Annotated in this window: 38 protein-coding genes (1 of these 38 cut by a window edge); 24 read left to right on the top strand and 14 right to left on the bottom strand. The window is 72.3% G+C overall.

Going from position 1 to position 53,155, the window contains the following annotated elements:
- Window positions 1-194, top strand: partial view of a MazG-like family protein gene (locus AC07BS_RS20960; RefSeq protein WP_478637692.1) — the 3' portion only. 112 nt of this gene lie to the left of the window's left edge; 194 of the gene's 306 nt are visible here — the last part of the coding sequence; the start codon falls outside the window, past its left edge; it ends in the stop codon at window positions 192-194.
- A gap of 25 nt (window positions 195-219) precedes the next feature.
- Here AC07BS_RS20960 and AC07BS_RS20965 read toward each other — a convergent pair whose 3' ends face one another.
- Window positions 220-1,485: a serine hydrolase domain-containing protein gene (locus tag AC07BS_RS20965; protein WP_478933738.1), complete on the bottom strand. Its 1,266-nt coding sequence runs from the start codon at window positions 1,483-1,485 to the stop codon at window positions 220-222.
- A gap of 199 nt (window positions 1,486-1,684) precedes the next feature.
- Here AC07BS_RS20965 and cpt point away from each other — a divergent pair, with 199 nt between their 5' ends.
- From cpt to AC07BS_RS20990, 5 genes are all read left to right on the top strand, one after another.
- On the top strand, window positions 1,685-2,206 hold the full coding sequence (gene cpt / locus AC07BS_RS20970; protein ID WP_478933794.1) for a chloramphenicol phosphotransferase CPT: 522 nt from the start codon (window positions 1,685-1,687) through the stop codon (window positions 2,204-2,206).
- 219 nt (window positions 2,207-2,425) lie between these two features.
- Window positions 2,426-4,027, top strand: coding sequence for a sensor histidine kinase (locus tag AC07BS_RS20975; RefSeq protein WP_478933740.1), 1,602 nt, complete (start codon window positions 2,426-2,428; stop codon window positions 4,025-4,027).
- Window positions 4,024-4,701: a response regulator gene (locus AC07BS_RS20980; RefSeq protein WP_478637689.1), complete on the top strand. Its 678-nt coding sequence runs from the start codon at window positions 4,024-4,026 to the stop codon at window positions 4,699-4,701. The genes AC07BS_RS20975 and AC07BS_RS20980 overlap by 4 nt, the downstream gene beginning before the upstream one ends.
- Window positions 4,702-4,920: 219 nt before the next feature.
- The gene (locus AC07BS_RS20985; RefSeq protein ID WP_478933741.1) at window positions 4,921-5,697 is read left to right on the top strand and encodes an ABC transporter ATP-binding protein; all 777 of its coding nucleotides are present in this window, start codon (window positions 4,921-4,923) and stop codon (window positions 5,695-5,697) included.
- 50 nt (window positions 5,698-5,747) lie between these two features.
- Window positions 5,748-8,315: an ABC transporter permease gene (locus tag AC07BS_RS20990; RefSeq protein WP_478933743.1), complete on the top strand. Its 2,568-nt coding sequence runs from the start codon at window positions 5,748-5,750 to the stop codon at window positions 8,313-8,315.
- An 83-nt stretch (window positions 8,316-8,398) separates the two neighbouring features.
- Here AC07BS_RS20990 and AC07BS_RS20995 read toward each other — a convergent pair whose 3' ends face one another.
- Both AC07BS_RS20995 and AC07BS_RS21000 read right to left on the bottom strand, forming a co-directional pair.
- The gene (locus tag AC07BS_RS20995) at window positions 8,399-9,580 is read right to left on the bottom strand and encodes a serine hydrolase domain-containing protein (RefSeq protein WP_478933745.1); all 1,182 of its coding nucleotides are present in this window, start codon (window positions 9,578-9,580) and stop codon (window positions 8,399-8,401) included.
- A gap of 226 nt (window positions 9,581-9,806) precedes the next feature.
- Complete coding sequence (locus tag AC07BS_RS21000; protein ID WP_478637682.1) at window positions 9,807-10,238, bottom strand: MarR family winged helix-turn-helix transcriptional regulator; 432 nt, start codon at window positions 10,236-10,238, stop codon at window positions 9,807-9,809.
- Between the two features lie 135 nt (window positions 10,239-10,373).
- Here AC07BS_RS21000 and AC07BS_RS21005 point away from each other — a divergent pair, with 135 nt between their 5' ends.
- The 4 genes from AC07BS_RS21005 (at window position 10,374) to AC07BS_RS21020 (ending at window position 12,354) form a co-directional block, all read left to right on the top strand.
- A complete protein-coding gene (locus tag AC07BS_RS21005; RefSeq protein ID WP_478933747.1) occupies window positions 10,374-11,258 on the top strand; it encodes an MBL fold metallo-hydrolase in 885 nt (294 codons plus the stop codon).
- A 219-nt stretch (window positions 11,259-11,477) separates the two neighbouring features.
- Complete coding sequence (locus AC07BS_RS21010) at window positions 11,478-11,711, top strand: hypothetical protein (protein WP_478637680.1); 234 nt, start codon at window positions 11,478-11,480, stop codon at window positions 11,709-11,711.
- A 41-nt stretch (window positions 11,712-11,752) separates the two neighbouring features.
- A complete protein-coding gene (locus AC07BS_RS21015; protein WP_478933796.1) occupies window positions 11,753-12,058 on the top strand; it encodes a DUF6247 family protein in 306 nt (101 codons plus the stop codon).
- Window positions 12,055-12,354 (top strand): hypothetical protein, encoded by a 300-nt coding sequence (locus tag AC07BS_RS21020; protein WP_478933749.1) that lies wholly within the window; start codon window positions 12,055-12,057, stop codon window positions 12,352-12,354. The genes AC07BS_RS21015 and AC07BS_RS21020 overlap by 4 nt, the downstream gene beginning before the upstream one ends.
- 546 nt (window positions 12,355-12,900) lie before the next feature.
- Here AC07BS_RS21020 and AC07BS_RS21025 read toward each other — a convergent pair.
- On the bottom strand, window positions 12,901-13,167 hold the full coding sequence (locus AC07BS_RS21025) for a hypothetical protein (RefSeq protein WP_478637677.1): 267 nt from the start codon (window positions 13,165-13,167) through the stop codon (window positions 12,901-12,903).
- Between the two features lie 127 nt (window positions 13,168-13,294).
- Between AC07BS_RS21025 and AC07BS_RS21030 the strand changes: the two genes are divergently transcribed.
- Complete coding sequence (locus AC07BS_RS21030) at window positions 13,295-13,714, top strand: HEAT repeat domain-containing protein (protein ID WP_478933751.1); 420 nt, start codon at window positions 13,295-13,297, stop codon at window positions 13,712-13,714.
- Window positions 13,715-13,804: 90 nt separating this feature from the next.
- A complete protein-coding gene (locus AC07BS_RS21035) occupies window positions 13,805-15,910 on the top strand; it encodes a nuclease-related domain-containing DEAD/DEAH box helicase (protein ID WP_478933753.1) in 2,106 nt (701 codons plus the stop codon).
- A gap of 136 nt (window positions 15,911-16,046) precedes the next feature.
- Here AC07BS_RS21035 and AC07BS_RS21040 read toward each other — a convergent pair whose 3' ends face one another.
- From AC07BS_RS21040 to AC07BS_RS21060, 5 genes are all read right to left on the bottom strand, one after another.
- Complete coding sequence (locus tag AC07BS_RS21040; RefSeq protein ID WP_478933755.1) at window positions 16,047-17,942, bottom strand: ricin-type beta-trefoil lectin domain protein; 1,896 nt, start codon at window positions 17,940-17,942, stop codon at window positions 16,047-16,049.
- Window positions 17,943-18,153: 211 nt separating this feature from the next.
- A complete protein-coding gene (locus tag AC07BS_RS21045; RefSeq protein ID WP_478933757.1) occupies window positions 18,154-18,855 on the bottom strand; it encodes a Rieske (2Fe-2S) protein in 702 nt (233 codons plus the stop codon).
- A complete protein-coding gene (locus AC07BS_RS21050; protein ID WP_478933759.1) occupies window positions 18,818-20,311 on the bottom strand; it encodes a flavin-containing monooxygenase in 1,494 nt (497 codons plus the stop codon). Before AC07BS_RS21050 ends, AC07BS_RS21045 begins: the two co-directional genes overlap by 38 nt.
- Before the next feature lie 121 nt (window positions 20,312-20,432).
- Complete coding sequence (locus tag AC07BS_RS21055; protein ID WP_478933761.1) at window positions 20,433-20,747, bottom strand: hypothetical protein; 315 nt, start codon at window positions 20,745-20,747, stop codon at window positions 20,433-20,435.
- A 183-nt stretch (window positions 20,748-20,930) separates the two neighbouring features.
- Entirely contained in the window at window positions 20,931-22,472 is a 1,542-nt protein-coding gene (locus AC07BS_RS21060) for an isocitrate lyase/phosphoenolpyruvate mutase family protein (protein WP_478933763.1), read from the bottom strand.
- Between the two features lie 65 nt (window positions 22,473-22,537).
- Here AC07BS_RS21060 and AC07BS_RS21065 point away from each other — a divergent pair, with 65 nt between their 5' ends.
- Window positions 22,538-23,239 (top strand): ArsR/SmtB family transcription factor, encoded by a 702-nt coding sequence (locus AC07BS_RS21065; RefSeq protein ID WP_478933764.1) that lies wholly within the window; start codon window positions 22,538-22,540, stop codon window positions 23,237-23,239.
- A 19-nt stretch (window positions 23,240-23,258) separates the two neighbouring features.
- On the opposite strand, the gene AC07BS_RS21070 is transcribed toward AC07BS_RS21065, so the two are convergent.
- Window positions 23,259-23,645 carry a VOC family protein gene (locus tag AC07BS_RS21070; RefSeq protein WP_478637654.1) on the bottom strand — a complete coding sequence of 129 codons (387 nt, stop codon included), beginning with the start codon at window positions 23,643-23,645 and terminating at the stop codon, window positions 23,259-23,261.
- 226 nt (window positions 23,646-23,871) lie between these two features.
- Between AC07BS_RS21070 and AC07BS_RS21075 the strand changes: the two genes are divergently transcribed.
- From AC07BS_RS21075 to AC07BS_RS21090, 4 genes are all read left to right on the top strand, one after another.
- Complete coding sequence (locus AC07BS_RS21075) at window positions 23,872-25,665, top strand: AfsR/SARP family transcriptional regulator (protein WP_478933767.1); 1,794 nt, start codon at window positions 23,872-23,874, stop codon at window positions 25,663-25,665.
- Window positions 25,547-25,954: a PPOX class F420-dependent oxidoreductase gene (locus tag AC07BS_RS21080; RefSeq protein WP_478933798.1), complete on the top strand. Its 408-nt coding sequence runs from the start codon at window positions 25,547-25,549 to the stop codon at window positions 25,952-25,954. The genes AC07BS_RS21075 and AC07BS_RS21080 overlap by 119 nt, the downstream gene beginning before the upstream one ends.
- Window positions 25,955-26,149: 195 nt before the next feature.
- A complete protein-coding gene (locus tag AC07BS_RS21085; RefSeq protein WP_478933768.1) occupies window positions 26,150-34,204 on the top strand; it encodes an SDR family NAD(P)-dependent oxidoreductase in 8,055 nt (2,684 codons plus the stop codon).
- A gap of 59 nt (window positions 34,205-34,263) precedes the next feature.
- The gene (locus AC07BS_RS21090) at window positions 34,264-34,869 is read left to right on the top strand and encodes a GNAT family N-acetyltransferase (RefSeq protein ID WP_478933770.1); all 606 of its coding nucleotides are present in this window, start codon (window positions 34,264-34,266) and stop codon (window positions 34,867-34,869) included.
- 52 nt (window positions 34,870-34,921) lie between these two features.
- Here the strand turns inward: AC07BS_RS21090 and AC07BS_RS21095 are convergent, their stop codons facing one another.
- The 3 genes from AC07BS_RS21095 to AC07BS_RS21105 form a co-directional block, all read right to left on the bottom strand.
- Window positions 34,922-35,461, bottom strand: a complete 540-nt coding sequence (locus AC07BS_RS21095; RefSeq protein WP_478933772.1) for a hypothetical protein — start codon at window positions 35,459-35,461, stop codon at window positions 34,922-34,924.
- Between the two features lie 343 nt (window positions 35,462-35,804).
- A complete protein-coding gene (locus AC07BS_RS21100; RefSeq protein WP_478933774.1) occupies window positions 35,805-36,278 on the bottom strand; it encodes an NUDIX domain-containing protein in 474 nt (157 codons plus the stop codon).
- Entirely contained in the window at window positions 36,265-36,486 is a 222-nt protein-coding gene (locus AC07BS_RS21105; protein WP_478933776.1) for an NUDIX hydrolase, read from the bottom strand. The genes AC07BS_RS21100 and AC07BS_RS21105 overlap by 14 nt, the downstream gene beginning before the upstream one ends.
- A 415-nt stretch (window positions 36,487-36,901) precedes the next feature.
- Between AC07BS_RS21105 and AC07BS_RS21110 the strand changes: the two genes are divergently transcribed.
- Genes AC07BS_RS21110 through AC07BS_RS21130 form a run of 5 tightly spaced genes read left to right on the top strand, consistent with a single transcriptional unit; the run spans window position 36,902 to window position 50,301 of the window.
- The gene (locus tag AC07BS_RS21110) at window positions 36,902-43,633 is read left to right on the top strand and encodes an SDR family NAD(P)-dependent oxidoreductase (RefSeq protein WP_478933778.1); all 6,732 of its coding nucleotides are present in this window, start codon (window positions 36,902-36,904) and stop codon (window positions 43,631-43,633) included.
- Window positions 43,630-48,033, top strand: a complete 4,404-nt coding sequence (locus tag AC07BS_RS21115; protein WP_478933780.1) for a beta-ketoacyl synthase N-terminal-like domain-containing protein — start codon at window positions 43,630-43,632, stop codon at window positions 48,031-48,033. The genes AC07BS_RS21110 and AC07BS_RS21115 overlap by 4 nt, the downstream gene beginning before the upstream one ends.
- The gene (locus tag AC07BS_RS21120) at window positions 48,030-48,326 is read left to right on the top strand and encodes an acyl carrier protein (RefSeq protein WP_478637635.1); all 297 of its coding nucleotides are present in this window, start codon (window positions 48,030-48,032) and stop codon (window positions 48,324-48,326) included. Before AC07BS_RS21115 ends, AC07BS_RS21120 begins: the two co-directional genes overlap by 4 nt.
- The gene (locus AC07BS_RS21125) at window positions 48,323-49,141 is read left to right on the top strand and encodes an alpha/beta fold hydrolase (RefSeq protein WP_478933782.1); all 819 of its coding nucleotides are present in this window, start codon (window positions 48,323-48,325) and stop codon (window positions 49,139-49,141) included. The genes AC07BS_RS21120 and AC07BS_RS21125 overlap by 4 nt, the downstream gene beginning before the upstream one ends.
- Window positions 49,138-50,301 carry a glycosyltransferase gene (locus tag AC07BS_RS21130; protein ID WP_478933784.1) on the top strand — a complete coding sequence of 388 codons (1,164 nt, stop codon included), beginning with the start codon at window positions 49,138-49,140 and terminating at the stop codon, window positions 50,299-50,301. The genes AC07BS_RS21125 and AC07BS_RS21130 overlap by 4 nt, the downstream gene beginning before the upstream one ends.
- Window positions 50,302-50,314: 13 nt before the next feature.
- Here the strand turns inward: AC07BS_RS21130 and AC07BS_RS21135 are convergent, their stop codons facing one another.
- On the bottom strand, window positions 50,315-51,391 hold the full coding sequence (locus tag AC07BS_RS21135; RefSeq protein ID WP_478933786.1) for a class I SAM-dependent methyltransferase: 1,077 nt from the start codon (window positions 51,389-51,391) through the stop codon (window positions 50,315-50,317).
- Between the two features lie 117 nt (window positions 51,392-51,508).
- Here AC07BS_RS21135 and AC07BS_RS21140 point away from each other — a divergent pair, with 117 nt between their 5' ends.
- Both AC07BS_RS21140 and AC07BS_RS21145 read left to right on the top strand, forming a co-directional pair.
- Complete coding sequence (locus AC07BS_RS21140) at window positions 51,509-52,000, top strand: DUF6314 family protein (protein ID WP_478933788.1); 492 nt, start codon at window positions 51,509-51,511, stop codon at window positions 51,998-52,000.
- A 340-nt stretch (window positions 52,001-52,340) separates the two neighbouring features.
- Window positions 52,341-52,802: a hypothetical protein gene (locus AC07BS_RS21145; RefSeq protein WP_478637626.1), complete on the top strand. Its 462-nt coding sequence runs from the start codon at window positions 52,341-52,343 to the stop codon at window positions 52,800-52,802.
- Window positions 52,803-53,155 lie beyond the last annotated feature (353 nt).

Raw genomic sequence — 53,155 nt, forward strand, 5'->3', positions numbered from 1 at the left:
CGTTCACCGCCTGGCGCATGAAGAAGGAGGACTTCGGCGAGGAGCTCGCCGACGTCTTTCTCTACCTCGCGGCCCTGGCGCAGATGAACGGTGTGGACCTCGCTCACGAAGTCGCCAAGAAGATCGAGAAGAACCGCGGCCGGGTGTACGAGCGTGATGAGAACGGCGTGCTCGTTCGAACCTCTGGGGAGTAGGCGCCAGGGGGACTTTGGCAGGTGCTCACTTCGCCGCGGGCTGCGCGGGCAGGTTGAAGACGTTCCCCGGCGTGACGATCTTCGTGATCGCCTCGCCGAAGAGCGTGCTGGGCTCCGAACCGGCATGGTCGATGTCGGTGTTCAGCAGCACGACAAGGGTCGCCTGGGCCGCCGGAAGGTAGACCGTCAGGGACTCGTAGCCCGGCAGCGAGCCGTTGTGACCGATCCAGCCCTGGACGTTGAAGATGCCGAGACCGTACCCGACGCCCGGGATCGTGGTCGGGGGCGTGGTGAGCCGCTGCTTCTGCGTGGCAGGGCTGATCAGAGTCTTCCCGTCGGGAAGGACGCCTGTGGCGACCGTGCGGGCCCAGACGCGCAAGTCCTGCAGATCGGAGATCATCGCACCGGCCGCCCAGCCCCAGGAAGGATTCCAATCAGCGGCGTCCTCGACCTGCCCGCTGGCGGTCTGGTTCGTGTACCCCTGCGCATGCGGCCTCGGGAACTCCGCTCCGACAGGGAAGAACGTGTCGTGCATGCCGGCCGGTGTCAGGACGTTCTTCCGGATGAAGTCCCCGAGCGGCTGGCCGCCGACCTTCTCGACGACCAGGCCGAGCAGGATGAGATTGGTGTTGCAGTAGTAGAACTTCTCGCCCGGCGGGAACAGCACGGGGTGCTTGAAGGCGTAGTCGAGCAGTTGCTGCGGCGTGAACGGACGCCGTGGATCGGACGTCAGCGCCTTGTAGAAGTCCTCGTCCTCGGAATAGTTGAACAGCCCGCTGCGCATCCCGGCCAGCTCGCGCAGGGTGATCCGATCCCCGTTGGGAACGCCCTCGACGTACGTGCCGATCGGATCGTCCAGCCCCACCTTGCCCTGGTCGACCAGCTCCAGGAGCGCGGTCACGGTGAACGTCTTCGTCTCGCTGCCGATCCTCATGTACAGGTCCGGCGACATCCTCTGGCCCGTGCTCTTGTCGGCGACCCCGAACGACCGCACATAGCGCCCCTTGTCGGGCGTCCACAGCCCCACGGTCACCCCTGGAACGTTCGCCTCTCGCATGACCCGCTGCACGGCCTCGTCGAGCTGCCGCGCCACGGCAGGAGTGAGCTCGCGGAAATCACCCTGGGCGGCGGACGCGGAAGCGGACGGCGCGGGTGGTTCGACAGCGGTGACAGAGGCGGGAACGGGTGTCCGCGCCCCTGCCGCGGCCCCGTCGGCGACCGGGACCGACAGCATCCCCACCGCGATGGCGGTCACGGCCCCCCTGCGCAACCGTATGCACGAACGCGTCATGGGCTGACTCCAACCATGCAAGGACAAACCCATGTGAATCGTAGGTTGAATCCCCCGCCCGGGCCATTCGCCGCCTCCCTGGGAACCGGCTCGCCTGGGGGTGAGGGGGCCGAAAATCCCGGGCAGCGGGGGAGCGGCTGCCGAAATTCGTTTCCGTGCCGTGAGCGAAGCGCCCTACCGTGGCGCGGTGACGACTCAGATGATCATTCTCAACGGTGGCTCCAGCGCGGGGAAGTCGGGGATCGTACGGTGTCTCCAAGCCGTACTGCCCGACCCGTGGCTGGCGTTCGGATGCGACTCGTTCGTCGAGACTCTGCCCGCGAGGATGCAGGGGGCGGACGAGGGGATCGTGTTGGCTCCGGACGGCGGGGTGAGCCTCGGGGAGGACTTCCTGGCGCTGGAGGCGGCCTGGATGCAGGGCATCGTGGCGATGGCCCGCGCGGGTGCCAGGATCATCATCGACGATGTCTTCCTCGGTGGAGCGGAGTCCCAGCGGCGGTGGCAGAAGGCTCTGGGCGGACTCGACGTGCTGTGGGTCGGTGTCAGGTGTGAGAGCGCGGTGGCCGCGGGCCGTGAGATCGCACGGGGCGATCGGGTCGAGGGGATGGCCGCGTTGCAGGCGGAAACGGTTCACGAGGGGGTGTCCTACGACCTGGAGGTGGACACGACGTGTGCCGAGTCCCTGGAATGCGCGCGCATCATCGCCGACAAGGTCAGCTGATCGATGAGGCAGCGGTAGGGCGTGCCCGTGACCGGCCCGGCTCCCTTCGTGCGAAGCGGGGCGTCTCTGCCTTTCGGCAGAGTGGCGGATCAGCCGTGAGGCGTACGCCTGCCGCGGTCGCGGGTATCGATACTGGTCAGCGTGTCACGCACTCCTCTGTTCAGCCGCCCTGCCCGCAGCCGCCCCCACCCAGCGTTCTCCGGCGGCCACGCACGTGCGGTGGCGGAAACCGCCGGGGTCGCCCTCGCCGGTCTGGGCGTGTGTCTGGCGGTCACGGGCATCGGGCTCCTGCCCCGCCCGTATCTCCAGCTCCTGGCGCTCGCTGCCGGCGTGGCGCTCCACCCGCTGCGCCGACGCTTCCCCGTGGCCGTGCTCCTCGTCCTCGCCGCGCTGACGGGCCTGGCACCCTCCGTCGGCCCGGTCGCGGCGGCGACCGCGTACACGGTGGCGCGGCGGACGGTCCGGGCAAGGCGGCGTGCCCGGCTGCTGGCCGCCGCGGGCACCCTGGTCGTGGCGTGCGCGACGGTGTCCGCGCCCTGGCTCGGGCCGGGCCCGGTGCCGTACGGCCTGGCGCTCGGCCTCGTCCTCACACCGACCGCCGTGATCGTCCCCGGTCTCGTCGGCACGTCCTACGGGCAGCAGCGCCGTCTGGTGCAGGCCCTGCGCGAACGCGGTGACGCGGCGGAACGGGCGCGCCGCTTCGCCGACAGCGAGGCACGTACCCATGAGCGGTCCCGTATCGCCGCAGAGATGCACGACCTGGTGGGGCACCGGCTCAGTCTCATCTCGCTGCACGCCGGCGGGCTGGAGCTGGCCCTGGAGCGCGCCGACCCCGAGCTGCGCGAGGAGGCCGTCCTGGTACGGCGGACCACCCGGGACGCGATGCGCGAGCTGCGGCAGGCCCTCGGGGTGCTCGGGCCGCTGGGCCGGGACACCGGTCCGGAGGCGCTCACCGACGCCACCGGTACCCGCGCCGACATCGAGGCGCTGGTGGGGGAGTCCCGTGACGGTGGGATCGCCGTACGGCTGGACTGGACGGGCCCGGACCTCGACGGCCGCCCCGCGCGGGTACGCCGGGCGGTGCACAGGGTCGTGCGTGAGGCCCTGACCAACGTGCACCGGTACGCGAGCGCGTCCCACGTCACCGTGACGGTCGTCCACGACGACGCGACGGTGCGGGTCACTGTCCGTAACGGTGCACCGCCCGCGCCACCGGTCCCCACCGGCACCGTAGGCACCGGTCGTGGTCTCGCAGGCCTCGGGGAGCGGGTGGAGCTGCTGGGCGGGACGTTCGACGCCGCCCCGCTTCCGTCCGGCGGATTCCAGGTGGACGCGATCGTGCCGGCCGAGCCCGGCGACGCCCCCACCCTCAAACGGCCCGGCACAGGACCGGAGGGAGGCGAGGTCATTGCCGAAGGAGCGGTCGCCCCCGAGCGCCGGACCGCGCAGACGCTCACTCTCGCCCTCGGACTGGGGGCACTGAGCGTGCTGATGGCCCTCGGCACCGCCTTCGTGTACGGCACCGCGCCACACAAGGACGCCGGGCCGCGCCCGCTGCCCCGGGTCGGCATGACCTACAACGACGTGACGGCAGCGGGTGTCCTGGACAACAAGGCCGTCCGGGCCGCGGCCACCGGCCACGAACCGCCCCGTCCCGCCGGCACGGTCGGCTGTGTCTATCCGTTCAACGGCGCCACCGAGGTCCGGCCCGGCGCACTGATGATCGCCCGCTACTGCTTCGACGCCTCACAGCGCCTCATCGCCATCGACCGCTTCACCGTCCCGTCGGTCCGGGACGCCACACCCTGGGAGACTCCGTGACCGAGCCCACCCGCCCGATCCGTGTCCTGCTCGCCGACGACGAGGCGATGATCCGCCACGGGGTACGCCTGATCCTGCGGCACGCCGACGACATCGACGTCGTCGCCGAGGCCCCGGACGGACGCCAGGCCGTCGAGATGGCCGCCGCGCACCGCCCCGACGTCGTACTGCTGGACGTCCGGATGCCCGTACGCGACGGCCTGGCCTCCATCGCTCCACTCCTTGCCCTCGATCCCGCGCCGCGTGTGGTGATGCTGACGACCTTCGGTGACGACGACAACGTCGTCCGGGCGCTGCACGAGGGCGCCGCGGGCTTCCTGCTGAAGGACGAGGGCCCGCAGGAGCTGATCAGGGCGGTACGGGCGGCCGCCGCCGGAGACGCCGTGCTCTCCCCGGGCGTGACCGGGGCGGTGGTCACCCGGATGCTGCGCGCCGGTGACCCTCGGAACACCGGCGACGCGCTCACCGACGAACGGATCGCCCGGCTCACCGGACGGGAGCGCGAGGTCCTGGCGATGCTCGGCGAGGGACTGTCGAACCAGGACATCGCCGCACGGCTCGGCATCGGGATCGGCACGGTGAAGACCCATGTGGGCGCGATCCTGGACAAGACCGGTTCGACGAGTCGCGTACAGGCCGCGCTGCTGGCCCACCGGACCGGGCTGGCCTCCTGACGGAACCGCCTCCTCCCCGTAGCCCTGTCTCCCCCTGGGCAGAGACCCTCCGCCCGGGTCTCTGCCCTTCGGTGGAGAGGAGCCGGCTGTCGCCACCCTTTCGGCAGAGGTCAACTCCCGCCCCCAGGATGACGTTTGCGCAGGTCAGAGCCGTGAGGATGGATACGTCCACCGGTTCGCGCGGCTCAGCGCGCGCTCATCCTCCCAGGCGGAGCATCCATGTCACAGACATTCCCTTTCCCCAGCGCACCCCTCACGGAGCCGGCCGCCCGCGCGTCCGGCCTGACCAAGATCTACGGGAAGGGTGAGACCCGCGTCACCGCACTGGACGCGGTGACCGTGGACTTCGCGCGGGGCCGGTTCACCGCCGTCATGGGTCCCTCCGGCTCCGGCAAGTCCACGCTGATGCACTGCATGGCCGGCCTGGACCCGGTGACCTCGGGATCGGCCCGGATCGGCGGCGTCGAGCTGTCCGCCCTGAACGACCGGCAGCTCACCGAACTGCGGCGGGAGAAGGTCGGGTTCGTCTTCCAGGGCTTCAACCTGCTGCCGACCCTCACCGCGCTGGAGAACATCACCCTGCCCCTGCGGCTGGCCGGCCGGCAGGCCGACGCCACGTGGCTGGACGCCGTCGTCGCCACCGTCGGCCTGGCGGGCCGGCTCGCGCACCGCCCCACCGAACTCTCCGGCGGCCAGCAGCAGCGCGTCGCCGTGGCCCGCGCCCTGGCCTCCCGCCCCGAGATCGTGTTCGCCGACGAGCCGACCGGCAACCTCGACTCCCGTTCCGGCGCCGAAGTGCTCGGCTTCCTGCGCGACTCGGTACGGGAGTTGGGCCAGACCGTGGTGATGGTCACCCACGACCCCGTGGCCGCCTCCTACGCCGATCGCGTCGTGTTCCTCGCCGACGGCCGCCTGGTGGACGAACTGCACGAGCCGACCTCCGGCGCCGTGCTGGACCGCATGCTCGCCTTCGAGGCCCAGGGCCGCACCTCCTGACCGCGTCCGCCGCCCAGCCCTCGCCCTCCCGCACCCGTCGAAAGCCCACCATGCTGCGAACAGCCCTGCGCAACGTCCTCGCGCACAAGGCACGTCTGATCATGACCGTCCTCGCGGTCTGCCTCGGTGTCGCGTTCATCTCCGGCTCGCTCGTCTTCGCCGACTCCACCACCTCCGCCTACCGCGCCTCCATGGCGAAGAACTACGCCGGCATCGCCGTCACCGTGGACCCGAAATACCCGCCCGGCACCCCCGCCGACGGGCGCACCACCGTCCTCGACGACACCCTCGTGGCCGAACTGGCCGCCGTGCCCGGTGTCACCGCGGTCCGTCCCACGGCCGACGGCTCGGTCACCCTGGCCGCCAAGAACGGCACGCCGATGCGCGCCGACAACGCGATGGGCAAGCTGGCCGCCGCCTACATCCCCGGCAAGAACGGCAAGGACAGCCGCTACCCGCTGACCGCGGGCCGCGCCCCGCGCGACAACGGAGAGGTGGCCCTGGACCGCGGCACCGCGACGGCCGGCCACTACGCGCTCGGCGACACCGTCACCCTGGCCACCGACGGCCCCGTCCTCCGTATGCGGCTGGTCGGCATCGTCTCCACCAAGGACACCCGGGTCACCTCCGGCGGCACTCTCGCCGTGTTCGACAAGGCCACCGCGCAGAAGCTCTTCGCCACCCCCGGCCGCTACACCGGGATCGACGTCTCCGCCGCGCCCGGCACCGACCAGTTCGCGCTCGCCCAGCGCATCGGCGCGCTCCTGCCGGCCGACCGCGCCGAGGCCACCACCGCCACCGCCGCCGCCAACCAGCAGTCCGTCTTCATCGACACCAGGACCAGCAGCTACTCCCGGCTGCCCATGATCTTCGCCGCGGTGTCGCTCTTCATCGGCTCGTTCCTCATCATCAACACCTTCACCATGCTCATCACCCGGCGTTCCCGGGAGATCGCGCTGCTCCGCGCGATCGGGGCCACCCGCGGCCAGGTCGTCCGCTCCGTGCTCGCCGAGGCGGCCCTGGTCGGCCTCGTCGCCTCCGTGCTCGGATTCATCCTCGGGCTCGGTGTCGCCACCGTCCTGCCCGACGTGCTCGGCACCGCGGACGACCTGCTGCCCCAGGGTCCGCTGGTGATCGGCCCCGCCCCCGTCCTCGCCTCCCTGGCCGTCGGCGTCGGCGTCACGGTCCTCGCCGCGTGGCTCCCCTCCCGCCGTGCCGCGCGCATCGCCCCGATCGAGGCCATGCGCACCGCCGAACAGCCCCCCTCCGCGGCACTGTCCAGGCTCCGGGGCGTGGTCGGGGCGGCCGTGCTTCTCCTCGGAGCCGGCCTGCTGATCTCCGTGAGCGACGCGAAGGACGCCTCGGACGACAACCTGCGGACCGCGATGTTCGGCTGCGGCATCCTCGTGACCGGCCTGATCGTCCTCGCACCGCTGCTGGCGGGCCCGGTGATCCGCCTCATCAGCCGGCTCACCGCCCGGTTCGGCGTCGCCGGCGACCTCGCGAAGGACAACGCCCTGCGCGACCCCCGCCGCACCGCCGCCACCGCCGTCGCCCTGATGATCAGCACCGCGCTGGTCTCCGGACTCGCCGTCATCGACCACTCCTCCAGCCGCGCCCTGGACTCCCAGGCGGCCGCCGGCCTGAGCGCCGACTACGTCATCAGCACCCGCAACACGACCACCGCCATCGACACGGCCGCCGTCCAGCGGCTCGGCTCCGTCCCCGGCGTCACGACCGCCTCCGCCGTGGCGGACTCCACCATCTCCACCGGCGCCCGCGCCCGGCAGGTCTCCGGCGTCGACCCGAAGACCGTGGGGGACGTCATGAAGCTCCGCTTCACCAGCGGCTCCGCCACCGGCATCGGACCGGGCCGGATCGCCGTCTCCAGCACCTTCGCCCGCGACAACCACCTCAGCACCGGCGGACAGGTCAGCGCCGCCATCGGCCCGGGCACCGGCGACCGCGCCCGGCCGTACACCGTCGTCGGGATCTACCAGGACAACCCCACCGCCCAGGACGTCCTCGCCGACCGCGGCGAGGTCCAGCGGCACAGCTACCTGCGCGACTCCGTCCAGCGCGTCCTCGTGACCACCGACCACCACGCCGCTTCGCCGAACCTGGAGAAGCGACTGCGCGGCGCCGTCGACAACAGCCCCCTGCTGAAGGTCCAGAACCGCGCCCAGCTCGTCCAGGAGCAGGCCGGCGTCGCCGGCGACCTGATCACCATGGTCTTCGGACTGCTCGCCATCGGCGTGATCATCTCCGCGCTCGGCATGATCAACACCCTGGCCATGTCGGTCACCGAACGCACCCGGGAGATCGGCGTCCTGCGCGCCATCGGCATGGACCGCGCGGCCGTCCGCCGCATGATCCGCCTCGAATCGCTCACCGTCGCCGCCTACGGCACCCTGCTGGGCCTGGCCTGCGGCCTGTTCGGAGCGTGGAAGATCAGCGGACTCGCCAACGGGGCCATCCCCCAGTACACGTTCTCCCTTCCCTGGGGGACGTTGGCCCTCGTCGTCGCCCTGTCCCTGGCCGTCGGCGCCGCCGCGGCCGCCCTCCCGGCCCGCCGGGCCGCTGCCCTCAGCCCGCTTCGGGCGGTCACGGACGCCTGATAGGCGCCTCAGGCCGGCGTCGGACCGTCTCCACGGTCATGGAGGTGGTCCGACGCCGGCGACGATGGAATCCACTCAATCCGTTACTTCGTGCACAGGGCCGTCGAGAACACCTTCAGGGCGGCGTCATTGGCCTTCTCCGGCATGGTGAGGCTGGTGTTCGTGGCGACGGTGATCTGTCGTCGGCCGTCCGCCGTAGTGAAGCTGAAGGTGCTGTAGCCGGGGACACTGCCGGTGTGGCCCCATACGGGCTGTTCGCCGGGGCAGTAGGCCGCCCGGCTCTCCAGCCCCAGGCCGTACGTACGGTCCGCGCCGCGATCTGTCTGCTGGAACGTCCGCATCTCGTCCCAGAGGTGGGAGGGCAGCAATCCGCCGCCGGAGAGAGCGCGGTAGAAGCGGTTGAGGTCGGCGGTGCTGGAGACGATGTTGCCCGGGCCCCAGAAGGCCGTGGGGGCGAAATCGGTGAAGTCGGCCGGGGCGGGCTCCCCGGGCAGCCGCTCGTAGCCGTTGAGGTGAGGCCCGGTCACACGCGGGGAGGTGGGGATGTACGTGTCGGTGAGGTGGAGCGGGCGCACGATGCGGCGGTCGATCTCGCGGTCGAGCGTACGGCCGGTGGTCTTCTCGATCAGCATGGCGAGGACGACGTAGTTGGTGTTGGAGTACGCCCACTTCCCGGGCTGACCGGGATTGAACAGACGGGGCGCCTTGAGCGCCGGCTCGATCAGCTCGCTGGGGGTGGCGCGGGAGTGCTGGAGGCGGCGTATCGGGTCGTCGCCGTGCTGGAGCAGGTCGGTGTAGTTGACGATGCCGCTGGTGTGGTGCAGCAGATGGCGTACGGTGACCGGCGCCCCGTCGTCCCCGTCGGGCACGAGCCCGGGCAGGTGACGCCCGATCGGGTCGTCCAACCCGATCCGCCCCTCGGCGACCAGCTGCAGAACGACCGTGGCGACGAAGGACTTGGTCACGCTCCCGGCCCGGAACCGGTCGCCGGGCCTGGCCGCCCGCCCGTTCTCCACATCGGCGAGGCCGCTGCCCAACCGCCAGACGCGGTCACCGTCCCGTATCTCGGCGATCACGCCGGGCGCGCCCGCGGCGACGACGCCGTCCAGGGCGTGCTGCAAGGCGTCCCTCTTGTCGTTCACGGCGGCGCCGGCCCGCGAGCCGGCCGTCCGCTCGCCGGCGGCCACGGCGGTGGCCGGAACAGCGGTGGGGACAAGGGCGGCTGCGGACAGCAGGGCGGAGACGGCAAGGGTGCGGCGGCGCATGGGCGGTGTCCTCTCGTGGGGTGGCGCTGCCTTCACCGTACGGATTCCGCCCAGCCCAAATGATCATGATCGAGGATGATCCCGGGAGTGATTTCCCCCTACAGGTACCCCTGACGCGGGGTCGGGGTCCGCCGAGGCGCGCGGTCGGGGAAGCGACCGGGTGCCCGTGGCTACCGCTGCGCCCCGGGACGCCTGGCGGCGGCTCCTACGGCCAACCGTGACCGACTCACGGACGGGTGGTGATGGCCTGCTCCAGCAGGTTGTGCAGGACGCGCTGCTCCTCCGGATTGAGGCCGGACAGCGGGGAGTCCACGGCGAGGAGCTCGAGGAGGCGTGCGCGCAGCGCGGTGCCCTCGGCGGTGAGGACGAGGTGCTTGGCGCGGCGGTCGGTGGGGTGGGGGTGGCGCTCGACCACGCCCTGCTTCTCCAGCTTGTCGACGACGAAGGTGGTGTTGGAGGGCTCGCAGCTCATGCGTTCGGCGAGCTCCCGCATGGTCATCGGCCCGCTCATCTCCCGCAGCGCGGTCGCCTGGGACGCGGTGAGGCCCAGGGTGGCGGCGCGCTCGCGCACGTGCTCGGCGATCCGTTGGGCCAGCCCGTTCACCAGCCCGCACAGCTGTCGCTCGGCTATGGCCTGCCGCTCCGGGGGCGTCGTCATGCCACCAGCCTAGCAAGTTCATCAAGCACATATATTTACAGCTTGAATGATTTCAACTTGATGCTTATGGTTGGCGTCGTCGCCGCGGCACAGCGCGGAGACGACCTGATGACAACCCACCGGGGGACAAGACCCATGACTCACTCGACGGCAGACCACGACGGACGACTGCGCCGGCCGGCGGGTATCCGCTCCATACAGCTGGGCGACACCAAGGTGTCGTACGTGCCGGACGGCGACGTGCGGCTCCGTCCGCTGCAACTGCTCCAGGACACCACCGACGAGGTGTGGGCCGCCCACCCCGAGTACCTGGACACCACGGGCCATCTCGTGGGCAGCGTCGGCGCCCTGCTGGTGGAGTACGGCGACCGCGCGCTGCTGATCGACACCGGCTTCGGCCCGCAGACGCTCGAGGCTCCGGAAGGCCCGCTCGGCGTGATCCACGGCGGCGCGCTCCCGCGCAGCCTGGCCGAACTCGGCCGCAGCCCCGAGGGCATCGAAGCGGTGGCCTTCACCCACCTCCACTCCGACCACCTCGGCTGGGCCTGCCTCCCCGCCCCCGGCAGCGACCGGCTCGTGTTCGCCCACGCCGACTACCTGATCTCCGAGCCGGAGTGGGAGCGCCGGGACCTCCTGGAGGCCCAGGGCATGACCGAACAGGTCGCGGCCCTCGCCTCGCGCGTGCGTACGATCACGGACGGGCAGGAGATCTTCCCCGGCGTGCGTGTGCGCATCACTCCCGGCCACACCGTCGGGCACGCCGAGTACGTCATCACCGGGGGCGGACGGCGCCTGATCGCCTTCGGTGATGCCATGCACTCTCCGATCCAGGTCGACCACCCCGACTGGTCCGCGGCCTTCGACCACGACCTGGCTCAAACGGCTGAGCACCGCCGCCGCCTCGTCGCCGAACTGGCGGAGCCCGACACGATCGGCTTCGGCGTCCACTTCGCCGACGTGGTGTTCGGGCAGGTGCGGCAGGACGGGGACGGCCCGGCCTGGCGGCCCTTGGACGCGTGACCGGCTGGGCTTGAGTCATCGGGGGATCGGGGGTGCCGTACGGCGGCGCCCTGCAGATCGCCCGATGGCTCGTCAAGTGGGCTCCCGCCACAGGCGCCAGGCCCTGCCCGGTGATCGTCAGGTGGGCGGGTCGAGCGTCGTCATCACGCCCACCCTTTCTCCTTGCGAATCCGAAGTTGAAAGCGCAGAAAAGTGCGGTTCTTGATAGGATCCGGGGTCATGATCAGAAAGAAGGGCGATGACCTCGCTCTCGATGCCGTGGCCGCTGCCCGCCGGGCGTGGAAGAAGGCTGAGGCCGACTTCCATGCAGCCATCGTCCATGCGTTCGAGGTCAAACCCGTCCACGGTCGCAAAGCGGAGATCGCGGGTGCCGCCGGCTTCTCCGATTCCCGTGTCCGCCAGATCCTCAACGACGCCGCCAAGGCCGAGCGTGACAAGGAGCAAGCCGCGTGAGCGCCCACTCCGCCACACACCGCCCCGCCGGCGTTCCGCCCATGCCTGAGCGCAACCCGAAAGCGCTCAGGGAGGCGATCGCCGCCCATGCGCCGCAGCTCCTCGCCGACTTCGACCGGCACTGGAAGCGGGACATCGCCGACACCTACGACCTCACTCCCGTACCGGCGTTCCTGGCCCGCTGGTGGACCGAGTACGCCCTCGCCCGCAACCCCGAACTGGACGCGCGGGTGACCGATCTCGAGGACCGCGCCGCTGAATCCCGCGACATCGTCGAGGCCCGTGCCTTGCTCGAAGAGGCGGCACATCTGCGCCGGGAGGCCGGCCGCGTGGGGCCCGGTCAGTGACCGAAGGGTTCATGGGGCCGCCCTGGCAGATCGACTACGTCGAGGCCGCCCGCGCGTACCGCGACTCGCTGCCCGAAGGCATCAGGGGCAGGTTGCGGGACGCCCTCATCGCCATCCTCACCGCCAAGGACCCCTACCGCCCCGGGGAACACGTCTCCGTCGAACCCGTCCGGTCCACCCGCTTCCGCGGCCCCCACATCCTCACCTTCGACGCGGGCCGGGGATGGGCCCGTTTCGTGTTCATCCGGCGCACCGCGGACCCGCAGATCATCATCGAAGAACTCTTCTGGCAATGACCTGGTTCGCAGGACTCCGCCGCCGGGCTCGCGCCTGCAGTGCAGGGACTTCGCCGCCCTGGCCGCCTTGACGTCGCCGGGCTGAGAAGCCATGAATCCGTTCGCTGTGAACCGCGATCCCACGTACGTTCCTCTCATGTGCCACTACGCCGAGAAGTCCTACAAGCTGCATTACGCGTGCGTGCCATGTCGCGTGGCGTTCAAGCGGCACCCCGGGGCCGGTGGGCACCGATGCCCCCGATGCTCCGAGCCGCTGGTGTGCGCCGGCCACGACTTCGCCGCACCACGGCGCCGGGACATCAAGGCGTGGACCGTCGTGGCCGGGGTGCTCGGTGCCGGGCTCCGCTATGAGGGCCGTGAACCGTGCGGCTGCGGCAAGGAACCCACGTTCCGCCCCCGAACCCGAGCCCAGTTGCGGGCACGTCGCATCGCGTCAGCGCGAGCAGGGATTCCCCTCGCGGACATGCTGGGACGTGTGGATCCCCAGACACCCGCGTGACCCGGGCGCTTCATGCGTGAATCAACGGCACTGCTGCCCTCGCAGGCTCACGTCGGGGAAGACCGGACGACTTGAGCCACCCACCCGTAGGGCAATGTCTGGCCATCGACGGTTACCTTCTCCACCGCGTGTGTCTGGGGGTCGATTTCAGCCTGCACGCCGTCTCCCTCGTAGCAGGGGCAGCCCGACACTCCTGTCTCGCCGGTGACGGTGACGGTCGCGGTGCGAAGGGTGCCGGCGTGCCGGGGGTGGTCCTCCTCGTCGACGAGCTGGGGCTTGAGAGCGATGACGTAGCGGACGGGGTGCTGGCTCATGGCCCGGCAGGCTAGCGGTACGCACACGTCCCGCACGGACCGACTGGCCGAGCGGAGCCCGAACGGCGCACCCTCGGGCCACCGGTCCGGGCTCGATCTTCTCCGCGGGGCATGAGAGTGTCCGGCCATGCCGGAGATGATGAGCGGATTGCGGGCGGCCTTGGCGGAGGCGTCGTCCTCGGCCTGGGCACGGCGTGCCCGTGCCGGGCGCGACCTCGCCGCCTTCGCCGATGTGCCGGAGGCCGCGGAAGTGTTGGCGGGTCTCCTCCTGGATGTCGCCGACACGGCGGTGACGCGGCAGACGGCGGAGGCCCTGGCCCGGGTGGGGACAGTGGCCGCCGTGCGGCTCGTCGCCCGCGCGGTGGCCGAGGTCGGCGACAACCATGCCGACTGGATACAAACCGGGGTGCATGACGCCCTCGCGGGACCGGACACCCGGGTGCCCGACGTGGCGGCGGTCTGCGAGCAGCTCACCCGGGACCCTGAAGAAGCCGTGCGCCGGGGAGCCGCGGAGGTCTTGTCATGGACCGCTGACGCAAGGCGCTGATCCGAGTCGAGCCATCAGCCTCACCGAAACCACTCCGATGCGTAAGATGATCATCACTTTACGTCCAGGGGTAGTGGGGGAGGGGCGGTCATGAGCGCGGGGGGATCGGCGTGGAAGAGGGCCCAGGAGGCCCGGCGCCACGAACGCGAGTTGCGCGAGCAACTCAGGGCCGCCCAGTGGGAGGTCCGCAACTGGGAAGCGGCCAGCGAAGGCGAGCGCAAGGTCGCCGCGAAGTTACAGGTCCTCACCCGGCGCGGATGGCGCCTGCTGCTCGACCGGCGCTGGCCCGGCACGCGCGCGGCCAACGTCGACATGCTGCTGGTGGGTCCCGGCGGTGTCTTCGTCATCGACGTCAAGAACTGGCGACACGCCCCCGAAACGACCGGTGGACACCTCACGGCCAACGGCCACACCTACGACCGTGAGATCGACAAACTGCTCAAAGTGACCCGGCTGGCGGAGAACGCCGTCTCCGACCGGAACCTCTCACCCGTGGCCGTGCAACCGCTGATGGTCTTCGCGGGCAGGTCCGTGAGCACCGGGCTGGGCCCCGTACGTCTCCTGGGAGAACGCGAGGTGACCCCGGCCCTCATCGCCGAGCGGACCCGGCTGCGGCCGTCCGAGGTACGGGACGTCGCAGACCACCTGGAGCGCGCGTTCCCCGCCTACGAGGACACCTCCACCCACACCCGCCCGGCGACTCCCGCGACCCCCGCGTCCCCGGCGGCCGCCTCCGCCCCCGCACCCGACGACGCGCTGTTCGACATCGAAGGCATACGGAACGCGGCCCTGGAAGCCGCCCGCAGCGCCCCGATCGAACAGTGGATGACGTTCCTCCACCCCGACCAGCTCGCCCTCGTACGCCGCAACTGGTCGGGCCCGGCACGCGTCAGCGGCCCGGCCGGCACCGGCAAGACGGTCGTCGCCCTGCACCGTGCCGCGTACCTCGCCGCACGCACGCCTGGCCGGATCCTCTACGTCACCTTCGCCAACAACCTGCCCCGCGTACAGAGCACGTTCCTCAGGACGATGGCCCCGGCGGTCGCCGACCGGGTCGACTTCCGCAGCCTGCACGCATGGGCCGGCCAATTCCTCCGCGAACGCGGCGTCGCGACCGCGCTGGACCCCGACAAGGCCGTGGACGCCTTCAGCCGGGCCTGGAAGAGCCATGGCCGCGGCACCATCCTGGAAACCCTCGACCCGGCACCCGGATACTGGCAGGAGGAGATCGACTACGTCATCAAGGGCAGGGGCATCACCACCTTCGGGCAGTACGCGCCCCTGCCGCGCCCGCGCCGCCGCACCAATCTGCGCCGGTCCCACCGCGAGGCCGTGTGGGCACTGTACGAGGAGTACGAGCGCAACCGCACGGGCAAAGGCGTGCACGACTTCAACGACATCCTCGCCCTCGCGCTCGACGAGGTCCTCGCCCACCCCGGCGCCAACCGGTACACGTCCGTCATCGTCGACGAAGTACAGGACCTCACCTTCGTCGGCGTACGCCTGCTGCATGCGCTCGTCGGCGACGCGAACAACGGCCTGCTGCTCGTCGGCGACGGCCAGCAGGCCATCTACCCGGGTGGATTCCGCCTCTCCGACGCGGGCATCGACGTCCGCGGCCGCGGGCAGGTGCTGCGCAAGAACTACCGCAACGCCAAGGAGATCCTCGACGCCGCTCTCGCCGTCGTCGCCGACGATCCTTTCGACGACATCGACGGCACACCCACGACCGGGCGCCGCGACGTCGATCTCACCTACGGGGACGGCCGGGTCACCAGGTTCACCGCGCAGACCCGGACCGAGCACGACGCGGCCCTCCTCGAGGCCCTGCACACACTGGGCCCCGAGGCGTGGCCCGACTCGGCCGTGCTCTGCCGTACGGGAAAGGAGCTGGACCGTTGCCGGAGGCTGCTGATCCGGGCCGGCATCCCCGTGATCAGCCTGGAGCAGTACGACGGCCACCCGGTGCCCGGCGTGAAGCTGGGCAGTTACCACCGGGCCAAGGGGCTGGAGTTCACACACGTGCACCTGCCTGATCACGATGCCCCGGTCACGATCTCCACCTCCACCGCCTCGGGCGACGGCACCGACGACGGTGTCGCGCGTGAACGCCGCGAACTGCACCGCAGCCAGCTCTTCGTCGCCATGACACGCGCCAGGGACACCTTGTGGCTGGGCTCGGTCACCCGCCCGTAACCCGGCGTCCCAAGCAGTGGCGCGGCCCGGCCATGTACGGGGATGGATTCACCGTCACAGGCCTGGCCGCGCCGCGGGCACCCTCGCTCCGTCCGCCGGGCGCCCACCCGGGCTCCTTCGCCCCTCGGCTACGGAATCACGGCACAATCGTCCAACGCTGACGGGCGTCGTCGCTGCAGGTGCCGATCGTCACATAGCCCGTCTCCCGCGCCGACGGCACCAGGCACAGGTGCGCGGCCTCGTTGCGGAAGCGGAGGGTGCCGTCGCCGTACATCTCCGCCTGCCAGCGATGTCCCGTGCCGTCCGTCTTGCTGCCGCGGCCGGTGCAGTCGTGCAGCACGGAACGATCGCCGGGGTGGGGCTGGACGCTGTCCCCGACGTCGATGCACAACCAGCTGCTGCGTCCCTTGATCCGGACGAGGCTGTCGCCGCTGCCGGCGTACTGGACGTCCCATCGCTGGGAGCTGACCTCGTTGCGCCGGCGGGTGGTCAACGGCATGCCGTCTCTGCCGCTCCCACTGATGTTGTCCAGGTAGAGGCCGTTCCACGCGCGCAGCCGGACCCGCTCCTCAGTGTCCTCCCACGCGCGCTCGGGTACGGCGCGGGAGTTGTCCCACCACTGCTGGTTGGGCATGTCATTGCACTGGTAGGCCACGACCGGCTGCTCGTTCCCCGTACCGGTCAGGCACAGGTCCGGGTAGAGGGAGTTGTGCCAGCGCAGCGGGCCGCCGGGCGCGCCCGGGTCCTCGGGGTGCCACTGGGCCTGGGGCGACTCGCACGACAGCATGAGGATCGGGGACACCGGGAAGAACGGATTGACGCCGGGGCACGTCTCGCCGGCGGCCAGGGCGTCGCGGCCGGCGAGGGGGCCGGACGCGGCTCGGGGACTGTTGCCTCGGGCGAAGCGGTACCAGTGCCCCCGCACGGTGTCCACACGGAACCGCTGCCGGGCGTTGTACGCCTGCAGGCGGGTGGTCACACGGTTTTGGTTGTCCACGTCGAGGACCAACCCGGTCCGGTCGTTCTCGAAGGCGGAGGAGAAGTTGTGCGCCGGGCCGTCGGGCGCGGCCGGTACGGGGGTGGGGGCCGGTTCGAACTGGACGGGGTAGTGGTCCGAGCCGCGCCCCGCGGGGATGTCCGCGTTGAACCGGGGCGTGCCGTGTGTGATGGCGTAGTCGAGTTCGCCGCCCCGCTGGTGGGTGGAGCGGTTGGGCCGGGCCAGTTGCTCGTCGGGCCGCAGGTGGAGGATCTCCCGGGCCTGTCGGTCGGTGCGGTTGCGGATGTCGAGATTGAAGTCGCCGACCATGACCCAGTTCTCGCCCGCCCGGGTGGCGGCACGGATGCGCCTGAGCAGGGGGGCGACGTCCGCGCCGCGCGCGTGGACGTTGTAGTAGACGGTGTTGCCGATCCGTACGCCGAGGGCGCGGCGGTAGCGGTACTCGTTGCGGGGCTCGTCGCGGTTGTACAGCGGGTTCTCGATGATGCGGACCTCGTCCGCGCGGGTGTGGGTGACCACCGCCAGATTGACCCGGCCGCCTCGCCAGCGGTCCCGTCCCGTGTTGCTGTCGCGCTGCGGGTCGGTCTGGAGGAAGTACACCTGGCGGGTGTGGTGGCGGTACCGCCACACCGTGTGGTTCACGTGGTCCGGTAGGCCCGCCGGGAACGGGCCGGGAATGCGGATCGACTCACCGACGCCGTGACGCTGGTGCGCGGCGGGAGGCGGCCCGTTGCCGGATTCCTGGAGGGCGACGACCTCGTGGTGCATCGTCAGTGGGCCGACCTCGCCGTTCCAGCGCAGCCCGTTGTCGGAGCCCTGCATGTTGTAGCCGGTGAACGGCAGGCTACCGTTGTTCGGCGGGGCCGCCGTCTTCGTCGGCAGCTCGTCCGCCCGCGCCGTGGAGCCGTCCGGCCCGGAGGCGGCACCGACCAGCAGTCCGGTCGCCAGCAAGGTGGAGGTGAGGGCTGCCGTCAGCCGCGATCTGCGCGGTCCGGTGCGGGCCTTGGCATGGGGCGGTGGTAACGGTAATCGCATCGTGCTCTCCATTCGGAGTGATCGGGTACGAACAACCGCAGGAACGATCCGTTCACGATTGGCGGGTTCGCGTCAAGGCTCTCCAGGGGTCAACTCCCTTCACGCCGCCGGTACTTGGGTTGGAGGCCATCCCGCGGGCCTGCGTCTTTCCGAGCGAGCGACTTCTTGCGTGAGAAGCGTCACCAGATCGGGATTTTTTGCCGGACTGTGGTCAGCCTCGGCGTAGAAGGGTGGCCCTCCGGCGCGGCCCGGTGGATTGCGGGACGCCGTGATCGGCACGGGCACCGCGCAGGACCATGCGTCGGATGATCCCCGCCATCAGACGGTTCACCGGCCACATCAGCCAGCGCGGGCGCAGCGCCCGGACGATGATGCTCCAGGCCGTGATGGTGACACCGGGGCGCACCGGGCTCGTCGCCGTGACGACGGTGAACAGCGGCGGCATGCCCCCAGGGCCCGTGGCCAGCGTGACATGCTCGCTCACGGGGAGCGGATCCGCGTGGCGGACGGTGACTTCGCCGGGCAGGAACAGATAGCGTCGGTGGTCCCGCGCGAAATCGAGATGGGGCAGAGGCTCGGGCGGCCGCGACCCGTGCCAGAACCAGACGCGGCCGCCCCGCTCGGTCACCGGGATGCCGCGTTGCCCGGTACGGGGCGGGATGGCGAGATCGGCGCCCAGGGGACAGCACTGGCTGTCGATCATCCCGACCCGCCCGGTGTGCGTCCTGAACAGCGCGTACCGCCGGTTCATATACGTCACCGGCACCACCTCGCCCCTGCCCAGGTGTCGGCTGAAGCGGGCGAAGTACCAGCCGGCGGGGTACGGGGGCTCCTCCCCGCCGTTCCCTGTCAGCGGCAGGTCGTACAGGGTGAGGTCATAGGACCGCAGGCGATGTCGCCGTCGGCGGATCATTCACCGGCTCCTTGGATGTCGTGTACGCCGTCGGGTCGAAGCGGCTCAGGAGGCGGACGAGCCGGCCGGTGGACCAGGGCCAGCAGAACGTGTTCCGCCCGTCGGGGCCGATGTAGTAGTTCGCGCAGCCGCCCGTGTTGTACACGGTGCCGCGCAACGCCCGCTGCACCTGCGCGTTGTACGCCGCCTGGACGGCGGGTACGACGTCGAGCCATGCCGCACCGGAGCGACGCAGATGATCCAGCGCGGCACAGAGGTAGGTGAGCTGCGCCTCCAGGACGGTGATGGCGGACGTCGCCCCGGAGAGGATGTTGGGGCCGAGGAGGAGGAAGAGGTGGGGAAAGCCGCTGACGGTAGTGCCGAGGTAGGCCTCACGGCCGTCCCGCCAGGTGTCCTGGAGCGTGAGCCCGCGGGAGCCGTACACACTCCGGGCCAGCGGCACCTCGCCGATGTGGAAGCCCGTGGCCAGGACGACGGCATCGACCTCGGTCGAAGTGCCGTCGGCGCCCACGACCTGGTTTCCCCGCACCTCGGCGAGCGCGGTGGGGTGCAGATAAACGTGCGGCTTGGCGAGCGCCGGGTAGTACGTGCTCGACGACAGCAACCGTTTGCAGCCGGGCGTGTAGTCCGGCGTGAGTGCCCTGCGCAGCCCCTGGTCGCGGACCGCGAACCGCAGGTGCGTCCTCCCGCCGGCCTCCAGCAGGCGTGCGAGCTGCGGATGCCGGAAGGCGAACCCGAACCCCTCCTGCAGCCAGTACTGCCCCGCCCGCATGGCCCGTTGCGCGACACCCCGCCGGAGTGCGCCCGGTACCGCGACGTCGGGCCTGGGCAGCACCCAATGCGCCGTGCGTTGGAAGAGGTGCACGGCCGCCGCCCGCCCTTCGATCGCCGGGACGACCTGCACGGCTGACGCACCGCTGCCGACCACGGCCACGCGCCGCCCGGTGAGATCCACGGAGTGGTCCCACCGCGCCGTGTGGAACACCGGGCCCGGGAACGCGTCGAGCCCCGGGACGTCCGGCCATCGCGGCCGGTGCCAGGAGCCGGTGGCCATGATCAGCGCCCGCGCGGTGTACGCGCCGTCCGAGGTCTCCAACCGCCAGCGCCCGGCGGCCCGGTCCCACCCCGCCTGCCGCACGTCGACGCCGCACCGCAGGACGTCCCCGACCCCGTAACGCTCGGCAGTCGCCCGGAGATAGGCATGTATCTCGTGCTGCTCGGCGAACGTCCTGCCCCATCCCGGATTCCCGGCGAACGAATAGCGGTACAGCACGGACGGAACGTCGCACGCGCAGCCCGGGTATGTGTTGTCCCGCCACGTCCCGCCGACATCGGACGACTTCTCCAGCACCAGAAGGTCGTCCGTGCCCTCCTGCCGCAGCCGGATCGCGGCCCCTATGCCGGAGAACCCCGCCCCGACGACGATCACCTGGACATCTCTCGCCTGCCTCTGCACCGCACCACCATGCGCAGGCGTGGAAGGGCCCGATCAGGGCGCGAACGGGCGCACGCGATGCGGCCCGCCGGGCAGGCGGGGCGCACCGCTACGGGAGTGAGCCGGGCCGACCCCAGCCTCCTCAGCCTCCGCCTGTGTCGTAAGGCGGCGACGGCCGGTTCCGGACGGCGTCGGATCGGCCGACGATCTGCCGAAGTTCGCGGGCGCTTCGAGGGGAAATGGCCTGCATCACGGTGTCGAGGAGAGCGCGGGCTTCCAGCGGGTTGCCGCAGCAGTACCAGTGGACGTTGCCCCACTCGTCGTCGTGCCACAGCCGACGCTCGGGCTGGTGGACGTAGTCCCTCCACAAACGCAGGGCCACGTTGACGTCCCCTGGCCGCAGATAGTTACGGGTGCGCTCGAGGCGGGAGATCTCGGACTGCGCACGTGAGGACAAGCCGTCGATGACAGGCTGCGCTTCTTGTGTCCGGTGCCGGGTGAAGCCGGCCCGGAGATGTCCGGGCCGGTTACGCGGCATGGACCTTTCGGTTCGTCGTCATGCCGCGCATGATGCCACGAGCTCGAACGACAGATCGAGTGATTTCGCTCCGGGCGGGATGCGGCCGGCATGCGAGCGAGGTCAGGACGTCTCGTCCGGCACTGCCAGCGCCTGCACCTCCGGGTAGGAGAGGGCCGAAAGGCCTGCCGGCCAGCCGTCGCGGATGGCGGTCGCGGTGGTCACGGCCGCCGCCAAGGCGCTGCGATAGAGCAGCGAGCCGAGGCTGACCCTGCGCACGCCCAGCTCGGCCAGCTCGCTGAGGGAAGGGCCGGTCGGCGAGTACAGGACGTTCAGCGGGACGACGAGCATGGCCGTCAGAGCGGCGATCCGGTCGGGATCGGTCAGACCCGGTACGAACACCCCGTCCGCACCGGCCTGCTCGTACACCGCCAGGCGCGCCGCCGTCTCCTCCTCCCGGCATCCGAGCCAGTACGTGTCGGTGCGGGCGTTCACGAACAGCTCGGGTACGGCGGCCTTGACGGCGGCGATCTTCGCGGCGTGCAGATCCACCGGGGCGAGCGTGCCGTCCGGGCGGCCGTCCTCGAGATTGATCCCCGCCGCGCCCGCTTCGTACAGCCTCCGGGCCAGTACCGCCACTTCCAGCGGGTCGTCGCTGAAGCCGGCTTCGACGTCGACGGTGAACAGGAAGGATCCCCGACCGAGCCGACGGGCCAGCTCCACGGTCATCTCAGCGGTCGCGGCTGCCCCGTCCGGCAGACCGGCGGCCGCTGCCACGCCCAGGCTCGTGGTGCCGATGGCCTGGAAACCCTGCTCCGCGAGGGCCGCCGCGGAGGCGTGGTCCCAGGCGTTGGGCAGCAGCAGTGGTGCGGCCCGGTGGTGCAGGGCGGCGAAGTCGGTCGGCGGGCGCCGGCGCAGACCCTCGGCCAGGGCCAGGGCGTGAGCACGACCAGGGCATACGCGCGGCGGTGCGCCGAAGGAGAGGGGTACGGGGTGTGCGCGATGGGCGGAGTCGAGGTCCAGGAGCACCACGTCGCCCTCGGCGATCTCACGATCGGCGACGCGGGTGGCACGGGCGGCGACCCGGCGCATGGTCCGCACCGGCGACGCCTCCCGGAGCACGCGGGCCAGCGGTACATCGCCCTCGGCCGCGGCCTCCACCAGCGCCGCCGTCGCCGCGCAGGCCTGCACCAGCAGCCCGATACGGTTGGCGGCGGCCTCCAGAGCGGCTTCGTCCGCCCCCTCGGGGGCCAGACGCGCCATCAGCCAGGCCACCGCCTCGTCCGCGGCCGGGTCCTCGCCCCCGAAGTAGGCCCCGGCCACCACGGTCACCGCCTCGGCGACCGCATCGGGCTCCGGTATCCCCAGGGCCTCGGCGAGGATACGCACCACCCGCGGACGTACGTCCCCCGCCGGTGCCTCCACCGCCGCCCGTCGCAGCGCGGCGGGGTCCACCCTGGACAGATCGGCCTCCACCAGAGCCCGCCGCCGTCGATGCCGCTCACCGGAGCTGAACCGGACCACGGTGGCACGCAACCACGCGACACTCGCCCCGGCGGTACCGCCCTCCGAGGCCGGCAGCTCGGGGACGAGAGCCGGGTCGGCGAGCGCGGCCAGCACGTCCTCATGGCGGTCGAATCCATGCGTCGTGATCATGTTCGTCATGGCCCTGACCCTAGGGCCGCGACAGTTCGGCTGTCCCCGAACCATGCCTACGGCATCATGGCCGCATGCCTCAACCGCCTCAGCTCGCCCGGACCGCCACCCTGTTCGCCGACCGTACGCGGGCCGCCTTCTGCCTGGCCCTGCTCGACGGACGCGCCTGGACGGCGGGCGAGCTCGCCCGGCACGCGGGGGTACGGCCCTCCACCGCGAGCGAGCAGCTCTCCCGCCTCATCGAGGGCGGACTGCTGACCGAGGAACGCCAGGGCCGGCACCGCTACGTCCGGTTGGCGGGCCCCGAGGTAGCCACCCTGATCGAATCGCTCGCCTCGTACGCCACGAGCACCACGCGCGCCTCGGACACCCCGCCCCCGCGGAACCTGCGGGAATCGGTGCGGCTGAGCGCCGAAGCCCAGGCCCGTACCTGCTACGACCATTTGGCCGGGCGACTGGGTGTGACCCTGGCCGACGCGATGATCGCCCGAGGCCTGGTCGCCGCCGAGGACGGCCTCGCCGTCACCCCGGAAGGCCGTACATGGCTGGCCGACACCCTGGACTTCACGCGCCCGCCAGGCACCCGCCGGCCCCTGGTGCGCAGCTGCCTGGACTGGACGGAACGCCGCCCCCACCTCGCCGGAGCACTGGGCGCGGCCTTGTGCGCCACGGCGCTGGAACGGCAGTGGGTACGGCGAGTGGGATCCGGACGCGCGGTGAAGGTGACACCGGAAGGGACCGAGGCGTTCGGGGAACTGCTGGGAGCGACGGTCTAGCAGCGCCCCGGACGGCGCCTTACCCACCGTGCATGATCTGGATCAGATTGCCGCAGGTGTCGTCGAAAACCGCCGTGGTGACCGTGTCCATCTCCAGAGGCACCTGGGTGAAGACGACCCCGAGCTCACGCAGCCGGTCGAACTCCGCCTGTACGTCGTCCACGGCGAAGGAGGCGGCCGGGATGCCGTCCTGGACCAGGGCCGTCTTGTACGGCTGCACCGCGGGGTGGCCGGAGGGCTCCAGCAGCAGCTCGGTCCCGTCGGGCGCCTCGGGGGACACCACGGTCAGCCACCGGGCCGGACCCAGCGGGATGTCGTGCTTCTTCACGAATCCCAGCACGTCGGTGTAGAAGCGCAGGGCTTTGTCCTGGTCGTCGACGAAGACGCTGGTGATGTAGATCTTCATGGGGTGCTCTCCGATGCATCGGCGTCGCGGTCTCCGTCAGTACCTGCGGTTGTACCTGGTCGCGCGAGGAGTGGAGGCAACACCACGCGGTAGGTACGGCTAGCGGGGTGACGGCGTGTACCCACTCCTCGCGCGCAGGGCGGACCGATGGGTCGCGGTAGCCGGGTCGAGCGCGGATATTGGCTTCGTCACGCGGTCGACGAGGGAGAGCACGGTGGAGATAAGGGTGTTGGGGCCGTTGGAGGTCCTGGCGGAGGGCCGTCCCGTAAAGCTGCCCGGCGGCCGTGCGCGGATCGTCCTCGCCGTGCTGGCGCTGCACGTGGGCAGAACAGTGTCGGTCGACCGGCTGATCGAAGCCGCCTGGGGAGAGGACGCTCCGGCCACGGCCCGCGCCCAGGTCCAGGCGCTGGTCTCCGCACTGCGCCGCTCCCTGGCCGCCGCCACTCACCCCGAGGCCCTCGAGACCCACGACGGAGGCTACGCGCTCCGCGCGGATGGCGTCGCCACCGATCTCGCGTCGTTCACCGGTCGGATACGGCAGGGCCGAGCCGCGGCCGCCGCAGGCCGCCACAGTGAGGCGGCGGGCCTGTTCCGGTCCGCTCTCGCCCTGTGGCGAGGCCCGGCCTTCGACGGGTTCTCCTCCCGGCTGCTGCGGGCGGAGGCCGCTCAGTACGAGGAGACGCGGCTGGCGGTCCTCGAAGAGTGCATAGGCATCGAACTCGACGGCGGCGGCCTGCCGACGCCCCACCGGGACCTGATCGCCGAGCTGCGCGCCCTCACCGCGGCTCATCCGTTACGGGAGTCCGCGCAGCGGTTGTGGATGATCGCACTGCACCGGGCCGGGCGCCCCGCCGAAGCCCTGACCGTCTTCCACGAGGCCAGAAGAGCGCTCGCCGACGAACTGGGGGTCGAGCCGGGCCAGGCCCTGCGAGCCCTCTACCAGCAGATCCTCACCGAAGACCCCGGCCTGGCGCCGGATGAGGCCGGCCCTTCGCCGCACGGTGGCTCTCTCGCGTCGCGCTGTGCCCTGTTCGGCCGTGAGCGGGACCTCACCGGGCTCGCGCGGCTGGTTGCCGAGCGGCGCATGGTCACGCTGACCGGTCCGCCGGGCGTCGGCAAGACGCAGCTGGCTCTGGCCGTGGCCGCGGAAACGGCCAGGCGCCTGCCCGACGGCGCGTACGTCGTGGAACTGGACGCCGTGACCGGACCCGAACTGGTACCGAGCGCCGTCGCGGCCGCCCTCGGGATTCCGGCCGGCCCGGGCAGACCCGTCGTGGACGCGCTCTGCGGCGCCCTGGCGCCACGGCACGCCCTGCTCGTCCTGGACAACTGCGAGCACCTGCTCGGCGCCTGCGCCGAGCTGACCGATCTTCTCCTGACCCGATGTCCCCGGCTCCACGTCCTGGCCACCAGCCGCGAACCACTGGCACTGCCGGACGAGGTGATCCGGCCCGTCGAGCCACTGGACGTGCCTACGGACGACACCGTGGAGGCGGTCCTGCGATCGCCGGCCGGGCGCATGTTCCTCGACCGCGCGGCCGCGCGCCGCCCCGGATTCGCCGTGACGGACGCGGCACAGGCGGAGCGGATCGCCCGCATCTGCCGTGCTGTGGAGGGGCTGCCCCTCGCCGTGGAACTGGTCGCGGCACAACTGCGTACGTACGCACTGGGAGAGATCGCGGCACGACTCCCTCAGCGAACCCGGACGCTGTCACGCCGCCGGGCCACCCCCGAGCGCCACCGTTCCCTCGAAGCGGCGTTCACCGCCTTCCGGGTCCGGGCAGAGGCGACGCCGTTCATGCCCGGCCGCTCCGAACGTGTTCGATGCCTCGCATCCGGGCAGGAGTCCGGCCATGGTCAAGCTGCCGAACGCCGTACGTCTGAGGATCGAAGCGCCGCACATCTGGTACGTAGGAACGGTCAATCGGGACGGCTCTCCGCACGTGAGCCCCATGTGGGTGGGGCTCGATGGGGACCTGGTCCTGTTCAACACCGCCGTGGGTCGCGTCAAGGAGCGTAACCTGCGTCGCGACCCGCGCGTGTGCCTGTCCCATGCGGATCCGGCCGATCCCTACGACCGCGTTCAGATCCGTGGCCGTGTCGTCCGGTTCGTGGAGGGCCCGGCGGCGGACCGGAACATGGACGAGCTGGCGGGCGTCTATCTGGGCACCGAACGGTTCGAGTGGGGCGTTCCCGGTGAACAGCGGGTCATCGTACTGATCGAGCCCACGCGTGTCCGTCGCGTGGTGGGTGTCGAGCCGTTTTCGCCCGGGGCGTCCGGAGCCCGGGCGCCGGAGAGTGGCGCGTAGACGCCGGAGTCGTCCGGAGGCGACCAGGGTCGGAGGAATACCGGCACCGAGCGCGGCAGAACCCGAACCGGCCGAAGGCCGTCTGTAGCCTGTCGTCGTGGCGCCGGGGGGCGCCGTGATGTCAACGAGTGGCCTCCGGGCGAGGAGTTCGTGGAACAGGGCTGTCCTGCTCGCCCGGGGCCGAGGGGGTTGGGGATGACGGCGGTCCGCCACGATTTGATCCGCGCGTTACCGGAGATTCTGGAGACGCGGGCGGCACGGTCGGGAGGAAAGGCTGTCTTCCGCGACGCGCGGCGAGGCGTCACGTATCAGGAGCTGGAGGAGCGGACCCGTCGTCTGGCCGGCCACCTCGCGCGGCTTGGCGTACGCAGGGGCGAGCGCGTGGCGCTCCTGCTCGGCAACCGGGTGGAGACGGCGGAGAGCTTCTTCGCGGTCCTGCGGGCGGGAGCGGTGGGCGTTCCGCTCGATCCCGGAGCCGCGGACGCCGAGCTCGCGTACTTCCTCGACGACAGCGGGGCGGTCGCGGTGATCACGGAGGAGGCGCTGCTGCCACGGATCGAACGGCTTGCGGCCGCCCGGCCACCATTACGGTCCCGGATCCTGGTGGTGGACGCGGGGGCGGGCACACGCACAGACGCGCACGACTTCGAGCGGCTCGCCGCGTCGGACCCCGGACGCGCGCCCCGCGACGACCTCGGCCTCGACGAGGCGGCCTGGATCCTCTACACCTCGGGCACCACGGGGCGGAGCAAGGGCGTGCTCTCCAGCCAGCGCACCGCCCTGTGGTCCGTGGCGGCGGCCTACGCCCCGTTGTGGGGCCTGGAGCCGCAGGACCGGCTGCTGTGGCCGCTGCCCATGTTCCACGCCTACGCCCACTCGTTGTGCTTGCTGGGCGTCGTGGCCGTGGGCGCGAGCGCGTACCTCCTCGACCGGGGTGCGAGCGTCGCGGAGGCACTCGCCGACCAGCGGCCGACCGTCGTCGCCGGCGTGCCCGCCACCTACCGCCTGCTCACGGGCGCGCTCCGCGACGAACGCTCCCGGCCGCCGGCCGGCGTACGTCTGTGCGTCACCGCGGGCGCACCATGCCCTCCGGAGCTGCGGGCGGACGTGGAGGAGCTGCTGGGCGCTCCGCTGCTCGACGGCTACGGCAGTACCGAGACGTGCGGGAAGATCACGGTCGATCGGCTCGGTGACGCGGGCGGAGCCGGCCCCCGCGGCGTTCCGGTGCCCGGCGTCGACGTGCGGCTGACCGATCCCGTCAACAGCGGCGGCGACGTCGCCGACGGGGACGAAGGGGAAATCTGGGTCCGAGGCCCGAACCTGATGCTCGGATACCACGACCGCCCGGACGACACCGCGCGGGCGTTCAAGGACGGCTGGTACCGCACAGGAGACCTCGGCCGCCGCGTCCAGCACGGCGGTCTGCGCGTCACCGGCCGCGTCAAGGAGCTGATCATCCGGGGCGGCGAGAACATCAACCCGGTCGAGGTGGAGCACGTACTGCTCGCCTGCCCCGGCGTCGTGGACGCGGCGGTCGTCGGTAAGCCGCACGATGTGCTGGGCGAGGTGCCGGTGGCGTTCGTGGTCGCCGACCAGCGGCAGGGTGCCGACCAGCGGCAGGGTATCGACACCGACCGGGTGCGCGACCTGTGCCGGGAGCGGCTGTCGGGCTTCAAGGTGCCGGACGAGGTGTACGAGGCCGACTCCGTGCCCCGTACCCCCTCCGGCAAGATCGACAGACTCGCCTTGACCCGCCGGCTCGCCGAACGGCTCGGGTCGGCACGCGAAGCGACCACCTCCACCCTGCGCGGGCGCCTGATGGCACTGACCCCGTCCGGGCGGTACGACGCCGTGCTGCGGCTCGTCCTCGCCGCGACGACGTACGCGAGCGGCGTGCCGGAGCGGGGCCTGGAGTCGGGCCTGGAGTCGGGCCTGGAGTCGGGCCTGGGGTCGGGCCTGGAGTCGGACGTGGACCCGAACCGGCCCTTCACCACCTTCGGGATCACGTCCCTCGCGGGCGTTCTGCTCCGCGACCGACTCGGCACGGCCAGCGGACTGGAGCTGCCCGCCACCTTGGTGTTCGACCACCCGACACCCGCCGCCGCGGCGGCCTACCTGCAGACCGTGCTGCTGGGTAATACGGCCCCGGGCAGTCGTACCAGCAGGGCGGACAGGCCGTCTCCGGTCGAGACGGAACCGGTGGCCATCGTCGCGATGGCCTGCCGGTACCCGGGCGGTGTGACGTCCCCCGAGGACCTGTGGCAACTCGTCATGAACGGAGTCGACGCGACCTCGGACGCGCCCGGCGACCGTGGCTGGGACCTGCCCGGCCTCGTCGACCCCGACCCCGACCGGCTCGGCGCGTCCGTCACCCGACGCGGCGGCTTCCTGCACGGGGCCGCCGACTTCGACGCGGCCTTCTTCGGGATGTCCCCGCGCGAGGCCCTGGCCACCGACCCGCAGCAGCGCATCCTGCTGGAGGTCACCTGGGAGCTTCTGGAACGGGCCGGCCTCGACCCGGCGGCCCTGCGCGGCAGCGACACCGGCGTCTTCGTCGGCGTGATGCACGACGACTACGCCGGCCGCCTGCTGCACCGCGGCCCGCACGAGCTGGAGGCCCACCTCGCCCTGGGCTCGACGGGCAGCGTGGCCTCGGGCCGTATCGCCTACGTCCTGGACCTGCGCGGACCCGCCGTGACCGTGGACACCGCCTGCTCCTCGTCGCTGGTGGCGATGCACTCGGCCGCACAGGCGCTACGGTCCGGCGAGTGCTCGCTGGCCGTGGCCGGAGGCGTCACCGTGATGGCCACGACAGCACCGTTCGTCGCGTTCAGCAGGCTGCGCGGTCTGGCGCCGGACGGCCGGTGCAAACCGTTCTCGGCCGCGGCCGACGGCACCGGCTGGGCGGAGGGCGCCGGCGTGGTCCTGCTGGAGCGCCTGTCCGACGCCCGGCGCAACGGCCACCCGGTGCTGGCCGTGCTCCGTGGTTCGGCCGTCGCGTCCGACGGCGCGTCCAACGGCCTGACCGCGCCGAGCGGCCCGGCCCAGCAGGAGGTGATCCGCCAGGCCCTGGCAGCCGCCGGGCTCTCCCCGGCCGACATCGACATGGTCGAGACCCACGGCACCGGCACCGCGCTCGGCGACCCCGTGGAGGCCCGGGCCCTGCAGGCCGCGTACGGGAGGGAGCGGCCCGGCGACCGACCGCTGTGGCTCGGGGCGCTCAAATCCAACATCGGGCACACCCAGGCCGCGGCCGGAGTCGGCGGGGTCATCAAGACGATCCTGGCGATGCGTCACGGACGACTGCCACGCATCCTCCACTGCGAGGAGCCGTCACCGCGCGTGGACTGGTCGGAAGGCACGATACGGCTCCTGGCCCATGAGGAGGATTGGCGTCCGGCCCGACCGGGCGACCCGCGCCGGGCGGCGGTCTCCGCGTTCGGCATCGGAGGCACCAACGCCCACGTCATTCTGGAAGAGACACGGGAGGAGCCCGCTGCGGAGGCGACGATCACCTCCCAGCCCTGGAGGGCGACACCTCCGCTGCTGCTGTCGGGCGCGGGCCCGCATGCCTTGCGCGCGCAGGCCGGACAGATGGCGTCCCTGCTGCGGGAACAGCCCCGGCTGTCCTCGCTGGACGCCGCGTTCTCCCTGGCCACGACCCGGGCGGCGCTCACCCACCGGGCGGCTGTGAGCGCCGGGGGCCGGAAGGCGCTGTTGAAGGCTCTCGACGCGTTGGCGGCGACAGGTCGGGGACACGGAAGCACGGAGGTGGGGCGGGGCGCCCCCGCCGGCCAGCGGCTGGCACTGCTGTTCCCGGGCCAGGGCACGCAACGGCCCGGCATGGGCCGGGAGCTGCACAGTACTTTCCCCGCCTTCGCCGACGCCTTCGACGCTCTGTGCGCACGCTTCGACGGTACGGGCGTTCTGGAGCGGCCCCTGCGCACCGTGCTGTGGGCGGACGAGAACACCGACGCCGCCGCACTGCTGGACAGGACCGACTTCGCGCAGGCGGGCCTGTTCGTCTACGAAGTGGCGCTCTTCCGGCTGCTGGAATCCTGGGGAGTACGCGTGGACGCCGTGGCCGGACATTCCGTGGGCGAGCTGGCGGCGGCTCACGTCACGGGCATTCTGCCGGAGTCGGAAGCGGTGGAGCTGGTCGCGGCCCGGGGACGACTGATGCGACAACTGCCCGGCAGTGGCGCCATGGTGGCGCTGGAGGCCACCGAGGAAGAGGTGACGACAGAGCTGGCGGGTCTGACGGACCGGGCGCACCGGGTGGCGATCGCGGCGGTGAACAGTCCACGATCGGTCGTCATCTCTGGAGACGAGGAAGCCGTACGCGCCGTCGCCGCCCGTTTCCAGGGGCGCGGACGCCGCACCACGCGCCTTCGGGCCGGTCATGCTTTCCACTCACCGCTAATGGAACCGATGCTCGCCGAGTTCGGCCGTATCGCCGCAGGTATCACCTACGGAACCCCGCGCATCCCGGTGATATCGACGGTGACCGGCCGCCCGGCCGACGGGGATGATCTGCGCTCGGCGGCGTACTGGGTACGCCAGGCCCGCGACACCGTACGGTTCGGCGATGCCGTGCACCGCCTCGTGCACGACGAGGGCGTGACCGCCTGTATGGAGATGGGCCCCGACACGCAGCTCACGGCGGCCGTCATGAGCGGCGTCGCGGGGGAACGCGGGGGAGTGGTGTGCACGGCCACCGCACGGGCCGGGGCACCGGAGGCGGAATCGGTCCTGGCCGCGCTCGGCCGACTGCACGTGCACGGCCTGCCGGTGGACTGGCGCCAGGTGTACGCGGGCAGCGGCGCCCGGCGGGTGGACCTGCCGACCTACCCCTTCCAACGGCAGCGCTACTGGCTGGAGGACGACACCGAAGCCCTCGCACCGGCCGGCAACGAACACCCCCTGCTGACCGGCACGACGACCAGCGTGCCCGGCACGGAACGCCTGCTGTGCACAGGCCACCTCTCGACCACCGCCCAGCCGTGGCTGTGCGATCACATCATCGCCGGACAGGTCCTCGTACCCGCCGTCGCGTTCGCCGAGATGCTGTTCCACGCGGGCGACGCGTGCGGGCTGGAGGTCGTGGAGGACTTCGCGCTGCTGACTCCGCTGTCACTACCCGACTCCGGTGGCGACGCCCACGTGCAGGTGACCCTCGGCGAAGCGGACGCCTCCGGCCGACGCACCGCCGACATCCACTCCCGCCCACGAGAGGCGGGCCCGCTCGGTACCTGGACGCACCACGGAACGGGCCGGCTCGGCCCGGCCACCGCCCACGGAGACCGTGATCCCGGAGCCGCCGCATGGCCGCCGCCCCCGGGTGCCGTCCCCGTAGACCTCAACGGTGCCTACGACCGCCTGGCCGATGCCGGTTACGCGTACGGCCCTGCTTTCCAGGGCGTCACGGCCGTCTGGCGGGGGCCGGACGAGGAGGTGTTCGCCGAGGTACGACTGCCCGGGGCGGCGAGCCCGGACGCGGGCCGGTACGGTCTTCACCCCGCCCTGCTGGACGCCGCGCTGCACGCGACACTGCTCGCCGCGCCGACCACCGGACCCGCCGGGATGCCCTTCGCCTGGCGCGGCATGCGCCTCTACGCCGTCGGGGCCACGGCGCTGCGCGTCCGCATACGTACCACCGGCCCCGACACGGTCGCGGTGGACATGACCGACCCCGCAGGAAGGCCGGTGGCTCGGGTGGAGTCCTTGACCACCCGACCGGTATCCGTGGAAGGAAGCGCGCCTGGGGATCTGTACGGCCTGCGATGGACCGCCGTTCCGACCGCAGGCGACGGCGACGTGCCGCTCCTCTCCGTAGCGGAAGCCGACGACCTCGGTTTGCGCTCGGTGTTCCCCACCCCGCCGGCCGGAAGAGGGAAAGCCTCGGAGGCAGTGGTGGTCTCCTTCCGCTCCTCGGGTGCCGACCCGGCGGCCGACACACATACCCTGACCGCGCGTGCCCTGGCCGTTCTCCAGACCTACCTGTCCGCACCTGCCGCGCCGGGATCGCGTCTCGTCGTGGTGACCCGCGGCGCCACCTCCGCCGTGCCGGACCTGCCGGCAGCCGCGCTGTGGGGCCTGGTGCGTTCCGCCCAGGCGGAACATCCCGGGCGTCTCATGCTCGTGGACACCGACGGCCGGCCCGAGTCCCTGCGCCTGCTGCCGGCCGCCGTCGCCACCGGCGAACCCCAGCTCTCCCTCGACGAAGGCACCGTACGCGTCCCCCGGCTGGCCGCCACGGACACCCCGCCCGGCGGCGGCTCTCCGATGGAGGGCACAGTCCTGATCACGGGCGGCACCGGAGCCCTCGGTGGCCTGCTGGCCCGGCACCTGGTCACCCGGCACAAGGTCCGCCACCTCGTCCTCGTCAGCCGCCACGGCCTCCGCTCGTCGGCCGCGCGGCGGCTGCGAGCAGAGCTCCAGGACTCCGGCGCCCGCGTGGACGTACTCGCCTGTGACACGGCCGACCGCACCCGGCTGGCCGCCGTCGTCCAGACGTACGCGCACGAGCTGAGCGCCGTCGTGCATGCCGCCGGGGTCCTGGACGACGGCGTGCTGGAGTCCCTGACACCCGAGCGGCTGGCCACGGTGCTGCGGCCGAAGGCGGACGCCGCCTGGAATCTCCACGAGCTGACGAAGCACCTGCCCCTGTCGCACTTCATCCTGTTCTCCTCGGTAGCCGGAGTGCTGGGCACCGCGGGCCAAGCGAACTACGCCGCAGCGAACACCTTCCTGGACGCGCTCGCGTACCACCGCGCCGCCCTCGGCCTGCCGGCGATCTCCCTCGCGTGGGGCCCGTGGGCGGGAGGGGAGGGAATGGCGGCACGCACCGCCGCCCCCGACCGGGCCATGGACGGCGTGCTGCGCGCCGTCTCCCCGGCGCGGGGCCTGGCGCTGTTCGACGCCGCGCTGGGCAGTGACGAACGCGTGCTGGCCCCGCTGCTGCTGGACCGTTCCCGACGGGCGGACACCACCGGGCAGCCGGTACCACCGCCTCTGCGCGGTCTGCTGCGTACGACCCGTCCGGCAGCAGGGACGGGCGACGACGAACGAGGCAGTGAGGCCGGAACAGCCTGGCGCGAACGGCTCACCGCGCTGTCGGCGCCGGACCGGGCATCGGCCTTGCTCGACCTCGTCCGTACGGAGGCCGCCATGGTGCTCGGCCATGCCGACGCGTCCGCCGTGGCGCCCGACCGCCCCTTCACCGAGCTGGGCTTCGACTCCCTGACCGGGGTACTGCTGCGCAACCGCCTCAGCGCGCTCACCGGCCTGCGGCTGCCCGCCACGGTCGTGTTCGACCGACCCGACGCCGCGGCGCTGGCCGGTCACCTCGACACGGAATGGGGCCATGCCTCCCCGCGGGGAACGGCGCGGCCGTCGCAGACCCTTGCCTCCCTCTACCGCCGCGTGTGCGCAACGGGCGACGTCGTGTCGGCGATGCACATGCTGGTGACCGCCTCACTCGCCCTGCCCACGTTCGAGGGCGCCGACAGCACCCGTCACGCCCTCGCACCCCTCAAGCTGGCCGAAGGCACCGCCGCTCCGGCGCTCGTATGCTTCCCCGGCTTCTCTCCCGCTCTCGGCAGGCCCTGGCATGCCACCCTGGCCTCCGCCTTCGACGGCGAGCGGGACGTCCTGGAGATCCAGCACCCGGGCGTCGCGGAAGGGGATGCCGTCCCCCGGGACTGGCAGACCCTCGTGGACCTGCACGCCGATACCGTGCGCACGCACCTCGGCGACCGTCCGTACGCCGTCCTCGGCTCCTCGATGGGAGGCTGTCCCGCGCACTCGGTGGCAGCGCGCCTCGCGGCGACCGGCACACCGCCGCTCGGCCTCGTCCTCATCGACACCTACCACGTCACTCCGGACCTGGAGAACGAGCCGTGGCTGCTCGCCCTGCCCGCCCGTCTCCCGCGGCAGATGGGCGAACGGTTCGACACGGCCGTGGACGACATGTCCATGGCCGCGCTGGGTGCCTACACCCGTATCGCCCGCGGCTGGCAGCCGGAACCGACAGAGGCCCCCACCCTGCTGCTCAGCGCCACCGAACCGCTGCCGACGACCGACGGAAGACCCGAGGAGCGTCGAACGCCCTGGCCGATCCCGCACACCACCATGACCGTTCCCGGCAACCACTGGAGCATGACGGAGGAACACGCGCCCACAACGGCGAAGGCCATCAGAGCCTGGCTCGTCACGATGAGCGATGGAGAGCGCGAGCGCACGCGGTGATCCGAGTATCGGTAGAACGACCGATGTACCGGAAGGATCTTGGAACCTACGTTGACCGCATGCAGTCACTGAACACACCCAAGCCGATCGAAACCGGCGATACTCCCGAGATCACCCGCATCCTGGCCCGTTCTTTCACGGACGATCCGATGATGCTGTGGCTCTTCCCCGACGAGGAAGGACGTGCGGACCGTCTCGCCCAGTGGTTCGACGTCATGCTCACGCACAAGTACGGCCCGCTTGGTCAGTGTGAACGCACTGACGCGGCAGCGGCCTTCTGGACGCCGCCCGGCACGCCCGAGCAGCACCCGGACGAGGAGACGCTGGCCCGCATCAGCGGGCTGTTGGGCGAGCAGATGGCCCGGCTGGGAGAGATGCTGGAACTGGTGGGCAGGATAACCCCCCGGGAGCCCCACTGGTACCTGGCGGTACTCGGCGCCGACCCGGTGGCCCAGGGCAGCGGCCACGGTGCTGCCCTGCTGCTTTCGGGCCTGGCCAAGGCGGACGCGGCCGGCCTGCCGGCCCACCTCGAATCGTCGAAGGAGTCCAACCTCGGCTTCTACGAGCGATTCGGGTTCACCGTGCGGGCCGAGATCCACGTACCTGGGGGCGGCCCGACCCTCTGGTCGATGTGGCGGGAGGCACGCGGGGACGCTCGCCGGTAGGCGCGAACTCGGCGGCCGGGGCGGGAGACGCCCGCCCCGGGGCCGGACGGGCTCAGGGGTGCCAGACCTCCTTGATGGTCTTCACCTTGCCCTCGGAGTCGAGCGTGATGTCGTAGATGTTCCCGGAGCAGGTGTAGGGCGACTTCACGGCGGAGGTGTTCGTCAGGCAGTCGCCGGCGTGCATCCACAGTTCCCCGACGGGGACCGTCTTGGTGGAGCCGGACCCGGTGGACAGCTCCGCCTTCACCTCCCCGGCGGTGAACAGGTAGTAGTTGGCCTTGCCCTCGCCGTGGTAGATCCAGTCGTTGGGCGTGCAGGTCGGCTTCGCGTCCTTGGCGGACATCGAGCCCTTGGACGGCGGCACGGCGATTTCGACCATCTTGTGACCGGCCGGGAGCTTCGGCGGCTGCCCGCAGTCGCCGCCGCTGTTGTCCGTGGAGCCGCTGCCGCCCTTGCCCGCGCTCGGCTGCGCCGACGGCTTGGAGGAGGCGCTGGATCCGCCGGCGCTGTCCTCCTCGGGCCCGCAGGCGGTGACCGCGCTCAGCGCGGCCACGACGGCGAAGGCGCTGATGAGACGCCGGGTGTGAGTCATTTCCTGATCCCCCGTAGTAAAGGTGACGTGACCATGATCGATCGGGGGGATTTCTACACCACGGAGTAGTTGAAGATCCAATCGGTGCGGCCCGTCGGCAGGGCACATGCCTGCCTCACCTCGCACAGGTCCGGCCTACGGGCCCCCGGCCGCTCACTCCGCAAGGCAAGCTGCCCTACATGGGTTTCTACCGTGGCGCATCCCAACGGCACTTCCTCCTCGTGCTCTGGTGGGGCTGACGAGCCAACCGCGGTTCACCTCCGCCGGCGCGGGCGGTGCGCGCCGCACCGTCGCGTGCGGGATGGCGCGCACCGTTCGGACAGGGCGCACTCGAGGTCGCTGGTCACTCCAGGATCTGAAGGTCCTCGAGGTAGGCGCAGCTCCCGTTGGCCGCGGCCTTCGTCGCGGCCGTGAACAGCGCCTGGTTCGTCGGGTCCATGAGCTGCACGCCGTCGTCGTGGGTGAACCAGCCCCAGCCCAGCAGCTCCCCGTCCGGTACCCGGATCCCGGTGTCCCGGCCGGGATCGATGTGGAGGGCGAAGACGAACAGCTCGTACGGGTCGGCGACGTACTTGCTGCCCCACCGGCGGTCGGCGGTGAGGTGCTGGACGGCCAGCAGTCGCCCCGGCCGGCCGTCCAGCCCGGTCTCCTCGCGGGCCTCGCGCATCGCGCACTGCCGGGGCGTCTCGCCGGGTTCAGCCTTGCCGCCGGGGAGCACCCAGTGTCCGCTCTTGGCGTGGTGGACGAGCAGGACGCGGTCGTCGTCGCGCTGGACGAACACTCCGGCGCCCACCAGGTAGCGGTCACCAGAGGACATCGGGCCGCATCTCCCGGTACTCGACCGTGCCGGTCGTACGGGCTCGGTGCACGGCGGCCATCCGCTCCCAGAGGGGTGTGTCCATGACCGTGGCCCAGTCGTCCAGGGACCGGACCTCGAACCGGTCGTGCTCGTCCGGGTCCAGCCGGATGCCGGCGATCTCCTCGGCGGTGAGCTCTCCGCCGTCGAAGACGAAGCCGGTCTTCATGGCCGACCAGGTCGGGCTCGGCGGAATCCAGGTCCAGGACCAGCACCGCCTGTCGGCGGTCTCTTCGACGCCCGGGCCCGTTTACCACCTGACGAGTCGTCCACCTTCCGTTCCCCCTCCCCTTGACCAAAGAGCACCCGGTCGAAGGCGCCCAGTGCCCAACCGGGTCGATCCGTCAATAGTCACGGTCGTCCTGCCGACTCCACGACCGGGACTCCGGCACGTCCGACGAATGAGGCCGACCCCGCAATCCCCGTCCGGACCGCCCGCCCGCCCCGCGTACGCGTGCGCGCAGCCCTCCTCCATCGGGTGAACCACCCCGACTATCAACGCACTTGATGCCGCCCACTCGCCATCATCGCCATCATCACGCTGTCCGGTTGTCCGGCGAGAGGAGGGGCCTCCCTTGGCGGCCTTGGCGCGCTCAGTCATCGGCATTGGCCCCTTCGGGGAGCCGAACGTACGGCTCGCCGCCGCCGTCAGCGGAGCCGGGGGGCTCGGCGTCATCGACCTCGGAGCGGGCGGTCCACCCGCACGGGAAGCCCTGGACCTCGCCCGGAGCTGGACCCCCGGCGCCTTCGGCGTCCGCGTCCCCGCCGGCTGCGCCCTCCCGCCCGAGGAGCTGTACGTCCCCGGCGCCGCCGGCCCGCACGCCGTGCTCCTCGCACCCGGATCCCCCTGGGCCGTCGGCCGTTACCGCGGCGGTACGGTCATCGCCGAGGTGCGCAGCCTGCACGAGGCGTGTGCGGCCGTGGACGCCGGAGCGGCGGGCGTCGTCGCCCGAGGCAGCGAGTGCGGCGGCCCCGCCGGCGAACTGTCCACGTTCGTCCTGCTCCAGCAACTCCTCACCGACGACCGGGTCACCGTCCCCGTCTGGGCGTGCGGCGGCATCGGACCGCACACGGCCGCCGCCGCGGTGATCGCGAAGGCGGCCGGCGTCGTCCTAGACGTTCAGCTCGCCCTCCTCGACGAGGCGGACACGCCGCCCGCCGTAGCCGCCGCCCTGCGCACCGTCGACGGCACGGAGACCCGTATCGAAGCCGGACACCGCACCCTGGACCACCGGCGGCCCGGCCTGCCCGCGGCCCTGCGCGGCCTGCCACTGCCGCTCGGCCAGGACGCCTTCCTCGCCCGCCGCTTCGCGCAGCAGTACCGTACGGCAGCCACCGCCGTACGGGCCGTCCGCGCGAGCATCGACCGGGCCGTAACCGACCGGCAAGCCCCGGACGTGCTGCGCCCCGGCTCACCGATGAGCCGCGCCCTCGGCACCCGGCTGCCCGTCGCTCAAGGGCCGATGACCCGGGTCAGCGACCAGGCCGGGTTCGCGGCGGCCGTCGCCGACGCGGGTGGGCTGCCCTTCCTCGCCCTGGCGCTCGCCGGTGCCGAGCGCACCCGCGCACTGCTGGGACAGGCCCGCGCCGCGCTGGGGGAGCGCCCCTGGGGCGCCGGCATCCTCGGTTTCGCACCCGAGGACGTCCGTACGGCCCAGCTCGCGGCCGTACGGGAGCTCCGACCCTCCCACGCGATCATCGCCGGTGGCCGGCCCGCCCAGGCCGCGGCCCTGGAGGAATGCGGCATCCGTACCTTCCTGCACGTGCCCTCGCCGGGCCTGCTGGAACAGTTCCTCGCGCAAGGCGCCCGCCGCTTCGTCCTCGAAGGCGCCGAATGCGGCGGCCACATCGGACCGCGCAACAGCTTCCCCCTGTGGGAGGCCCAGCTCGCCGTCCTCACCGACCACCTGGACGCCCACCCGGACGTCCGCCCGGAAATCCTCTTCGCCGGCGGGATCCAGGACGAACGCTCCGCCGCCATGGTCGCCGCACTCGCCTCCGGCATCGGAGCACGGGGCGCCGCCACCGGCATCCTCATGGGCACCGCCTACCTCTTCACCGAGGAAGCCGTCGCAAGCGGCGCCATCCGCCCCCTCTACCAGCGGCAAGCCCTCGCCGCCGACCGCACCACCGTTCTTCGCACCGGACCCGGCCAGGCGACCCGCTGCCTGCCCAGCCCCTTCTGCCGCACCCACCGACAGGTCCAGGACGAGCTGAAGGAGCGCGGCGTCCCCGACCGGCAGGCCCGCGAGGAACTGGAACGCCTGCACCTGGGGCGGCTGCGCATCGCCGGCAAGGGCATCGAACGCGTCGGCGACACCCTGACCGACGTCGACGAGCGGCGACAGCTCGCCGAGGGCCTGTTCATGGCCGGCGAGACAGCCGTGCTGCGCACCGCCACCACCAGCATCCCCACGCTCCACCACCAGGTGAGCGAAGGGGCGGCCGCGTTCTACGAGCACCACGCCGCCGCCCTGCGACCGGCCTCACCGAGTTCCGTACGATGCCCGGCGCCCGAACCGCTCGGTATCGCCGTCGTCGGCATGGCCTGCATGTTCCCGAACGCGCCCGATCTGCCCGCCTTCTGGGCCGACGTGCTGGCGGGCGCCGACGCCGTCACCGAGATCCCGCCCGAACGCTGGGACACCTCCCTCCACCACGGCCCGCGCGCCACCGCCCACGACCTGTCGACCTCCACATGGGGCGGCTTCCTGCCCCGGATCCCCTTCGACCCCCTCCGCTACGGCATCCCCCCGGCCTCCCTGGCCGCGATCGACCCCGCCCAGCTCCTGGCGCTGGAAGCCGCGGGACGAGCGCTGGCAGACGCCGGATACGACCACCGCGACTTCCCGCGCGACCGCACCTGCGTGATCTTCGGGGCCGAGACCGGCAGCGACACCACGGACGCCACGACCGTACGCGCCGTCCTCCCCTCCTACCTCGGCCGTCTCCCGGAGGAACTGGCCGAGCAGCTTCCCCCACTGACCGAGGACTCCTTCCCGGGCATGCTCGCGAACGTCATCGCGGGACGCATCGCCAACCGCTTCGGTCTCGGCGGTACGAACTACACGGTGGACGCCGCCTGCGCCTCCTCCCTGGCCGCCGTCGACGCCGCCTGCAAGGAACTCCGCACCGGAACGGCCGACCTCGCCCTGTGCGGCGGCGCCGACCTGCACAACGGCATCAAGGACTACCTGCTCTTCTCCTCGGTGCACGCCCTCTCACCGACCGGCCGCTGCCGCCCCTTCGACACCGACGCCGACGGCACCACGCTCGGCGAAGGCATCGCCTGCGTGGTCCTCAAACGCCTCGCCGACGCCGAGCGCGACGGCGACCGCGTCTACGCCGTCATCGAGGCCGTCGGCAGCTCCGCCGACGGACGCTCACTCGGTCTGACCGCACCCCGCCGCGAAGGACAGCGGACCGCACTGGAACGGGCCTACGCCCAGGCCCGGATCCCACCCGCCGACGTCGGGCTCGTCGAAGCCCACGGCACGGGCACGGTCGTCGGAGACCGTACCGAACTCACCGCACTCACCGACACGTTCACGCAGGCGGGCGCGGCTCCCGGCGGATGCGTCCTGGGCTCGGTCAAATCCCAGATCGGGCACACCAAGTGCGCCGCCGGCCTGGCCGGCCTCATCAAAGCGACCCTCTCCCTCCACACGGGCGTACGGCCGCCGACCCTCCACCTGAACCGCCCCACCCACGTCTGGCAGCCGGACACGAGCCCGTTCGTCTTCCATGACAAGGCGCTGCCGTGGCCCGCCGGACGGCGAGTCGCGGGCGTGAGCGCGTTCGGCTTCGGCGGCACGAACTTCCACGCGGTGCTGCGATCCCACACCGGGGCCACGCCGCCGCGGTACGGCCACGACGCCTGGCCCGCCGAACTCGTCGTCCTGCGTACCACGGACGACGCCCGCGAACTCCTGCGGCTCACCGCGATCAACGACCGGGCCGGGCGCCCGTGGCGGCTGCGCGACCTCGCCCTGACCGCCGCACGGCGCACCGGCGCGGACCGGGTCGGAGCGGCCGTGGTGGCCACCTCGCTCGACACGCTGCCGGAGCTGCTGCGGGCAGTGGTGGCGAGGGAGCGGAGGCCAGGAGTCCTCCTCGCGGAAGGCGAACGAGCCGGGCAGACGAGCGCACCGCCGGGCAGCCAGCGCGCGGAAGAGGGCACGGCAGGTCCCACCGCCTCCCCGATCGGCAAGGTCGCCGTCCTCTTCCCCGGCCAGGGCAGCCAGCGACCCGGCATGTTCGCCGAACTCTTCACCGCGTTCCCCGGCACGCAACGGCATCTGCGCCACCTCCAGCCCGCTCCGGCCGACGCGCTCTTCCCACCCGCCGCCTTCGACACCGCGACCCGCCAGGCACAGCGGACCCGGCTCGCCGACACCCGGAACGCCCAGCCCGCCCTCGGGGCAGCGTGCTCGGCCGCCTACGACGTGCTCCGGACGCTCGGCGTACGCGCCGACATGACGGCCGGCCACTCGTACGGCGAACTGGTCGCCCTCGGCGCGGCGGGCGCCCTCCCCCCGGAGACCGTGGCCGAGCTCAGCGCCGCGCGTGCCGACGCCGTCGCCGAGGCGACGGAGGGGGAACCGGGCGCCATGGCCGCCGTCGCCGCGGCACCCGACAAGACCGAGGCGCTGCTCGCCGCGGCCGGGCTGACCGGCCGGGTGGTCGTCGCCTGCCACAACGCCCCCGCGCAGAGCGTCGTCTCCGGGCCCGAGGCGGACGTCGAACGGGCCCTGGCCGCCGCGGCGGACACCGGCATCGACGCGCGCCGCCTCCCCGGCACCTACGCGTTCCACAGCCCGCTCCTCGCGAGGGCCGGCGAACGGTTCGCCGAGGCGCTGGCCGGCCGCCCGGTCCGTACGCCCGACGTACCCGTCTGGTCCAACGCGACGGCGGAACGCTACGGGGACGACCCCGCGGACGTACGGAAGCTGCTCGCCGACCAGATCGCCGCGCCCGTGCGATTCCGCGAGCAGATCGAGGCGATGTACGAGGCCGGGGCGCGCGTCTTCGTGGAGGCCGGGCCCGGCACGGTGCTCACCGGGCTGGTCCACGGCATCCTCGGCGAACGGCCGTACGTCGCGGTCCCCTTCGAGCCGTCCCCGGACTCCGGGCTGGCCGGACACCTGACATCACTGGCCCGGCTCGCCGTGGCCGGCGTGCCGGTGGAGGCGGAGCGGCTGTTCGCCGGGCGCGACGCGGTCGTCGCCGACGCGGAGGCGGTCCCGGCCGTGCCGGGCTGGACGGTCGACGGCCGGCTCGTCCGTACGGCCGACGGGGAGCCGGTGCCCGGCGGGCTGCGACCGGCCCGCAGGATCGGGCCCCTCGCCACCCCCGGTGCGCGCGCCGACGGCCCCGACGTGCTGACCGAATTCCTCCGCGGCAGCCGCGAGATGGTGGCGGCACAGCGGGACGTCCTGCTGGCGTACTTCGGCGCCGGGAACGCTCCTGCGATGCCGACGGAGGCGCCAGTGCCGGGCGCTCTCCCTTTCCCCATGCCTCGGGTCGGCGACATCGCCCAGCCGGATGATGCCGCTGTACCGGACACCGCCGTGCCGGACGTGCTGGGCACGGTGCGGGCGGTCATCAGCGAACGCACCGGTTATCCCGTGGAACTCGTCGAGCCCGACCTCGACCTGGAGGCCGACCTGAGCATCGACTCGATCAAACGGACCGAGATCGTCGGGGAGCTCGGGCGGCGGCTGACCGGTGCCACGGGGCAAGGTCCCCGAGCGTGGGCGGACACCAGGCTGGAGGAGCTCCTCCAGGCCCGTACGGCCGCGGCACTCGCGGAGCGACTGACGGCCCCCACCACCGAACCGGGTTTGCCGGGCGACGTCCCGTCGACGAACCCTCCACTGCACGTCGCCGCGCCCGAGCGCTACCTGCTGCGGGAAGTCCCACTCGCCCCCGCACCAGTGCCGGATCACACAGCCCTGCACGACCGGCGCTTCCTCGTCCTCGGAGCGGACACCCCTCTCGTCCAGGCCGTCCACGACCGTCTCGCCGCGCTCGGAGCCGTCACCGTCCGGTCCGACCGCAGCGCCGACGTTCCCTCCGGTCCGCTCGACGGTGCCGTGCACCTCGCCGCGCTCACGCCGGACCCGGAACCGGTGCTTCCCGCCGGATTCCCCTGGTTCCAGGCCGTGCTGCGGCGCGCCCCGACGTGGCTGCTGTGTGCCCGGCCGTCCGGGGAGCACCTCGGTACGGCCGGCCTGGGCGGGTTCTTCCGGACCGTCGCCCGCGAATATCCCGACACCCTCGCCCGCCTGGTTTCCATTGCGTCCGACCTTCCTGCCGCCGACCTCGCCGACGCCATCGTGGGCGAGCTCCTCGCCCCGGACCGGTCCCCGGTGGTCCGGCACGCCGCCGACGGGAGCCGATGGGCCGGCGAGCCGTACCGGGCGCCGCTCGGGTCGTACGCCGATGCCGACGCGCTCGCCGCCAGGTTCGGCCCCGGAACCGTCGCCGTCCTCGCCGGAGGCGCCCGCGGCATCACGGCCCGCGTCGCCGTCGCCCTCGCCGGCGCGGGCTGCCGCGTCGAACTCCTCGGCCGTACAGAGCCACCCGGCGCCCCCGAGCCGCCCGGCCTGGCCGACGCCGCGGACAAGGCGGCCCTGTGCGCCGCGCTCGCCGCGCGCGGCCGGATCGCGCCCGGCGCGATCGAACGCGAGGCCCGCCACATCCTCGCCCGGCGCGAAGTCGCCGCCACCCTCGCCTCGATCGAGGCCGGCGGCGGCCGGGCCCGCTACCACCGCCTCGACCTGCGCGACGCCGATGCCGTGCGCCGGGCCGTCGAGGACATCCACACCGACGCAGGGCGCATCGACGTCGTCGTGCACGCGGCGGGCGTCGTCGAGGACCGGCTGCTCGCCGACAAGGAGCCCGGCTCCTTCGACCGCGTCCACGGCACCAAGGTGGACGGTGCCCGCGCCCTCCTCGCCGCGTTGCGCGCCCTGCCCGCACCGCCCCCGTTGACCGTCCTCTTCGGCTCCGTCGCCGCCGTCCTCGGCAACCGCGGCCAGAGCGACTACAGCGCCGCCAACGACGCCCTCGCCGCCCTCGGCAGCCACTGGCGCCGGGCCACCGGAAGCCGCGCCCTGACCGTCCACTGGGGCCCATGGGCGCCCGACCCGCACCACCCCGGCATGGTCGGCCCGGACCTCGCCCGCGAACTCGCCCGGCGGGGCCTCACCCTGATCGACCCGGAGGAAGGCGTACGGGCGCTGTTCCGCGAACTCGCCCACGGTGATCCGCAGACCGACGAAGTCGTGCTCACCGCGGGACGGCTGCCATGACGGCCGGGCGCGAGCCCATCGCCATCATCGGTATGGGCGTCACCCTGCCCGGCGCCGCCGACCTGGACACGTACTGGCACAACATCACCGGCGGGGTCGACGCCATCACCGAGATCCCGCCCGGACGCCTGGATTCCGAGTGCCACCGGCCCGACGCCGTCCACTGCCGCCGCGGCGGCTTCGTCGACGGCCTCGCCGACTTCGACCCCGCCGCCTTCGGGATCATGCCGGCGGCGGCCCGCACCACCGAACCCGACCAGCTGATCGCGCTGCGCACCGCCGCCGCGGCCGTCGCCGACGCGGGCGGCTCCCTGCCCCGGGACCGCTCCCGTATCGGCGTCGTCCTCGGCCGCGGCGGTTACCTCACCGCCGGACTCGCCCGCCTGGACCAGCGGGTGCGCACCTCGTCCCAACTCATCCGTACGGTGCGGGAAGTACTGCCGGAGCTGGACGGGGAACAGCTCGACCGGCTGCGCACGGCGTTCCTCGACGCGCTCGGCCCGCACACCCCCGACTCGGCCATCGGCCTCATCCCCAACTTCGCCGCCTCCCGCGTCGCCAACCGCCTCGATTTGCGCGGCCCCGCCTACACCGTCGACGCGGCCTGCGCCTCCTCCCTGGTCGCCGTCGACCACGCCGTGACGGAGCTGGAGCGCGGCCGGTGCGACGTGATGCTGGCGGGCGGCGTGCACCACTGCCACGACATCACGCTGTGGAGCGTCTTCGCCGACCTGCGTGCCCTGTCGCCGTCCCAGCGCATCCGGCCCTTCCACCGGGACGCGGACGGCGTGCTCCTCGGGGAGGGCACCGGCATCCTGGTGCTCAAGCGGCTCGCCGACGCACGACGGGCCGGGGACCGCATCTACGCGCTCGTCCGTGCTGTGGGTGTCGCGGCCGACGGCCGCGCCGCCTCCCTGGTCACCCCCGACCCCGCGGGCCAGGCGGACGCGGTACGGCTCGCCTGGGCGGCCGCCGGCCTGGACCCCACCGCCCCCGACGCGCTCGGACTCCTCGAAGCCCACGGCACGGGCACGCCCCGCGGCGACAGGGCCGAGATGGCCGTTCTGGCCGAGGTGTTCGGCCGGGGCACCGAGCCGGACGCCGTCATCGGCTCGGTGAAGTCGATGATCGGCCACGCCATGCCCGCGGCGGGCGCGGCAGGCATGATCAAGGCGGCTCTGGCGATCCACCACCGCGTCCTGCCGCCCACCCTGCACTGCGACACACCGCACCCGGCGCTGCTGGCGACCCGCTTCCGCCCGGTGCACACCGCCCGTCCCTGGGAAGCCGGCCTACGGCGCGCCGCGGTGAACGCGTTCGGCTTCGGCGGGATCAACGCCCACGCGGTCCTGGAGGAGCCGCCCGCACCCACCCGTACACGGCGGGCCGACGCCAAGATCAATGCCAAAGCCAACACCAAAGCCAACGCCGAGGTCACCGAACGGGAGCCGCTGCTGCGCCTCGCGGCGGCCGGCCCCGAGAGCCTCGCCGAACTGCTCGACGCCGAGGACGCGGCCGTACGCGGTACGGGCGCCCGGGGCCGGGGCCCGGTCCGGCTGGCGATCGCCGGCCCGGACGCCAGGAAGCTCGCCCTGGCCCGCAAGGCCGTGGCCCAGGGGCGGCCGTGGCGCGGGCGCGGCGACGTATGGTTCGCGCCGGCCCCGCTCCTCGGAGCCGGAGGCGGACGCACCGCGTTCCTCTTCCCCGGCGTGGAGGCCGGATCCGCTGCCCGGGTGGACGAGGTCGCCGCCCACTTCGGACTGGAGCCGCCCCCGGTGCGGCCGGAACAGCCTGCGGACCTCGCCGGTCACACCCTCGCCCTGATCGGAGCGGGCAGACTGCTCGCGGCCGCACTGGACCGCGTCGCCGTCCGCCCCGACGCCCTCGCGGGCCACAGCGCGGGCGAATGGACCGCCATGACCGTGGCCGGGATGTTCGGGGCGGGCGATCCGAGAGACCCGGGAGAATCCCTGGTCGAGGCCCTCGTACGGCGGATGCGGCTGCCCCCGCTCGCCTTCCTGGTCCTGGGCACCTCCGCCGCACAGGCCGGCGCGGTGCTGCCCAACTACCCCGGCGTCGCCCTCTCCCACGACGACGCCCCGCGCCAGTGCGTCGTCTGCGGCCCGCGGCAGCAGATCGAAGCCCTCGCGGCCCGGATGCGCGGCGAAGGCGTCCTCGGCCGCGTCCTGCCCTTCGAATCGGGCTTCCACACCCCCATGCTGGCCCCTCACCTCGCCCCTCTGCGTGCACTTGCGCGCAGCGCCACCGTGCATCCGGCGCGGACACCGGTGTGGTCGGGCACGGTGGCGGCTCCCTTCCCGGACGACGAGGCCGGCATCCGGGAGCTCTTCTTCCGGCACCTCCTCGAACCGGTCCGCTTCCGGCAGCTGACCGAGTCGCTGTACGCCGCGGGCTTCCGGGCCTTCGTCCAGCTCGGCAACGGCCAGCTGCCCGCGCTGGTCGGCGACACCCTGGGGGACCGTGAGCACCTGGCCGTCAGCGCCGCCTCGCCGCGCCGCGACGGCCTGTCCCAGCTCGGCCGGGCCGCCGCGGGCCTCTGGGCGTTCGGTGCGGAGCCGGACTTCACGGCACTCGAGGCGTCCCGGACAGCGATGCGCATCGACCTCGGCGCGGGGCCCGTCTCGCTGGAACCGGCGGCCCGCGAACAGCTGCGGGCGGTGCTGCGCAGGCAGGGGCCGGGCGGGCAGGAGCGAGCCGCCACCGCTCCGCTTCATGCCCTCGCCCGGCGCTTCCCGGCCGCCGCCGAACTGGACGCCCTGCTCACCGAGACGGCCACCACGGCGGCCACCCTCTTCGCGGCTGCGGAGGGCACCTCCGCCCGGACCGTTGAGGTCGACGTAACCCACATGCCGTACCTCCTCGACCACTGCTTCTACCGGCAGCGCCCCGGCTGGCCCGATCTCGCCGACCGCCGCCCGGTCGTCCCCGCCACCACGATCGTCCAGCTCATGATGGACGCCGCCGCCGGTGCCGCCGGAACACCCGTCACCGTAAGAGACGTCCGCTTCCTGGAGTGGGTCGTCGCCGCACCGCCCATCACTGTGCGGCTCACGGTGACCGCCGGGCAGGACGGCCGACGCCGGGTCGAGTTCGGCCGGTACGCGCGCGCCGACGTACGCGTCGCCGGTAGCTACCCTGCCCCACCGGCTCCCTGGCCCTGCGAGCGGCCCGAGAGCCCGCCCGAGGTCTCCGCGCGGGAGATGTACGAGCAGCGGTGGATGTTCCACGGCCCACGCTTCCAAGGGGTCACCGCCGTCACCGCGCTCGGCGAGCGGCACGTACGGGGAGCCCTCACGACCCCCGCCGCACCCGGCGCCCTCCTCGACAACGCCGGACAACTCCTCGGCTACTGGCTGATGGCGACCCGTACCGAACGCACCGTGGTGCTCCCCGTGAGCATCCGCCGAGCGGACTTCTACGGGCCGTCCCCTGCCCCCGGTTCCCGCGTCGAGTGCCACGTCCGGATCACCGGTCTCGACGCGACGGCCCTGGAAGCCGACGTCCAGCTCACGCACGGCGGCCGCGTATGGGCCGAGATCCGCGGCTGGCGGGACCGCCGGTTCGACTCGGCACCCGGGTCGGTCGCGGCTGATCGCCACCCGGAGCGGTGCACCCTCTCCGCCCACCGTCAGGGCGGCTGGCAGCTCCTCTTCGACCACTGGCCCGACCCGGCCTCGTGGAACCTGATGATGCATGGCCAACTCGCCGGGGACGAGCGGGCCGAGTACGCGCGACGTCCACCGCGCGGCAGGCGGGCCTGGCTCCTCGGCCGGATCGCCGCCAAGGACGCGGTGCGCCGCCACCTCTGGGACGGGGGAGCGGGGCCCGTCTTCCCCGGCGAGGTCCGGGTGTTCAACGAGCCCGGCGGGCGCCCCCGCCCGGAAGGCGTGCACGGGCGCCGACTGCCTCCACTGGAACTGTCCCTCGCCCACTGCCGGGAGGCGGCCGTCGCACTCGTCAGGCCCGGAGGCACGCCCGCCGGCATCGACGTCGAGGAGATCACCGACCGGCCGGACACGACCGCCGCGATGGCGCTGGGCCCCGGCGAGCACGCGCTGTTCAAGCGGCTCGGCGCGGGGCCCGAGGCACTGACCCGCCTGTGGGCGGCCAAGGAGGCGGCGGCCAAGGCCGAGGGAACGGGGCTGCGCGGCAACCCCCAGGGCTTCGTGGTGACGGCGGTCCGTGGCCCCGGTGAGATGGAGCCGGACGTGGACACCGTCGATGTCCGTACGCCGTCGGGCCGTTCCCATCCCGTACGTCTTACGCGGATCGGCAATCCGCCGGGCCTGCCGCCCAGGAACTACATCGTGGCCTGGACCGGCGAAGACACCAGCCACATCAGCCATGACCGGGAATCCGGGAAAGGGCGGCAGCGATGACCGATCGTGTGGAGACCGCTGAAGAGGCCACCGTACTGGCCCTGATCACCAAAGCCCTCGACACCGTGCTCGGCGACTGCGCGCCGGACCCCGGCACCGTCACCATGGACACCCGGTTCGTGGAGGATCTGGACCTGGAATCCATCGACCTGGTCACCCTCACCGCGGAACTGCGCGCCGCCTACGGGGAACGCGTGGACTTCCCGGGCTACTTCGCCTCCCTCGACCTCTCCGAGATCATCGGCCTGACGGTCGGGCATCTGGTGCGCCATGTCGTGGAGTCCCTGCGGTGACGTCGCTCCGGGTGGGGCGGATCCGGCTGAACGTCGAGCGGCTGGGCGACCCCGGCCGGCCCGCCGTGGTGCTCGTCCACGGCCTGGGCCCCGACAACCTGGCCGGCTACTACTTCACCATCGCCGCCGGGATCGCGGACGCCGGGCACAGCGTCGTGATGTACGACCAGCGCGGTCACGGCCGCAGCGACAGGCCTGCCAGTGGCTACCGGCTGGAGGACTTCACGGCCGATCTCCGCGGCCTCCTCGACGCGCTCGGCATCCACCGCCCCGCTGTCCTCGTGGGGAACAGCTTCGGCGGAGCCGTCGCCCTCGACTTCGCCGTACGCCATCCGCACCACCTCTCCAGGATCCTCCTGATCGAGTCCGCACCGCCCATCGGGGACTGGCCGCGGCGCATGAGCGGGTTCCTCACCCGCTGCGCGGAGACGTTCCGCGACACGCGGGAGACCGACCGGATCCGCGAGGAGCACGGGTGGTTCGCGGCCCGGATGGCCCGGCGCACCCGCCTCCTGCTGGACGAGACCACTCTCATCGAGGACATCGCGGCCGGCCGCGTCCCCGAGGAGGACGGCCTGCGCTCCCTCGCCGTACCGGTCCTCGCCCTCTACGGTGCGGACTCCTCCCTCGCCGCATCGTCCCCGGCGCTGGAGGACCTGCTGCCGTACTGCCGCACCGTCGTCGTCCCCGGCCAGGGACACACTCTGCTCGTCGACGCGCCCCGAACGGTCGGTGCCCTGCTGCTCAACTGGCTGCGCGAGGACCTCGGCCGGCCGGCGAAGGCCCGGAAGAACACCGGTACCCGTACCCCATGAGCCGGTTCCTCTTCGTCGTCCCCCCGCTGACCGGCCACATCAACCCGGCAGCCGCGGTCGCCGCCGAGCTGACCGCGCGCGGCCACCGCGTGGCCTGGGCCGGGGTCCCCGGCCTCGTACGGGAGGCGGTCGGGCCCGGCGCCGACGTGTACCCCTGCGCGCTCCCGGAAGGGCTGCGGAGACCGCCCGAGCTGCGCGGGGCCGCTGCCCTGCGCTTCCTGTGGCAGGACGTCCTCGTGCCGCTGGCCGAGGCGATGGCCCCGGACACGCGGGAAGCGGTCCGTGCCTTCCGGCCGGACGTGGTCGTCGCCGACCAGCAGGCGCTCGCCGGAGCTCTCGCCGCCGAGCGGCTCGGTGTGCGCTGGGCGACGTCGGCCACCACGCCGGCGGAGGTCGGCCGGGCCGTCGCCGCGCTGCCCAAGGCCGACGAATGGATCCGCGGCCTGCTGGGGCGGCTGCGCGAGCGGTTCGGCGATCCCGGGGCGACCCACGACCTCCGCTTCTCTCCCCACCTCGTCCTCGCCTACACCGTCGCGGAGCTGGCGGCGGCCGGGCACACTCCGCTTCCTCAGGTGCGGTGGGTGGGACCCGCCGTTCCAGCCCGGCCGCCCTCAGCCCCGGGCTTCCCCCGGGAATGGCGCGACCGCGCCCGGGACACGGTCCTGATCTCGCTCGGCACCGTCAACACGGACGTCGGTGCCCGCTTCCTCGCCGAGTGCGCCGTGGCCGTACGGGAACGGGCGCACCGCCTGCAGGGCGTGGTCGCCGACCCCGGTGGATTCCTGACCGGAGCCTCCGACGACACCCTCCTCGCCCTGCCGCGCATCCCTCAACTCGCCCTCCTTCCCGACGCCTCGGCGGTGATCTGCCACGCGGGCCACAACACCGTCGCCGAATCGCTGTGGCACGGAGTCCCGCTCGTGGTCGCCCCCATCCGCGACGACCAGCCCTTCGTCGCGGGTCAGGTGACGACGGCAGGCGCGGCGGTGCGCGTGCGCTTCGGCCGCGCCGACCGCACCCGGCTGGGCGAGGCCCTCGACGCCGTCCTCGACGAGCCGCCGTACCGCGCCGCCGCCCGACGGCTGCGGGACTCCCTGCGCGCGGCCGGAGGCGCCGGCGCGGCCGCGGGGCACCTCGAAGCACTCGCGGAATCGCGCTGACCTGAGGGGGAGTTCAGTTCCGGCGTGCGAGCAGCCGGTAGGCGTTGGAGAAGCCGATGCGCCGGACGAGCGGGCTCAGGAGCAGATCGAGACCGTACGCCGCGACCACCGCAGGCAGGGCGGCCTTCCACATCACCTCCCGGACGAACCGGGCGGCGGGGGAGGGAGACCGCGGATGCCAGGGGGCGTCGCCCCGGGGCATCAGGTGGGAGAGCAGGTACAGGAGAGCAGCCGAGAGGTCCACCGGCCGGTGTGCCGCCGGGCGTTCGGTCGCCACGACGGTGAAGCCGCACTCCTCCAGCGCCTGCCGCAGGTTGCGCGCGGGCATCATGTGCAGGTGCTGGGGCTGGAACCACGGCAGCCACCAGCGGCCCAGCAGCCTCGCGTACGCCGATTCGGGGTCGGGCACCTCGATGTGGAGCAGCCCGTCGGAGCGCAACGCCGTATGAGCCGCGCGCAGCTGGGCGCGCGGATCCGGGGTGTGCTCCAGGTAGTGGTGCATGGTCACCACGTCGTACGTCCCTGCCAGGGATGGGGCGAGCTCGGTGAACGAGCCGCGCAGGGCCCGTCCGATCCGGCCTTCGCGTGCGGCGGTCTCCACCCCTTCGCCCTGGTCCAGGCCTTCGAACGCGGTGTGTGGGAAGACGGCCGCGGCCATCTGCGGGAAGTGCCCGTGCCCCGTGCCGACGTCCAGCCAGCGCGCGGGGGAAGTGAAGGGCTGCAGCGAGAGGGCGACGGCCCGGTGGCGCTTCAGGCTGCGGGACGCGCCGAGGACACTCCGCGCGGCTTCCGCGCCGAGGCCGTCGTAGCAGTCACGGTAATAGAACTCCAGGCCCTCGTCATTGAGCCGTGGGTTCTGGAAGTGATGGCCGCAGGCCCGGCACCCGTCGATGACGAAGGTGCCGGGCTTGTGCTGAAGGAGGTCGGTGGTGCGCATCCGCTCGCGCAAGCGATCCGAGGCACACCAGGGGCAGGTCGTCCGGCGGGGCGCGAAGAACCGCTCCACGCCGGAGGCCAGGTCCTTCTCATAGAGGGGGCGGAGGGCGGCGATCTTCTCGGCCGTCTCGGCTTTGTCGGCTCGCGTGGTCACCCTTGGTGTCGTATCGCAGCCGAGGCCGGGCCGGGCGCCCCCGGCCCGGCGCAACCCCAAAGGGGGACGGAACGGGGGCGTAAACAGGAGCGAGGAGCGGGCGGGGATAATGAGGAAGTGCACTCTTCTGTCCCGACCCCGCCCCCGGCCTCGTACCCCGTGCCCGATGTGGCGGCCTACCTGACAGGGGAATGGAGCGTCGAGCGCACCCTGTTCGACCTCGCCTCGGGAACCAGCGGCACCTTCCACGGCACCGCGGCGTTCCGGGCATCGGGGGACGGCCGGCTGCTGCACACGGAGGACGGCGAGCTGTGCTGGGACGGCACGACGAGCAGGGCGGGCCGTACGCTCGCGCTGCTGCCCGCACCGGACGGCACCTGCGAGGTCACCTTCGCCGACGGCCGGTTCTTCCACGACCTGGACCTGCGCACCGGAAGCTGGACCGTCTCCCATCCGTGTGCGGCAGACCGCTACGAGGGGATGTTCACCGCCGTCTCGCATGATGAGTGGTGGGTGCATTGGCGCACGACAGGCCCGTCCAAGGATCACCTGCAGCGCAGCGTCTACCGGAGGACGCGGCCAGTGCCCCGGGACACGTCAGCGATCTGACGACTCGGTAGGGATGGAGCGAGAGGTACGTCGAGCAGGGAGAGGATCGCGGGCGTGCTCGACCAGACCGGCCGACTCCAAGGCACGCGCCAGCCACCGCACGATCAACCGCGACACGCCACGTGTTGGCGAGCCGCCACACCAGAAAGCCGGGCGTGGGGCCCGGCGGGCGCGACGGTGGGTGCGACTCGGCGCGCCGCGACGGCTTGCGGACGCTATCCCTCCGATTTCAGCGGTCCGTATTGGCCAGTAAGGGCCGTGACAAGGGATTCCGCAGCGCGACAATGGGACCCCTCAGAGCGCATTCCGGCACAGAAGTCCAAGGAATGGGGAGGCGCACATGCTGAAAAAAGTCATGGTGACGGCTGCCGCGGTTGCCCTGGTGATGTCCCCCCTGGCGGCGAACGCCGCCGCGGCGCCCTTGCCGTGTGCTGGCGGTTACAGCTGCGACAACACGGATCCCGGCCCCGTCTCATGGGAGAAGACCCAAACCGACGCGTATGCCACGGACAGAGGATGCGGGCAGGTCGAGCTCAGATCGGGAAAGAAAAACGGGAAATGGTACGCCTGGGCGCGGCTGAATGTAGCGTCGATGTGCGGAACGTACGAGGGGTGGATAGACCGCTCACCCAACAAGGGAGAGCCCATGGAGCACGTGCTGGGCTACTTCACAGCGTCCGACTATCAGGGATCGAACTTCGGCAACATGTATTACTGGCCGGACGGCACCTGGATCCGGGCGGGATTCAAACGCCCCGGTGAGGACTGGAGTAAATCCGGCCTGACGGAATGGCGCCGCTGACCTCGCCACACGGCCATGCGCTTCGTGCCCCGGCCCTGCGGCCGGGGCACGAGTCACCTGTACGACGCCCTGAGGGATCAAGGCGATCATCACCCAGGCCAATGACCAGCGGGCCAACCCCAGCCGCAAGGGCGAAGGCCGGCGGACGTCCGCCGCCGGCCTTCGCCAAGGTCCAGTACCGCTGACCGCTCAGTCGCCCTGACGGAGTGCCAGCGCCGCCTGCTTCACCGCGGCGGCGACGGCCGCCGTGGCCTTCGGGTTGAAGACGCTGGGGATGATGTAGTTCGCGTTGAGCTCGTCGCCGGCGACGACGTCGGCGAGGGCGCCGGCGGCGGCCAGCATCATGTCGGTGT

This window comes from Streptomyces sp. NPDC044063 (assembly GCF_056434285.1).

Coding starts and splice junctions, on each gene's coding strand:
- AC07BS_RS21120 (WP_478637635.1), top strand. CDS start 48,030: ATGACCGATCGTGTGGAGACCGCTGAAGAGGCCACCGTACTGGCCCTG.
- AC07BS_RS21065 (WP_478933764.1), top strand. CDS start 22,538: ATGCCTCAACCGCCTCAGCTCGCCCGGACCGCCACCCTGTTCGCCGAC.
- AC07BS_RS21095 (WP_478933772.1), bottom strand. CDS start 35,461: ATGACTCACACCCGGCGTCTCATCAGCGCCTTCGCCGTCGTGGCCGCG.
- AC07BS_RS21070 (WP_478637654.1), bottom strand. CDS start 23,645: ATGAAGATCTACATCACCAGCGTCTTCGTCGACGACCAGGACAAAGCC.
- AC07BS_RS21005 (WP_478933747.1), top strand. CDS start 10,374: ATGACTCACTCGACGGCAGACCACGACGGACGACTGCGCCGGCCGGCG.
- AC07BS_RS21030 (WP_478933751.1), top strand. CDS start 13,295: ATGCCGGAGATGATGAGCGGATTGCGGGCGGCCTTGGCGGAGGCGTCG.
- AC07BS_RS21105 (WP_478933776.1), bottom strand. CDS start 36,486: ATGAAGACCGGCTTCGTCTTCGACGGCGGAGAGCTCACCGCCGAGGAG.
- AC07BS_RS20995 (WP_478933745.1), bottom strand. CDS start 9,580: ATGCGCCGCCGCACCCTTGCCGTCTCCGCCCTGCTGTCCGCAGCCGCC.
- AC07BS_RS20965 (WP_478933738.1), bottom strand. CDS start 1,485: ATGACGCGTTCGTGCATACGGTTGCGCAGGGGGGCCGTGACCGCCATC.
- AC07BS_RS21145 (WP_478637626.1), top strand. CDS start 52,341: ATGCTGAAAAAAGTCATGGTGACGGCTGCCGCGGTTGCCCTGGTGATG.
- AC07BS_RS21000 (WP_478637682.1), bottom strand. CDS start 10,238: ATGACGACGCCCCCGGAGCGGCAGGCCATAGCCGAGCGACAGCTGTGC.
- AC07BS_RS21015 (WP_478933796.1), top strand. CDS start 11,753: ATGCCTGAGCGCAACCCGAAAGCGCTCAGGGAGGCGATCGCCGCCCAT.
- cpt (WP_478933794.1), top strand. CDS start 1,685: ATGATCATTCTCAACGGTGGCTCCAGCGCGGGGAAGTCGGGGATCGTA.
- AC07BS_RS21090 (WP_478933770.1), top strand. CDS start 34,264: ATGCAGTCACTGAACACACCCAAGCCGATCGAAACCGGCGATACTCCC.
- AC07BS_RS21130 (WP_478933784.1), top strand. CDS start 49,138: ATGAGCCGGTTCCTCTTCGTCGTCCCCCCGCTGACCGGCCACATCAAC.
- AC07BS_RS21025 (WP_478637677.1), bottom strand. CDS start 13,167: ATGAGCCAGCACCCCGTCCGCTACGTCATCGCTCTCAAGCCCCAGCTC.
- AC07BS_RS21085 (WP_478933768.1), top strand. CDS start 26,150: ATGACGGCGGTCCGCCACGATTTGATCCGCGCGTTACCGGAGATTCTG.
- AC07BS_RS21045 (WP_478933757.1), bottom strand. CDS start 18,855: ATGATCCGCCGACGGCGACATCGCCTGCGGTCCTATGACCTCACCCTG.
- AC07BS_RS20985 (WP_478933741.1), top strand. CDS start 4,921: ATGTCACAGACATTCCCTTTCCCCAGCGCACCCCTCACGGAGCCGGCC.
- AC07BS_RS21040 (WP_478933755.1), bottom strand. CDS start 17,942: ATGCGATTACCGTTACCACCGCCCCATGCCAAGGCCCGCACCGGACCG.
- AC07BS_RS21060 (WP_478933763.1), bottom strand. CDS start 22,472: ATGACGAACATGATCACGACGCATGGATTCGACCGCCATGAGGACGTG.
- AC07BS_RS21115 (WP_478933780.1), top strand. CDS start 43,630: ATGACGGCCGGGCGCGAGCCCATCGCCATCATCGGTATGGGCGTCACC.
- AC07BS_RS21010 (WP_478637680.1), top strand. CDS start 11,478: ATGATCAGAAAGAAGGGCGATGACCTCGCTCTCGATGCCGTGGCCGCT.
- AC07BS_RS21035 (WP_478933753.1), top strand. CDS start 13,805: ATGAGCGCGGGGGGATCGGCGTGGAAGAGGGCCCAGGAGGCCCGGCGC.
- AC07BS_RS20990 (WP_478933743.1), top strand. CDS start 5,748: ATGCTGCGAACAGCCCTGCGCAACGTCCTCGCGCACAAGGCACGTCTG.
- AC07BS_RS21100 (WP_478933774.1), bottom strand. CDS start 36,278: ATGTCCTCTGGTGACCGCTACCTGGTGGGCGCCGGAGTGTTCGTCCAG.